The sequence below is a fragment of the Clostridium luticellarii genome (assembly GCF_002995845.1).
GTDB lineage: Bacteria > Bacillota > Clostridia > Clostridiales > Clostridiaceae > Clostridium_B > Clostridium_B luticellarii.
Genome location: NZ_PVXP01000011.1, coordinates 1 through 57,671 on the forward strand (window position 1 = coordinate 1; position 57,671 = coordinate 57,671).

A 57,671-nucleotide genomic window follows, 5' to 3' on the forward strand; every position below is an offset into this window, starting at 1 on the left:
ATGGTATAATATTTTATATTTCAAGATATTGTAGAGAGGTGAATATTTGTTTGAGATTTACTGCAGGCATAAAGGATGATCTATCTATACTGGTTCTAATGGCAGTTTCGCTGCCTATAATAAGTGAATTGAACTTTTATCCATTTCACAATACTTTCCGTGTGAGCTTCAGTTCAGCGGTATTTTTATTTTTTTTGCTGTGGGTAAAAAAAATACCACTGATTTTGTACGGAATTACAATTGGAACATCTACAGTTGCATTCAGAATTGGACTCGATTATATTTTTAAAGGTGGATTCCAATTTTACCATGAGTTTCTGCTGCATTTTCCAGCTTTTTTCTATTATCTGGTCTTTTCATATTTATTATGTATTACCAAAGTGAACAGCTTTCACAACAGGCCTCTTTTTATAGGCATAATATCCACTTTTATAGATATTATTTCTTCCAGTGTAGAATTATCATTAAGATTTTTATTGTTAAAAAACCCAATTTCAATTTACACTCTGGGATTGATATGTATTATCTCCATCACCCGAAGTTTCTTCGTACTCGGATTTTTCAACATAATAAAGTTGAATCAGGTGAGAGCTTCTGCCAGGGAAAAAGAAGAAAAGAACAGATACATGTTTTTACTCATATCAAATCTATATGCTGAATCTCTGCAATTGAAAAAATCACTGTCCTATGCTGAAAATGTAACGAGAAATTGCTATAAGCTATATGAAAATCTTCAATATGCTCACTCCAGTTTTGATCCTGAAAAATTATCTCAGAAATTACTGGAAATTGCAGGGCAGGTACATGAGATAAAAAAAGACAACCAACGAATATACGCAGGCCTCTCCAGAATGATTTCCTCTGAGAATTCCAAAGATTACATGGATGTAAGTGAAATTGCCAATATGATAGTGGAAACGAATAAAAAATATTCCGTATCTCTTGGAAAAGAAATTGAATTTTTTCAGGACATATCTAATGACATACCTGAACTTCACAGTTACACTGTAATGTCAATTATAAATAATCTGGTATCAAATTCTGTAGAATCCATAAAAAAAACTGGCATTATAAATATTCACATATATAGTGAATACAACTCAATTATATTTAAAGTAAAAGACAATGGTACTGGGATACCAAGAAAAAAGCAGGAACTTGTTTTCAAACCGGGATATACGACAAAATACAATGAATTTGGAGAACCTTCTACGGGAATAGGACTTTCTTATGTAAAAGAAACGGTTACAAATTTAAAGGGTACAATACTTTTAAACACTGAGAATAATTACAAGGAAACTATTTTCACTATCAAAATTCCCGTTGAAAGTTTAATAGAGAGAGGATTGATAAAATGAATTTTTTTATTGCAGATGATGATGATGCCATTCGTTCAATGCTGTTGGAAATCATTGAGGATAATAACTTGGGAAATGTAGTTGGTGAAGCGGTGGATGGTTCCTTAATATCCAGCAATTTTTTACGTTCTAAAAATGTAGATATATTATTGATAGATCTTCTAATGCCCATTAAGGATGGCCTTCAAATTATAAGTGAACTGGATTCATCTTTTAAAGGAAAATTTATAATGATCTCACAGGTGGAAAATAAGGAAATGATAGGTAAGGCCTATTTACTTGGAATTCAATATTATATCACCAAGCCGCTAAACAGAATTGAAGTTGTAGAAGTGATAAAACGGGTAATTTCCAATATGAAGCTTGAAAGATCCATAAGCCACATTCAAAATACTATAAATTTTTTAAAAACAGATATTCCAGAGCATAAAGCTCCAGCAAATATAACTATTCTGGAATGCAGTGAATCCATATTGAGTGAATTGGGTATAATAGGTGAAAGCGGCAGCAAAGATCTGATGCACATGGTAAAATATATACACATTCACAAAAACGATACCGGAAATGGAGAAATTTTTCCTTCTCTCAAGGAACTGTTTATCCATATTGCAGAAGAAAAACTGGGTAAAAAATCCAATTCCGTAAATATAGCAAAAGAAGTTAAAGCTTCCCAGCAGAGAATAAGAAGAACTGTTATGCAATCGCTAAACTACATAGCCTCTCTGGGACTAACTGATTATTCCAATCCAAAATTCGAGAAATATGCTGCTGAATTCTTTGATTTCACCGAAGTAAGGAAAAGAATGCTTCAGCTTAAAAAGGGTCTTCCTTCAAATACCACCATCCATATAAATGTTAAAAAGTTTATAAAGGTATTGTATTTGGAATCCCAGAAACATCTCAAATACAATTCACTATAAAAAGGCATCAGACTTAAGCTGATGCCTTCAAATCAATTATTTGTCTTCCCAACGGATTTACTGCAGCCAGAGCAGCCGCAGCTGCAGCCGCCGCCTCTTTTATGAGATTTGTAAGTCCTGTATGCAGAAAATCCGATGATACTAAACAGTACTACTGAAACTATAGCTGTTGCCATATTATACCACCTCTTTTTCTCTTATAGATCCTCCGACAACCTGATTATCATGTTTTTCACTGTAAGGTCTCTTAAACAACAAATAAATCAATCCGATGATCAGAATAACAGCTACCGCCGTACCAATTCCAAATCCCTTTCCCGTAACCAGTGAACCAATCTGAAATATAATCAATGATACAACATATGCAAATACGCATTGATATCCAATGGAAAACAACGTCCACTTTCTTGAATTCATTTCCGTACGAACTGCACCCATTGCGGCAAAGCAAGGAGCACAAAGCAAATTGAAAACCAAAAGTGAATACCCGCCAAGCAAAGAGAAGGATGACTGAAGGCTTCCCCACACCTGTGCACCATCTTCAGCAACTTCAGAAAAACCATAAAGTATTCCAAAGGTTCCAACTACATTTTCCTTGGCCATTAAACCGGTCAGAGAAGCTACTGCAGCCTTCCAATTACCCCAGCCCAGCGGAGCAAATATAGGTGCAATCACATTTCCTATGCTGGCAAGTATGGACTGTTCCATATCAACTGCCTGCATCCTCCAGTTAAAGGAGCTCAGGAACCAAACAAGCACAGTAGCAAGAAGTATTACTGTTCCTGCCTTTTTCATAAATGCCTTGGAACGCTCCCACATATGGATCAAAACACCTTTTGCCCCTGGTACATGATATGGCGGAAGTTCCATTATGAAAGGAGCCGGATCTCCTGAAAAGATCTTCGTTTTTTTAAGAATAATACCTGAAATGATAATTGCTGCAATTCCTATAAAATATGCAGATGTAGCAACCCATGCAGCTCCATGAAAAAGTGCACCTGCAATCAGTGCAATAATTGGAATCTTTGCACTGCAGGGAATAAAAGTAGTTACAATGACAGTCATTCTTCTGTCCTTTTCATTTTCAATGGTCCTGGTGGACATGATTCCAGGTACTCCGCAGCCTGTCCCAATGAGAATCGGAATAAAGGACTTGCCTGAAAGCCCAAATCTTCTAAACAGTCTGTCCATTATAAATGCAATACGTGCCATATAGCCGCAGTCTTCCAGTATGGCAAGACATAAAAACAGCATTGCCATCTGAGGTACAAATCCAAGCACCGCACCTACTCCTGCAATAATACCATCCAGAATAAATGAATTCAACCAGTCAGCTGTTCCAATGCTGTTTAAAATCCATTCCACATTATTAGGTACAAAATCTCCAAATAAATTGTCATTCACCCAATCGGTCATGGCGCCTCCCACCGTTGAAATGGAAAAATAATAAACTAAAAACATAATTGCCACAAAAATAGGTAAGGCTAAAATTCGATTGGTTACAATTTTGTCAATTCTATCAGACATATTCACTCTGGCTTTGTTTTTTCTATAAAGCACCTGTTTTATAAGTTTATTTATATATGCATAGCGTTCATTGGTAACAATGCTTTCGCTGTCATCGTCAAATTTCTTCTCACAACTTGAAATTATATTCTCAATCCGTTCTTTTAAATCATCTCTCAGCTCTATCTGCTCTAAAATTTTCTCATCCCGTTCGAATAACTTTATGGAAATCCAGCGGGAATTCACTTTATTTATATTTTCCCTCACAATATTTTCAATTTGGGCCAGAGCCTTTTCCAGAGATTCCGAAAAAATATGGGGTACAGAATAGGGCATCTTGGATCTGGCAAGTTCTATGGCCTTTTCAGCCACTTCTTTGGAACCAATGCCTTTTAGTGCGGATGTTTCTATAACTTCACAGCCCAGTGCATCTCCCAGCTTTTTTATATCTATGGTATCTCCATTTTTCCTGACTACATCGATCATATTCAGTGCCATTACAACAGGTACGCCAATTTCTACTAGCTGTGTAGCAAGATAAAGGTTTCTTTCAATATTGCTGCCATCTACAATGTCTATAATGGAATCCGGCTTCTCATTTATAAGATAATTTCTGGAAACCACTTCCTCCAGGGTATAAGGTGAAAGAGAATAGATACCCGGTAAATCTTGAATAATGACATCTTTATGACCTTTAAGTCTGCCTTCCTTTTTTTCTACGGTAACACCAGGCCAGTTACCAACATACTGAGAGCTGCCGGTTAAATCATTGAACATGGTGGTCTTGCCACTATTTGGATTACCAGCAAGAGCAATTTTAATTGACATTTACATCCCTCCTAATTGTCGTCAATTATTTAAGTCTTACAGCATTAATTGATTTCTACTATAGCTGCTTCTTCTTTTCGCAAACTGAGTTCATATCCTCTTACCTTAATCTCCACAGGATCTCCCAGCGGAGCTACCTTACGTATATAAATTTCCGTTCCCTTAGTAAGTCCCATGTCCATAAATCTACGTCTAATAGCGCCTTTTCCATGAACTTTGACTACAGTAACATTTTCTCCGCATTTTGTGTCTTTCAATGTTTTCATGCTTTTAACCTTCCTCTCTAATATAAATAATAAACAGCAAATCACCTATACAATGATCTTGTTTGCCATTGCTTTATTCAGTGCAATGCGTGCATCTTTGATATTGACTATCATATTCCCGGCAATTTCGGCTACTACAGTTACATTTTCACCCTGGACAAATCCCAGATTTTCCAAATGTCGACGGGTATTGTCATTGCCTGTGATATTCTTGATGCTTCCTGATTCTCCAACCCTTATCATGGTAATCGGCATTTTACATTTACCCCCTCATTGATAATTTTTTTATTATGTAATGGATTATTGATATGTACAAATAAATGAACACCATTAGCATTAATTATCGAATCTCATTACTATGAGATAATGAGATTCAATATCATTTATGAATTTATTATAATACACAAATTTTCTTTTGTAAATAGATATATCAAAGAAATGATCTGAATTTATGATTATAAAACAAACCCTTATTTTAATTTAAAAAGAAATAATAAAATCAGGGTCTGAAATTATCAAACCCTGATTACCGCTCTACTCTATTTAAAAAGCACTACTTTTTAGGAGCCAAAATCATAAACATATTGTTGCCCTCCAATTTAGGCGCTCTTTCTACTGATGCACTTTCCTCCAGTTTGCTCAAAAATACATTCATCACTTTTCTGCCTAAACTGGTGTAGTTGTTTTGTCTTCCCCTAAATCTTATAGAGACCTTTACCTTATTGCCTTTGTCCAAAAATTTTCTTGCATTATTGGCTTTAATCTCTATATCATTTAGTTCAATAGTAGCACTTAACCTAATCTCCTTCATTTCAACAATTTTTTGATTTTTTCTGGCCATCTTTACTTTTTTAGATTGTTCATAGAGAAATTTGCTGTAATTCATAATTTTACAAACCGGAGGTTTAGCCTGGGGTGAAACCATCACCAGATCCATTCCTCTCTCTCTAGCCATTTCCAGAGCTTCTCTGGTTTTTAAAATTGTACTTTCCTTTTCTCCAACCAACCTAATTTTGTCCACTCTAATCTGTTCATTTAAATTATTATTTTTATTAATAATATACACCTCCACAATTAAAATCATCTATATATTATTATATCCAAGGATTTCCCCTTCTGCAACTACAAAATACAGCTATTTCTCAAACCTTTCTAATATTTTTTATAAAATTTTAATAATGCAAAATATGCCAAGTCCTATTATAATAGTATTTAGCAAATCTTAAAATTCACCTTTAGCTTTGAGGAGGCATATTTATGAAAGAAAATAATAATTTAATTCAAATTCCAAAAGGAAAAAGCTTTTATAAAAAATTAATGGCCTTTATAGGACCTGCATACTTGGTAAGCGTCGGCTACATGGATCCTGGAAATTGGGCCACAGATATTGCAGGTGGAAGCAAATTCGGCTATGAACTCATATGGGTAATATTAATATCCAACATAATGGCAATTTTTTTTCAGACCCTGTGTGCAAGACTGGGTATTGTAACCGGCAATGATCTGGCTCAGGCGTGTAGAAGTCATTATAACAAAGCTGTCAATTATGTACTGTGGATCCTATGTGAAATTGCCATTGTTTCCACAGATATCGCAGAGGTTTTAGGCACAGCTATAGGCCTAAATCTCATATTCAATCTTCCTCTTATATACGGCGTAATAATAACTGGATTTGATACACTGCTTCTTCTTTTTCTGGACAGATTCGGAATTAGAAAAATGGAGGCTTTTATCATAGGTTTGATTGCCATAATAGGCATAAGCTTCTTTGTGGAAATTGTCATATCCAAACCGGATTACCATGGAATAGTCCTGGGCTTCATACCAAGTCTTCCAAATGAAGATGCACTTTTTATAGCTATAGGTATAATAGGAGCCACTATAATGCCCCACAATCTCTATCTCCATTCTTCTATTGTACAGACAAGAAATATAGAGAGAACAGAGGATGGTTTAAAGCAAGCTGTTAAATTCAACAATATAGATTCACTGGTGGCGTTAAATATAGCTTTCCTCGTAAATGCAGCAATACTTATACTAGCTGCCTCAGTATTTCACAGAAGCGGAAACTATGGAGTAGACGATATTTTAAAGGCTCACAAACTTCTTGAACCTGTTCTGGGAAGCACCTTAGCTCCTATTTTATTCGGTGTCGCCTTAATTGCCGCCGGTCAATCCTCAACTGTGACCGGTACTTATGCAGGTCAAATCGTAATGGAAGGTTTTATTCATCTCAGAGTCCAGCCCTGGGTGAGAAGGCTTATTACAAGAATACTGGCAATAATTCCTTCAATTTTGACTATAATGTATTTTGGTGATTCAGCTACAGGAGAACTTCTTATAATAAGTCAGGTAATATTAAGCCTCCAGCTGGCTTTTGCCCTAATTCCACTTATACATTTTGTCAGCAGTAAAAATTTAATGAAGGATTTTGTCATCTCTAAAAAGTCACAAATACTTGCATGGCTTTTGTCCACTTTAATAATATACTTAAATGTAAGACTGGTTATTGAAACTTTGACAGAATGGATGTCAAAAAGTTATTCAAAACCTGCTGAATACCTATCTGTAACAATCTGTATATTACTTGGTATTTTACTCATTTATATAATATTAGAACCTATAATTCACAAGACAGGAGACAGAGATGCATCGGATATCCACGGTGACATACTCTTCCCTGAAATAGATAAAATCGAACCCTACAATAATATTGCACTAGCTCTTGATTTCAGCAGAAATGACAGAGATATATTATCCCAGGCTGTAAATTTTTGCAGTAAAGACAGTAATTTAATCTTAATTCACATAGTAGAAAGTGTGAGCGCCAGCATCTACGGTAAAAAAGCAGATGACATTGAAAGTAAAAAGGACATTGAAAGAATTAACATGTATGTAAAAAAATTAAAATCACTGGGCTTTCAAAATGTCATCTCAGAAATAGGCTACGGCAAAGCAGAAAAGTCTCTTGTTCAAATTGTGGAAAAACACCGGGCTGATTTAATTATATTCGGTACTCACGGTCATCATGGAATACTCGATATATTATTCGGCACAATAACAGACAAGATAAAACATAAATTGTCCATTCCCATTTTAATTGCAAAGTAACAGAATCACTTGATATTATTTTTTCAGTTCCAGTTCCGGCAATTTTTTGTAGAACATACCCGAGATAAAAGTAGCAATAGGCAATATATAACATAAAAATGCATAAGGTGAATACCTGATGGAAGATATCCCTGTAAGAGCCAGTATAAACAGGGAATTTCCATTCCAGGGTATAAGCGGCGCTATAATAATTCCAGTGTCCGATATAGTCCTTGACAAGATATGACTGGGAATTTTTAATTCTTCATATTTATCTCTCAATAATTCTCCAGGCATTATCACACCTACACTTTGATCACACAATAGGGTTAACATTCCACTTATAATTCCCGTCTTTAAAATAAGTTCCCCTCTTCCCTTAACATTGTGAATTATTTTATCCACCACCGGATTTATAAAACCCGTACCTTTGAATATACTGCTGAGGGCAATAGCCATCATTATTATAAAAATTATACCGATTACAGATTTAATTCCACCTCCATCTAATATTTTATTCAGCTCTTGGGATCCTGTAACTTTACTATAGCCCCACAATATATACTCAAAAATTTTTACTATGGACACCTTTTGTATGAATATGCTTACAAGTGCTCCTGCAATTAATCCTAATGAAAGTGATTTAATTACCCCTATTCCCAAAAAACACATTGCAAATACAGCAGCCAGCACCAATAAAAGAAATGGAGATACAAAAAAATTTTCTTCGATAGAATTTTTAAAACCACTTAAATTTCCGTTGAATACAATACAATTTTTCCCAATATAAAAATATACAGCTGCTGCAGCTGCATAGGCGGGCAAAAGGGTCTTACACATGGAAAACAAAGCTTTTCTATATGAAACCTTTGTAATGGACAGCATAAGGTTTGCCAATCCTGAAATTGGAGAAAGCTTGTCCGCTAAAAATGCCCCTGAAACAACTGCTCCTAACAAGATATAATCCGGGCCGTGAAATACTTTTCCAAGCCCTATAAGTGCAATTCCTACAGTACTTATAGCAGCAATGGACGACCCTATAAAAATTGAAACCACAGATGTAAATATAAATGCTGCCAGTATTAAATTTTTTCCTATAAAATAATCAAATCCATAAAATATCATAGCAGGTATAGTTCCGGAAGAAAACCATATTGGAATAGTTATGCCCACTAAAAGTATTAAAATAAATAATTCCCTGCATTCCACAAGACTATTTTTTATCATTGTAATAAGTTCCTTGAAAGTAAATCCATCTTTTATAAACAGGCATGATGAGAAAATCACACTGATAAAAAGAGCATAGAACAGGTAGATTCCCGCTGCCACACAAATTATAATGGACATAAATGTAACCAGCAAAATTATTGTCCTGCTGCCTTTGTAAACCTTCTTCTCCATTTTTAATCCTCCCTTGAAAAGTATTGTAACATTGGCATATTCAAATCACAAGTATTAAGATAATGACGTCCTCCATATGCTTACAATACGAAAGAATGCACTATAAAAAACAGAGCTGCCCCAATCAATAAGGCCGTAACTGCACAGGCCCTTATATTCACAAACAAACTGTTTTTGTAGTTTCCCATTAGCTCTTTTTTATTTGTAAATACCACTAAAAAAATCAATATTGGAATTATCAAAAGACCACCTATAACCTGCGTCAAAAGAGCCATATAATTTAATGGAAGATTGGGTATTAGCAGAATAAAAGCCGCTATTACAGCACTTCCGGCATATACAGCATAAAACTTAGGTGCTTCGTTTATCTTATCGTTTAAACTGTGAGGCCATTTAAACGCTTCTGCAGCACACCAGGAGGAAGACAGATCTATTGTAATGGAAGTAAGAAGTCCTGCATTAAATATTCCCACTGCAAACAGTATACCTGCTATTTTCCCCATATTATCTTCAAAGGCTTTTATTATCATAGCTGGTCCAGCACTTTCTATATTGCCAATATGCCCAAATAATGCCGCACCGGAGATAATTATGCAAACAGCTACTATCACTTGAATTATACACCCTATTAGAGTGTCAATACGTCCAATGTGAATATGTTCTTCAACTGCCCCTCTATCTATACAGGCACTTCCCTGAAAAAATATCATCCAGGGAGCTACTGAGTTCCCTACAATCGCAGCAATATACCATGACATATCAGGACTGTATCCGGTATAATTCCAGCTTGCAAAAGTATTTAACATGGATTGTATATCAGGTTTAGACATGAAGGCAATTACAATAAACACTATATTGATAATTCCCATAAAAAGTGCTATTTTCTCTCTTTTCAAATAACCTTTAAAAGTCATAATTGACAGCATTAATCCTAAACTAATTACTGTTCCCAGCCAAAAAGGTACTCCAATCATGACAAGACCTGTTGTGGTTCCCATAAACTCAGTAACCAGCATTAAAATATTTTCAATAAGTAAAGTATATAGCTGATATTTCATCCAAAAATTTCCGTAATATTTTCCAATAAGGGCTACAAATCCTTTCCGACTTACATTCCCAAGCCGCATGGACATTTCCTGAACTGTGTAAGTGAGTATACTAAGGCAAATAGTAAGAGGTATAAAAAAACTTATGCCGAATTTGGCACCTGTTATGCAATATGAAATAATTCCTCCTGCATCATTGTCCCCCATTGCTGCCAGAACTCCAGGGCCTATAAGGGACAACATCAGTATATTCAGTTTCAACTTATTATTTTCCATCCTGCCTGTCATATTTTCAAACTTTGAATTGTTTATGTTAAGTTCATTTAAACTATTCTCATTTAGCTGATTCATTTACTCATACCCCCATATTACTACTCGAACAACTACGGATAATATATACTATACTTTTGTACATGAATTGTTACTTATAGCTCAAATTATCGTTGAAATAATTTCAACAGTTTTATATACTAATCAGCATTTTAGCGCATATAATTTACTATAGATAATATGATTGTCCAATAAATTAAGGAGTGAATAAAGCGTGTATGAGAAAAAATCTGAACTTGGAGCCCTTATCCGGGAGCTATTGAAAAAGAACTCGCTTTCTATGCGTAAACTCAGTGCTTTAAGCGGTATAGACACCGCAACTATTTCAAGAATTGTAAATGGAAAACAACGTGCAAATATGAAACATATCCAAAGCTTTGCCAAATATTTAAATGTACCTATGGAAAAATTGCTGATAGCGGATGGATATGACATAGACATTTTAAAACAAGAACTTTTAAAATTTTCAAACCTGCTGGATTACAACTATGATCTATGTAAAATAGAAGATGAACTGGAAAAATACAAAAAATATGCTGCTACAAAAGAGGGTAAAAATATTATATATAAGAATTTTAAAGAGAAGATAGATGCTGTAAATGGAAGCGGACTATTTGTGGATGAATTAAAACAGATGTATGAAAAATTTTGTAATGACACTTCTTCAGAAGAAATTCGTGTTTTACTTGGAAGCGGGCTTTTATATTTCATACTTTCAGTGGACATTATTCCCGACTATGTATTTCCCCTTGGATATCTAGATGATGTCATAGCTATAAAATTAGTACTTCATCATATTGCAGAAGTAAATGCCAGGAACGAAAAACTGCTTCAAAAATAATATTAACCCATTGTACAATCCAACCGAAATTGTATCATTAAAATAATCGGCACCAAATCCACATGATCTGGTGCCGGTAATTACAGGCGTTTAACTATTTCCTTAGTAAAATCTATGAATTTCTCACTGACTGCAGCAGAAGCTTTTATGACTTCCTCATGGCTCAGCCGGTGATCTAATATTCCAGCCGCCATATTGGTTATGCAGGATAATCCCAGGACTTTTATACCGCTGTAATTGGCCGCAATTACTTCAGGAACTGTGGACATTCCCACTGCATCCCCGCCCAGTATGCCCAGCATATTTATCTCAGCCGGTGTCTCATAACTGGGGCCGGTCATGTATGCATACACTCCCTCCTGAAGAAAAATTCCCAATTTAAGCGCTGTCTTTTTTGCAATCTCCCTGAGTTCTCTATCATAGGCCTCAGACATATCCGGGAATCTGGGGCCGAACTTATCTGAATTCTGTCCTATAAGTGGATTTTGTCCTGACAGATTTATATGGTCTTTTATAAGCATCAGATCTCCACTGCTGTATTTTTTATTTATTCCACCTGAAGCATTGGTAACTATGAGAATTTCAACGCCCATCATTTTCATAACCATAATGGGAAAAACCACTTCTTTCATCGAAAAACCCTCATAATAGTGAAACCTGCCCTGCATGGCAACTACAGTCTTACCCTGAAGTTTTCCTATAACAAGGCAGTTTTTGTGCCCTTGTACCGTAGAAACTGGAAAATAAGGAATTTCACTGTACTTATACACTTTGGCATCTTCAATTTCATCAGCTATTTTTCCCAGACCAGAACCCAGTATAATTCCTATTTTAGGCTTTAATTTCATGTCTGAATTTATATAGTCCACTGCTTCTCTAACATTCTGACTCAAATTCATAATATAGCGCTAAATTCAATAATGAATGTAACGTCTCTCACTCTCCCAACTTATTTTATTCTGTCCAATTTTTTCAACGGCTCCATGGCATTTAGATTATACGGTGTTTCCTGATAAACATAATAATTAAGCCAATTGGAAAACAATAAATTGGCATGTCCCCTCCATTTAACCACCGGATCCTTTGCAGGATCATCCTGCGGAAAATAATTTTTCGGTACTTTTATATTGATTCCCCTTGCTCTGTCTCTTAAATATTCTGATTTTAAGGTTAGAGGATCATATTCGGAATGTCCCGTAACAAAAATTTGTCTGCCATTTTTGGCTACAACCAGATATACTCCTGCCTCTTCTGATTCGGACAGTAACGTAAGCTCATCCACTTTTTCTATATCCTCTCTCCTCACTTCTGTATGTCTGGAATGTGGTGCAAAAAATTCATCATCAAACCCCCTAACTAATTTAATATCTCTTTGTAAAACTCTATGCTTAAATACTCCAAACATTTTTTCCTTTAAAGCATATTTCGGAATGTCATAATGATAGTATAATCCCGCCTGGGCACCCCAGCATATATGCAAAGTGGAGTATACATTGTGTATGCTCCATTCCATTATATCCTCAACTTCTTTCCAATAATTAACTTGTTCAAATTCCAGTTGCTCTACAGGAGCTCCTGTAATTATCAATCCGTCAAACTTTTCATCTCTTACATCGTCAAAAGTCTTATAGAAATTAGTCAAATATTCCTCGGAAGTATTTTTAGATATATGAGTTTTTGGATGGAGTAATTCAACTTCAATCTGCAGTGCAGTATTACCTATAAGCCTTAAAAGCTGAACTTCCGTGGTAATCTTAACTGGCATCAGATTTAAAATTGCAATTTTAAGAGGTCTTATATCCTGGTGAAATGCTTCATTTTCAGGCATGACAAATATATTTTCCCTGTTCAAAATTTCAGCAGCCGGTAAATTATCTCTTATCTTTATTGGCATGTTATCACCCCTTAATTATTAACTTTTATTAAGCCTTATTATAACATAGCAACTTATATAAATACAACAGTACCAGCTAATGTATACTTCTAAAAAATCCTCTGTGCACCTATCACTATTTACTAAAAAGTAGTATTATAATTATGAAAACTCCATTAAATCAAAGAGGTGATTTTATTGAGTATAGATGGTTTTTACTTGTCTCCACATCCCCCGATAATAATTCCTGAGGTGGGAAAAGGTGAAGAAAACAAAATAGCTGACACCATAAAAAGTTTAAATGAAATATCCAGGGACGTCGCAAAAAAGTCCCCTGATACTATAGTAGTAATCACTCCACACGGTACTATGTTCAGGGATGCCGTGGCAATTGCCTTTGGCAGCACCATAAGAGGAAGTTTTAAGGATTTTGGAGCTGGTTCCATTTCTATGAAGCTGCCTATAAACCAAAAGCTTACAAGTGAAATATATCAGATGTCACTGGAACAAAAAATCCCTGCTGTAATGGCAGACAATTCACTGCTGTTCAGGTATAAAAAATCCATCCGCCTGGATCACGGAGCCATGATTCCCCTTTATTTCATAAATAAGCAGTATGCAAATTATAAACTGGTTCATATCACTTATGCTCCAATAGATGATATAGAACTCTACAAATTTGGCATGGTGATAAATAGAGCTGTAGACAAGTTACATGAAAAAACCGTCATAATAGCAAGCGGTGATCTATCACACAAGCTTAAAGAAGAAGGGCCTTACGGTTATAATCCAAATGGTGAAAAATTTGATAAAGAATTTCTAAATGCCCTGAAAAGAGGCAGCGTTCCCGATATTTTCAATCTGGATAAAACCATGATATACAATGCCGGAGAATGTGGAAGGCGCTCCATACTCATCATGCTGGGGGCATTAGAAGGCAAAAAATTCAAAGGTGAACTTCTAAGCTATGAAGGTCCTTTTGGCGTGGGATACGGTGTTATGAAATTCAATATTGTCTCGCAGGATATTTCAATGCTTAAAATTCTAGAGGAAAATATAGAGCATGAATACGAGAAAAAATTAAATGGAGAAGACCCTTATGTTCGTCTGGCCAGAGAAAATTTAGCAAATTATTTAGTTGAAGGTAAACCATTGACTAAATTACCGGATTATGTAACATCAGAAATGAAAGAAAGCAGAAAGGCTGTTTTTGTATCATTGAAAAAGTACGACAGATTAAGAGGCTGCATAGGAACCCTGCTGCCAGCCACTGATTCCACAGCAGAGGAAATCATAAGAAATTCCATAGAAGCTGGAACCTCCGATCCGAGATTTATAGCTGTAGACAAATCAGAACTTATGGACATAAGTTTTTCTGTAGATGTACTCACCACCCCTGAAATCTGCAGTAAAAATGATTTAAACCCTAAAGAATACGGAGTTATTGTAAGAAAGGGCCCTAAGGTAGGAGTCCTGCTTCCAAATCTGGAGGGCATAGATACCGTAGATAAACAGCTGTCCATTGCTTTAGAGAAGGGAAATATAGATCCCGATGAAAAGTATACTGTGGAAAGATTCAAAGTAGTAAGACATACGGAATAATAAAAAATTGCGAGGCGGTACAGTATGAAAAAAGAAGCTGAATTTTACGAAAAATTGAACAGCAACAGAGTTCACTGCTGTCTATGTCCCCATAATTGTGCCATAGATGAAAATGATTTTGGGAAATGCAGAGTAAGATCTAATAAAGGCGGAAAACTGTTTACTGTGAATTATGGGGAAATAACTTCTCTTTCTCTGGACCCCATAGAAAAAAAACCTCTTTACTATTTTAGACCTTCCACTTATATATTATCCGCAGGAAGTTTTGGATGTAATTTCACCTGCAGCTTCTGCCAAAATTATATTATTTCCCAGTTCAGGGCAAAGAGCCGTTTTATTCCACCTGAACAGCTCATAAAGGCAGTATTGACCACTGAAGATAATATAGGTATTGCCTTTACCTACAACGAACCCACCATATGGTATGAATATGTATATGATTGTGCAAAGCTTTTAAAAGAAACAGATAAAAATTTCTCGGTGGTACTTGTAACCAATGGATACATCAACGAAAAACCTTTAAGAAAGCTTATCCCATATGTAGATGCCATGAACATAGATTTGAAAAGCTCCAGCAATAAATATTACAGGGACATCTGCGGCGGGGACTTGACTCCAGTGCTCAATACCATAAAAATTTCAGCTGAAAGCTGTCATGTTGAAATAACCAATTTACTGGTAACCTGTGAAAATGACAATCTGGATGAAGTAAAATTCATAGCACAGTTTTTAAATTCCATAGACAGGAACATCCCTCTTCATCTCACCAGATATTTTCCAAGATATAAATTTGATAATCCCCCTACAGATATGAAATTCATGCTAAAGGCAAAAGAAACTGCCAGCGCATATCTCAATAGGGTTTGCCTGGGAAATATATAAAAACAAGTTATATTATTCCAGTAACTTCTAACCTCTTGGATAATACATTATTACCAGAACCCCGACAAGTGCAATAGCTCCTCCAATTAGGTCGAACTTATCAGGTACCACATTATCTATTTTCCATCCCCATAAAATTGAAAGAAAAATAAATATTCCACCATAGGCTGCATATACCCTGCCAAAGGTGGCACCCGAGGGCTGAAAGGTTGGTACTATTCCATAAATAATTAAGCTTAAAGCTCCAAGTAAACCGTATAATGCACTTTTGCCATCTCTGATCCACAGCCACATAAAATATCCTCCGCCTATTTCAAACAATCCTGCCAGTATAAAATAAAATATTGATTTAAATATTTCCATCTTGGCAATATCTCCTTTCACTATGTTACTCCCTTTATACATATCACGTGTAAATATATTTTGCAATATTTCTCAAAATTTCCCTGGAAATATTTCATAAATTTTTCTTCTTTTTCTATTTTAATTATTTTTTATATTTCAATATAATATTGACTATTGAAGCAGCATATGGTAAATTGTTTTAATAGATGATAATGAATATCATTGTCATCTATTAGCAAGGCTGCAGTTTTTACTTGTAACCTTGCTATCCAATTAAATTTTTAGGGGGGATCTATTTGAAATTCAAAAAACTTATGGGACTAATATTATCAGCGGTAATGTTAGTCCCCTCTACTGTTTTCGCCAGCTCTACATACAGTCTTTCTCAAAAAAGAATTTTTGGGAAAGACAGATATGAAACCTCTGCTCTTATAAGCAAGAGCCAATGGCAGACTTCTTCAAATGTACTGATATGCAGCGGCGAAAATTTTCCAGATGCACTATGTGCTGCACCATTGGCCAGAAAATACGATGCACCTATTCTTCTCACAAGCAAAAATGGATTAAGCGAAAGCACAAAAGAGGAGCTGTTAAGGTTAAATTCAAATAATATAACCATCATAGGTGGAACTGGAGTAGTTCCGGATACAATTGTATCTCAAATAAGGACCATTCTTCCGCAAGTAAAAGATATAAGCAGATTAGGCGGTCTTACAAGATATGATACATCAAAATTAATTGCAGATAAAGTTGGAAAAAATTCTTCCATAGTACTCGTTTCTGGAAAAATTCCTGCTGATGCCCTTTCCATAAGCTCTATAGCTGCATACAAAAATATGCCTATTTTATTAGCAGATGAAAAAGACAAGCTTATTGAATATTCTAAAGACAATAATGTAGATAAAGCCTATATTATTGGTGGTGAAACTATTTTGCCAAAAGATATAGAAGATATTTTTTCAAGTACGGAGAGAATATATGGAAAGGATCGCTATGAAAGCAATCAAAAAATACTGGATAAATTCAAAGGTGATATGAACTTCAACAGTGTATATTTAACATGTGCCCAATATAACGGTGAAGATCAATTTGCGGATGCTCTTTCCATTTCTGCTCCGGCCTCCAGAAATTGTAATCCGATAGTTCTTGTAAACAGCAGTATAGATGATAAAACAAAAGCCATTATAAAATCAAATGTAAATAAAAACAGCAGTATAATTGCAATCGGTGGAACTCTACTGGTATCCGACCGTATAGTGAACAGCCTTGTTGATTTAAATTTAAAATCTTCTGATGAAAATCACAGTTCATACGGATCCGGTGATTCTGGAAATTCCTCTTCAAAATCACAGTACACTGTATACAAGGAGTTGTCTTTTCCCGGGGCATTTACCTACGATTTTAGGGTTAAATCCAGTGATGGCACAGAATTAAAAGGTTATGACCTTTTATATGATGGAACAGTTATCGCCTCCGACCAGGATGAAGACGGTCTTGTAAGGCCGCTTTCCATCTTCTTTGGAGACGACACCGATAAATCCAAATTCAAAATTCAAAAAAGCGGAAAATCAATTGAGTTTACAGGTTTAATTTAAAGGGAGGTCCAAAAAATGCTAAAAAACAAAACTATATTTTCAATTATACTTTCTTCTGCCGTGATTTTGGCAAGCGGAAATTATGCTCTGGCAGAAAGCATCGAAAATCTACCTAATATATCCGACAATACCCTGGCTATCGGCCGGAATCTATTTAAATTGGACAATGTGGATAACTCTGTTTACAACTTAAATACTTTTGTAGAAGCTTCAAAAACGGTGGATGAAAATAACGGAATCTATTATAAATACAATGGCAGGTGGTTTACGGGAAAAGACATTGAAAGCTTCAGCAATTTAAAAAAAGGTACTCCTTTAGATAGCATTCCCAATGATATACTGGAAATAAATGGTGAAGATTCGGACAAGTATAAACTTAATAATTTTTCCTTTGATTGGTATCAAGATGGTGACTATTCCCACGACAGTGATGGAGATAATGAATCCATAGAACAGTTTGCAGTAAATTTCAACCAGCAGATAAATGGAAGTAAAGGTACTTTGAAAATCATAGTTCCAGACAATACAAAAAAAGATCCTTATGGTGCTGACAAATTAGGTGAAATCACTGTTAACCTGGATGGCTCTTCAAAGCCAAAAGCTTTTTCAAATATAGAAGGAGGAGAACCTGTAACTTGCTTCATGGTAAAAAGCAACGGAAATATAGATAAGCTATACCTTGAACTGACAGAAGATTGGACAAGAATTCTCAACACAGAAAAAACAGGTATAAATTACTATGACAGCAGAGTAAAAGGATTAAAGTTAGCTGCTGAAAACCTTGAAGACCCTGATGGAAACAAAATAGTTAATTCAGATGGATCCACGGAAATATCTGCCAAGCATACCATCCAGCTTGCAAAAGATACTCAAAAGCCCCAAGTTGTACTTCAAAAACCCATATACACTTATATAGGCGAGAATGGTTTTCAACCAGCCGGAAACACAAGAGTTGTATTTAACGAACCCACCCAAATATTCACTCAGGATATGGCGGATTCACTGGATAAGAATTCTTCAAATTTGCCCGGAATTGTAAGCTATAATCCTTTGACACCCAGCCAGCAGCAGCTTAAAGAATATAAATATGGCCTTCCCCTATTCTCTGCAGAATATTACAAAATCGATAAAAACGGGAACAATATTATGGATGAAGAAGGCAATCCTATAATCATAAAGGGAGAATATGGTTTAATGGGAGATATATTGGGCAGTAACAACAGCAGTACCGACAACGGCGATAAAATTGCTTTTAGGATAAATGATATCCCTTTCAAATATGACTTTGATCCCCAAAATGACGGAATTACCAGGTTCAGGGATTTCGGTTCCTTTCTGGTGAAGCCTGAAAGCACTCTTACGGAGGGAACATGGAAGCTGGTAATAAAAAACATGACAGATGAATCCGGAAACATAATGGATGATTATGTATCAGATCCCATTGAAGTTAAACCATATTTCACTATAGAAGAACTCACAAAAGATCACATAAAAGTTCACTTTACAGATCCCTTTACAAAGAACACTGTTTTTGGTAACAGAGTTATCGTGCTTGTTTACAAAGATGACAAAATGCTCGGGTTTACCTATCTTGAAAATCTCCAGGAAGGTCAAACAGAAGCAGAGGCAGATTTTAAGACTCCATTGGAAGATACGAATTTAAAGGGAGCTTACAACATAAACAATTTAGAATATACTATACCAGAAACCCAATCCAGTGACAGTACGGACACAGAGCAATAAATTTCAACAACCCATCAGTTATGAAATTTTTCAGCGGTCATCAGAATAAGATGGCCGTTTCTCATTTGCTTATATAAGCTATTTTATAATGCATCTACTTGACAATGCATAGTAGCTGAAGTATATTATAATTACACTATTATATAATGCAAAGTAGGTGACTATATGTCCAATATTACTCAAATGCTCAAAGGGCTCCTGGAAGGATGTATTTTGAAAATAGTGAGCAGCAGTGAAACCTATGGATATGAAATATGCGAGAAGCTCCTAAATTACGGATTTCAAGGAATTTCAGAAGGAAGCGTATATCCCATATTAATAAGACTTGAAAAGAAAAAACTTCTTTACTCCACTATGAAAAAATCTCCGCTGGGACCTATGAGGAAGTATTATTATCTTACTGAAGAAGGTATTAAAGAATTAAAATGGTTTATACTGTCCTGGGAAAAAATCAAACAAAACATCGACAATGTATTGGAGGGATAATTATGTTTTTGGAATGGAAATTTAAACGAATAAGACTAAAGGAGCAAAAAAAATTAAACAGCAGCAATTTGTATCTGTACAAAAGTATGACTGTTTACATACAGAACAGTCATTTAAGTTTATTTGAAAAGGAGGATATCCTTCAGCAAATAATGGATATGATGCTTCAGGCACAACTTGAAGGCAGGACTGTAGATTTGATTGTAGGTGAGGACTACAAATCATTTTGTGAATCCATTATCAGAGAATACAGCAGCAGTAAAAACAGCATCTACAATTTACTAAACTACATCCAGAAAACTTTTTTATGGACCATACTTATTTCATTATCCATTATGCTTCTTGAAGGCATATTAAGCTACCCTTCTATCTTTGCAATCAACATAAACCAGCTTGTACTGGCAGGTGTCATCTCGCTTATCATCATACCTGCAGCAAAAAAAGAAAGGCAGAAAACTTCAGCCATATTCTATATTCCCCAAAGATTTTACAGTATAAACAAAGGATTAACCAAATCATCCTGGTATGCATTTTTTTCAGCATTATCTCTTTTGGTATTATTGAATCTTATATTTGAGAAAACAATGGGCAGTGAAATTCTGACTAATCCCATAGCTTTAAACAAAATAATTCCCTATACAGCAGTACTGTTTCTGATGATTATATCTATTGAAATCTACAAGAGAATTTACAACAGATTGTAAAAAGGAGAAATTGCCATGAGTATGATTTTCAATATACTGAATACTTTCCTCAACTACCTCTTCAACCTGACCGGAGATTGGGGAATTGCAATAATTATATTGACAATAGCAGTTAGACTTCTGCTGCTTCCCCTGTCTATAAAGCAGAGAATAAGCATGGGACAGCAGCAGGTATTATCTGAAAAAATAACTGCCCTAAAAAAGAAATACAAGAACAACAAGAAAAAGCTGAAAATAGAAATGCAAAAGTATTATAGACAAAGTACAAATGGCATGCTGGGATGCTTTGTAAGCCTTCTGCAGCTACCTGTAATATCATCACTGTATTTTGTCATTATAAACATGCCTGCAAATGTAGGCACAGTGATAATACCGTGGATATCCAGCCTCAAAGTACCAGATAAGTATTTCATAATTCCCGCAATATATATGCTTGTATCACTGAGTCCCAATTTACTGCCATATATAAAATACTTTAAAACAGTTGGACTGGCAAAAATGACTAAATCAAACTTTATATTCATAGGTATTTTCAGTATATTTATTACAATCAAAGCCCCTGTTGCCATAGGATTGTACTTCATAACCACCAGTTTATTTTCACTATTTGAAGAAATAGGCTATAGGTTGTACAGGAGGAATATTTCCCTCAATTAAAAGCTCAGAGTGCAGTACCAATTTGATATTTGCACTTTGAGCTTTATATTTGCACTTTGAGCTTTATAGCTGAATATAATTGAACTGTTTTCGAATACTATTTTAAGAACAGGAGTTCTTCACTTCTTGCTTCTAATCTATCAGCATTATTGGCTAAATTCAAAACAAAATTTACAATATTTCCTGCAGCATCTGGATTGGCATAAGTTCTCTGAAATCTTCTTATTTTATTAAGTTTTTGTAAATTATTCTCAGTCAATTCACTGATTACATCTTTTATTTTTCCTGTATCCCTGCATATTACCCCAAGATTATGTTTTTCAACAAAATTGGGATTTTCCTCTTCCTGTCCAGGTAAAGCACCCGTTATTACCAAAGGTACATTGCAGGCTATTGCTTCCATAATCACATTTGGACTTCCTCTTGTAAAAGCAATATCAGAACACTCCATCAAATCCTGTACATTCTTTGTAAAACCGTATATTTCAACCCGATTTCCGTATTTTGTACCCAATGACTTTTCCAGCTTATTTTTAAGCACTTTATTTCTTCCTGCCACAATCTTAACAGTACAATCGAAATTATTGAGCAGAATTTCGGCGATCTTTTTCATATTTCCCACGCCTTCCCCTCCGCTCATTATCATACACTTTAAAGTGCTATCACTACTCAATCTTTTATTATCACCAGCTTCATAGGTATGATCATAAAATCTGGAACGAACCGGGAAACCTAAAACCTTTATTTTTTCTTCAGGAACCCCAAATTCTATGCATTTATCCTTGGCCTCCGTAGTAGGGCTTATGATATAGTCAACCCTTGAATCCGCCCATAAAGGTGATATAGTTACCAAATCAGCTATTAATGTAACAAATGGTATTTTAATATGGTATTTTTTTAATATATTCACAATGGAACCATTGAAATTAGGATGTAATGATAAGATTACATCTGGTTTTGTATTCCTCAATAATTCCAAAAATCTATCTTTTATTTTCAATTCGATGATTTCATTGATGAGATATGGTTTAACAGATGATATATCCCATATAAGTTCCCATAGACTTTCTGACTTTCTAGTTATAGGACCATATGCCTTGGCTACATTCAGTAAAGTAGTTCCACCCAGAGAAAATCCATCTACAATATGAACTTCAACATTTGGGTTGTTTGAAAATTTTTCACATAGGGACTCAGCTATACTTTTATGGCCATGTCCAGTGAAATTAGATGAGATAACAAGTATACTATTAATCATAATCAATTCCTTTCTTAAAATAGATTATAACACCGACATCAAAATAATACCATAATAAAATTTATCAATACGCATCTATTTTATTTTACATAATTAGTTCTACATTAATGTTAAAACTTAATTAAATTTATATTAAATTTAAATATTAAATTTAAAAATAGATTACAATAAATAAGAATAAAATAAAGGAGTCTTGCATATTCATGAACACAAACAATATAAAAATGATCTACACAATTTTTATTTTCACAGCTTTAGCAGCTTTTGACAATATTATAATAGGACTGTTTCCCCCGCTTTTTTCTTCCATAGCCAAAGATATGAATGTACCTATATCTTCACTGGGAATCATTTCTGCAGTTAACATCCTGGTTACATCCTTTTCATCCATTTTATGGGGTTATCTGGCAGGTAAATTCAATAGAAAACTTCTTATTATCATAGGTACCATCATATGGTCATTATTCGTACTGCTCACATCACACTGCAGCAGTTATGCACAATTTTTCATTTTTCAAGTTTTTACAGGTATAGGCCTGGGCTGTATAGCATCAATTGGATTCAGTATCCTCACTGATTATATTCCAAATAAATACAGAGGTATGATGCTCAGCCTATGGGGAATGGCTCAGGGATTTGGAGGAATATCAGGCTCTTTGATGGCCTCACTTATGGCGTCTTTTACAAGCTGGAGAGAGCCTTTTGAAATTGTGGGCATTATAGGCTTTTTTCTAATTATATTGTATTTCTTTATAAAGGAACCTGTCATGGGAGAATCGGAACCTGAGGTACAGAAACTTATCAGCGAAGGGCATGAATACAATTACAATATTGAATTTAACCATCTCCCCAATATAATATTGAAGAAAAGTGACATGTTGTTGTTTTTACAGGCATTTTTTATGAACATAACAATTGGAACTCTCATATGGATGCCTACCTTGTATATCTCAAAAATTGAGCAGTATGGCTACAGCCCAAAGGTTTCAATTATTGCCGCTGGATATCTTTTTGCCCTATTTCAAATAGGTGGTCTAATATCCCCACTATTCGGCCATATAGGTGACATTCTCCAAAAAAAAACATACAAGGGAAGAGCTATCCTCACCTCATATATTATATTTGCCATGATACCTTTTTACATAGCAGTGTTTGTACTTCCTGTAAAAAGCCTCGTGCTTCCGCAAAATAATGATCCGCTGTTAATACTAATATATCTATTAAAAGAAGTAATAGTAAATCCCTGGATATTCATGCTGTTCATCTTCTCTTTCTTCGCAAGTGCACTGCAATCTGCCAATACACCAAACTGGCTTGCTTTGATAACAGATGTCAATCTTCCGGAACACAGAGGAACTGCTTTCAGCATAGCCAATCTGGCCAATGGACTTGGGAGAACTATAGGAAACGCAGGAGTTGGAATCCTAATTTCCACCATATTTGTACATATAAGAGAACCTAAAAATTACATAATCACTCTTTGTTTATTTCAGGTATCCTTAATCCCCTCAGCATTGATTTATATGAAGATGGCTAAGAACAATGTAAAAGATATAAAGGAAGTTAAAGAAACATTGTTCAAACGTGCCAAGGGTTCAGCTATGTGATTATATTTTAAACCGATCCACAATACCCATAAGTTTTTTTGCTTCTTTTGCATTTTTATCAGTATTTGAAGCTATATCTGCATTTTTTTCCTGTATTGAATTCATGCTGCCTGAAATATTGGACACTGCCTCCGTACACTTGTCTACAGATTTGCCTATGCCTTCTATTATATTTGAAAGATTATGCTGGGATACATTTATGTCCTCCATAAGGTCATAAAATTTTTTTATTACAGCAGTCATTTTGACGCCATCATTTTGATACTCCCTGCTCACATCAATTACTTTAACATAATCCGCCATTACTTTTTCATCTACAAACTCAAGCACATCCCTGGAAGAATCCACCAAAGTCCCCACGGCCATTATTATAGTTTTTATGTCTTGCTGCATACTATCTGACATATCAGCACACCTATCAGCAAGCTTTTTGACTTCTTTTGCCACCACCATAAATCCCTTTCCATATTCTCCTGCACGGGACGCTTCAATAAGTGCATTTAATGCCAGCATATTTGTTTTCTTGGAAATTCCCTTAATTTCATTTAACATCTTGGAAATATTTTTTACTACCTTTATGGTCTCAAAGGAATTCTTGAGCTTTTCACTGGAATCATTATAGTATTTCTTTATATTCTGGCCGGAATTTTCTATGTCATTTCTTATGTTTACAGCTTTTTTGTTTATATTATCCGCTAATTTCAATCCTGAATTTGCTTCATCTACGGTTTTCTCCACTTTATCCTTTATGGAGAATATACTGTTTTCCACTTCTTCTATGGAAGTCATAACTTCCTGCATGTTTGAAGTTATCTCTCTGGATTTATCAGATACAACTTTAACTTCACACTCTGATTCCTGGAACATATGATTTACGTGATTGCTGGAATTTAGCGCTGCCAGGCTCTCTTCTTTTGCATATTTTATCATATGCTTTATATTATCAAGAGCACAATTCAAGTCCGCCACAGTTTGTCCAAATTCATCTTTTCTTTTCGTATTTATTTTATATCTAAAATTGAAATTGGACATTTCCCCTGCATATTCCCTTATGTTTGAAAGAGGTTTTTTTATCTGTCTTGCTATTACAATCCCTACAAAAATTCCAGCCAATATGAATACGAAAGTAGCCGCCGTCATGTTGTATTTAAGGGCACTTACAGAACTAAGTATTTCTCCTTTATCAATTACAAGTCCAAGATACCAGTCCACACCGGATACAGGTGCATAGGCTAAAAGCATTTCTTTTCCATTCTGCTTATAATAACCTGCACCTTTTTTACCCTGTATCATATTTTTTTCAATATTTGCAAGCCCCACAAGTGAATTGTCCCTCTTCGAATTTTTTATAGTATTGTCCCTGTTTAAGACTAGAGTCAGATTTTTATGTGCAACTTTAGTACCTTCCTTGTTGATTATGAAGCAGTATCCACTCTCACCAACCTTCATACTCTGGACAAATTTATTCAATTCCGATGTACTTATATTTGAAAACAATACTCCCGTTATTTTGCCAGCAGTATCTTTTATTGGAACTGCCACGGATATTATCTCGTCTCCATTGACATTAAAATAAGGTCCATCAATGGTGATATTACCCTGGATGGCCTTTTTCAAATATGCCGAATCTGCATTTTCCAGATTCATTTTAGTCTTTCCTCCGGTCTGCATATAGGCCATACCGCTCAAATCCATGACATAGAGACTTGAATAATTCAATTCTTTTGTCCTTTCCGCCAAAACCGGAACCTGAACCTCAGGATTCATGGACTTTATTTCACTTCTGCTGGCTATTTCCTTCATGGAGCGAACCTGCTGCTGCAAAATGGAACTCAAAAGTTTAGAAGACTCCTGTGCTTTGTCCTGAAGTGAAGAATTTATGTTTTTTTCCATAGCCGTATAAAAAGTATAGTAAGACAATACTCCAAAAAAACCACATATGCATACTACTAATATTCCGATTTGAAGAATTATCTTCATAACAACGCTGTTTATTCTTATTTTTAAAACTGGTCCTATTTTTTTCTTTAAAGTAATAAATATCTTTGTTTTAAAAACAGGGCTTACCTTTTTCTTCAAAGTATCAAATGCTTTTGTTTTGAAAATAGGACTTATTTTCTCCTTCAAAACACCGAATGCCTTTGTCTTGAAAATAGAACCTATTTTCTCCTTCAAAATACTGAACGCTTTCATCTTAAAAACAGAACTTATCTTCTTCTTGATCACAATAAATATATGTAAATACTTTGAAACTGCTTTTCGCATGGTATTTCCTCCAACCTATTTATTTGAATTAATATTATAAATAACATAATTGCTTTTTCTGCTTTTCTTAGCTTTTTTCTTGATTTTACTCATGTATATTCCAATATCATCAAACTTTTTAAGCTTGCTAAAATTTCCATACATGCATCCAAGAGCTATAGACGTAAGAGGAAAAATATCCTTATTGCCTTTTCTGTCAAAAGATTCAATATATCCGTTTTTCTTGTCCTTTTCATTAAAAAAATCAAGTATTTTTTCATCAAACTTTGAAATTATTTTTTCACACAATTTATGTCCTTTTTCAATATCATTTTCAATCACACATACAAAATCATCTCCTCCTATATGGCCTACGAATCCAGTGCATGTGGCATATTTTTGTACCTGCTTTTCTATAATCTCCGCAGTGAGTTTCAAAACTTTATCCCCGTTTTCAAAGCCGTATGTATCATTGTATATTTTAAAATTATTCAAATCTGCATAAATAATAAAAAAGTCATTGTGGGAATGCATTACATTGTCAAGAACTTTATCTATTATTTCATTTCCAGGAAGGCCTGTTAAAGGATTGAGGTTTCTGGCATGTTTCTTTTCGAATTCCAAAGTATATTCAAGCAAATCTTTTATGGTAACAATTCCGTAATACTTCCCATCTTTTGTAACTATGACATAATCGTATATCCTTTTATAATCTTTTGCCATGGCAATTTTAGATACCTCACTTATGGACATATTATAATCCACTATGGTGGGATTGGAATCCATCACTAAAGATACAGGCCGTTTAAAAAATACTGAAATGCCGTATTGAGTGGCAAGTACATAGTCCAGGTTATGCTGCATGATAAGTCCCAGTGGATACCCATCATTTACAATACAAGCTCCTGCAACATTAAAATCATCAAAGAATTTTTTTATCTCCTTGCTGAGAGTCATAGAAGGGAAAGCAGGATTCTTTTTTGCAATATCCCCAACACAACTTTTTTCAAATTGAAATCTGTTGGTCTTCATCTTATTGTATTTTATTATAGTTGCCTTCACATCTTCAGAAATATCAAGGAAAGTTCCAGAAGGCCTCTGCAGAAAATATCCCTGCCCCGAGCTCACTCCCAGTTCTATCAGTTTCGAGAGCTCACTTTCTGTCTCGATTCCCTCAGCTATAATATTCATATCTGTAGACTTACCAAGTGTTACAAATGTTTTCACCAGTTCCTGCTTGAAAGAATCCTTATCGATATTTCTTATAAAAGAAATATCAATTTTAATGTAATGAGGCTTTGTTTCCATCAAAGTCCTCAAACCCGAGTAACCTGTACCCATATCATCAATTGCAATTTTATAACCTTGATCCACATAATTATCTAGAGCTACTCTAAAACTTTTATAATCTTCTATGGCTGTTTTCTCCGTAATTTCAAAAATAATCAGATCCGGTGACATATTGTATTTCTCCAAAAAATCCCTGGTAAATCCACTTTTAAATCTTTCATCTTTGAATATCATAGGATCCACATTTAAAAATAAAAGTTTGTTCTTATCTATTTTGTTTGCCCTTTCAATTGCTTTTTTCCTGCATAACAGTTCTAATTCCCATATTTTATCATAAACCTCTGCTGCATGAAAAAGCTTTGCAGGCAAATGCAGCTCTGAATTTTCAGGCCCTCTGCTGAGTGCTTCATAACCTACAATAGATGCATCTTTAAGTGATACAATAGGTTGAAATACTGTGGTAATATCTTTATCTGATAATATTTTTTCCAGTTCACTTTTATCTTTTGACTCCATGCGTTTCACCTCATGTACTTTATTTCTAAATAGAATTATACAATCCCCTTGTTAATTACATGATAAACTTCTGTTAAAAATATTTAATTTCTTTAAAAAGCAAAATGAAAAAATTACGGAGTCGGTACAATCTACTATTACAGCAAACCTGCCAGCTCCGCAATTTCAATAGCTTATTTCCTATTTATTATTGTAAAAGTTCATTTACAGTATCCTGCGAAACCGATGCTTCTCCTCCAAGAATGGTAATTTGACCTACATCGCTCAGCTCTTTCTGAATGTAATTTTTAGCATCACTTAAGCTGGATTTTCCAATCAACACCACTGGAGCATTCTTCTCACCTGCTGCTGCAGATCCGGAAAGTGCATCTGCAAAATCACTGCCTGATGCCAGATAGATATTTGATAGATTATATTCACCATTGAATTTATTAAGTACAGCAATATTTGTAGAATATCTATCTGAACCGGATATTCTCTCGGCTCCCAAACTGCTTACCACACTGTCGTCTACCACACCATTTCCACCGACTACATATGATGTGCTTTTATTGTCTTTTACATACTGAAGTATGTCACCGCTTAACTGTTTGCCGTCTGTGAGAAGTATTGGACTTCCTGATAAGGATGCATAAGAAGATACAGAAAGACCATCTGCAAATCCCTCTCCTGAAGCTACAAATACCTGCTTTGGACTTTTTATCTGTTTTGCAACTGCCAGTGAAGTTGCATACCTATCATTTCCACTTATCCTCTTAACCACAATCTTCATATTTCTCAGAGAATTTTCTACTGAATCGGAAACCACTCCAGTACCTCCAATTATATAAACCGTTCTTACTTTTAATCTTAAAAGCTCTGCTTTAGTATCTTCATCTAGAGCATTACTGGAGGTCAAAAGTATTGGTGCATTTTTTGACTTTGCAAAAGGAGCTGCACTCAGTGCATCTGCAAAAGACTGACCTGAAACCAATACTGCCGCATCCGACTCATCCCAATTACTCTGGGATATCTTAGCTGCCGTTTCATATCTGTTCTGCCCGGACAATCTAGACACATTCCTATGAGAGGTTGTTTTATTTATGGTATAACTATCTATAGGTTCCATACTATCAGTTCTATATGTGGTGATGGTAAAACTCTTATCCGTCATCTTCACATCTGAAAACGTAGGAACTTTATCTTGTTCCTTTTTGGCCTCATAGTAATTGTTGTAGTTTGGTTCCTGAATTTCATAATATTTACTTCCACTGGCTGAATTTAAAGTTACATAGAGCACGCCGTTCGGATCAGTAACCTCAGTGTCATTTTCACCGCTTGCTGCCTGTCCGTCTACCATCTGGTAGGATCTTGTATAACAGTGATCATGTCCATCCAAAACCACATCTATTCCAAGTTCCTGAAACACCTGGGGATGTGTTACTCTTCTGGCCGCTATATCTGCATCTGTCTCATGATTTGCAGAGCTGTATATGGAATGATGCATACTTGCTATTTTCCATTTCACACCAGGATTTGCAGCTATGGCCTCCTGCATGAATGCTTTATGATCCTCTGCATTCATATCATTGCTGTTAAGCATCATAAAAAGCGTATTCCCATACACAAAATAATAATCATTTCCAGTTGTTCCATTACTATTGTCTGATTCATAACCATTGTTTGTAAAAATACCATATTTATCAGACATATTTGGATAATTGAAATGTGTGCTGTGGCCCACTCCATATCCCTCATGATTTCCTGCAATTGCTGCAACAGGGATATTTTTCAGCTGCTCCGGCTTGAAGAATCCATCGTATTCCAGTTCGTTTGTCTGACCGTTAAGTTCTTGTCCATTATTGACCTGATCACCCACGGAAAGCAGGAAACTGCTGTTTGAAAATTTCTCCGTTGCTTTCTTCATTGTATCCACCCATCCGGTTGTATCACTAGCTATGTCACCGCTGGCACCTATCTGCGGATCTCCTGCCAACAGAAAATTAAATTCGCTGGATATATCCTGTGTGGTGTAATTATTGACAGAACTCCATGTGTTACCATCACCTACACGATATACATATTCTGTGGCCTGTTTTAATCCAGTTGCTGTAACTTTATTGGAAGAATATCCATCATTACCATTGGATTTCTGACCTTTGAATACCTGAGCTTTGTCTGCTGGAAAATCGCTGCCGGTCATATCGGATTTCAACGCAATCTGTACTTGAGGATCTGACGTATCTGCATTTGAATACCATGTAAAATTAACCTGGGATGCATCTTTTCCAGGTGCAAAAGTTATATCCTTGATACTTGCAGAGGTCTCTCCCTTTTCCGTAATTGATTGACTTGCTGCAACATCAGTACCTGAATCGGCATTGGCTGATATTGGTATCACAATGCCTGAAAGTATAAATGAAGAGCACAACATAAGCAATGCTGCTTTTTTAAAATACTGTTTCATGAAACTCCCCCTTTTAGATATGTTGTACTGGCAGGAACCAGTTTAGTCCATGCCATATATTTTTATACTAGCACCGACCATATACCTAATCTGTCACGTTTGTGTTAAGTTAATGTAAAATAATCATAACATTTATGCGCTTAACATAAACTTTACATAACCTTTATGAGAATATTTTATTAAAATAATATAATTAATAGATAACTAAAATACATGGAGGAAAATATTATGATGAAATCTTTTAAAATATCTAATATATTAGTTTTTATAGTATCTGCACTGCTATTTGGCGCCTTTCTATATAATTTCAATGTCAGCCATCCTGTGACCTACAACAAGCAAAATGGTAAGTCCTATGTAAAGTATGAAAAAGCTCAGGTTCTTGATGTAAAGAACAATTCTCTAAAACAATTCAACGAGTCCAAAAACATATACTTTGGAACACAGCAGGCAAAAATAAAAATTCTTTCTGGAGAACACAGCGGTGAAGTGAAAGATGTGACAAATTATCTAAGCGATACCCACAATGTATATTTGAAACCCAATATGAAAATAGTAGTGGATATAGCCACTGCCGGAAACGGTTCATATAGTGTGACAGTGTATAATTATTATAGGGCAACTGTACAATACATATTTATTTTTATATTTCTTGCCCTGCTCTGCATAATTGGCGGAAAGAAGGGATTTAAATCCGTACTGGGACTCATCTTTACATTGTGCTGCATTATATTTTTATTTGTTCCAATGCTCTACAGAGGATATTCTCCAGTCTTATCTGCAATCCTCATAGTAATCATAACTACCTGTATTTCACTGTTTTTATTAAATGGGAAAAGTTCCAAAACCTTGTCTGCCGTACTGGGAACCATATCAGGAGTTATAATTGCTGGAATAATTGAATTTATTTTCGGTCATTTTGCCCATTTGACAGGTCTCAATTTAACCCAGGTGGAAAGTCTCAATATGATATCCAATGTATCTGGAATGAAAGTATACGGACTGTTAACTGCGGCAATTCTAATAGCTTCCCTGGGAGCTGTGATGGATGTAAGCATATCCATAGCTTCTTCCATTCAGGAAATATACATGTCCAATCCACAAATCAGTAAAAAAGAGCTCTTTGAATCCGGCATGAACATAGGCAGGGATATGATGGGAACCATGGCAAATACTCTGATTTTAGCTTTTGCAGGAGCATCTTTAAGTATGATCATAATAATTTACTCCTACAATTTAAGTTATAATCAGCTCATCAACATGGATATGGTAAGTCTTGAAATAATCCAGGGGCTTACAGGAAGTATGGCAGTAATTTTTACAGTGCCCATAGTATCCTTTATCTCAGCAGAGATCACTACAAAGTTGCACAGCAAATAAAAAAGCATCTAGATGCTGGGACTTTTAGGTAGTCCGGATATATTTCTATATGGTATGAAGTTTGTATACTTATCTGCAGCCTTTATATGCATTGTGAGAATGTTGCTTACTTTATTAAGACCACTTAAAATTGACAACAATAAAGATAACATTTAAAAAATGTTATCTTTATTTGTTTTGATATTATGGATGAATTTAATCCTTTTTTAAAGAATTGTTTACAAGTTTCATAAATAAGAATGCCAGTAAGATAAAAACAATCATTATATAGAACACCAGAATATAAGATCCTTCCATATCATAGATCTTTCCTGAGCCAAAATTTCCAACAAACACTGCCAGTATGCCGTAACAGTTTATAATGGCAAAATTCATTGCCATATATTTTTGCCCATATATATGCTTGCAGAAATATGTCATTACCAGCAGAATACAGCCAAAAGACAATCCACATATCAAGTAACCTACACCCAATAAAAATATGCTGTTCATCAACTGGGATGAAATTAAAGCCGCTGCTCCAAGTACAAATGATGAATTTGCAATGATCATGGTCTTTGTTCTTCCTGCGTGATCACATAAGTAACCACCAATAAGTCTTCCGCTTCCATTGCCCACACTGGCAACCCCAGCCACAAAGGCAGCCAGCATGGCATTACCATTGCTCATCTCTGTAGGCAGTGCGGCTCCAATTCCCAGAACTGCCAGTCCCACACTTCCTAGAAGAAACATCCAGATAAAGAAGAAATAAAAGCTCCTGCTTTTAAGCATGTCTTTTGTAGTGACATCTTCAAGTGCTTCATGTTCCTCAGTGCTGGCTGCCTCAGGCAGGGAAGCAGTTTCCTCCGTATTGGGGAGCTTGATGATAAAAGAGCTCAGCAATACAAGAATAAAAAATACTATTCCAAGTGTGAGGAAAACATTTCTCCATCCAAAATCACTTGATAAAAATGAAGATATAATTGGTCCAAGAATAAACGCCCCAAGACCATACCCCATGAGCAATATTCCAGAAGCAATTCCACTGCGATCTGGAAACCAGGCAAGAATTGTAGGTAAAATTCCATTATAGATAAGACCTATTCCAGTACTGCAGATTACACCGTAGAAAATATAAAGGTTCATCAGCTGAGTGGCCTTTGACGCTCCTATAAATCCCACCAACAGCATCACTGCTCCAATTGAAAAAGGCACTCTGGTGCTGTATTTTTTTAACATCTGCCCACTCACCAAATTTCCAATGGTAAAACAGATAATAGAGATGACAAAGACCATGGAGGTCTCACTGCGCTTCCAGCCAAACTCAGCTTCCAGAGGCTTGATAAAAATTGACCAGGCATAGATCATACCTAAAAACAACAATAATACAGTTCCCACAAGTAAAACAATAACTCTTTTTTTCTTTCCCATTTTATTTTCTCCTATCTTAAATGATTTACAGGATAATGTATTTTCTCCCCTCTCACAAATTTCAAGGATTCTTCTGCTACCTTCCTCTTAAGTTCAAGAGCAGCCTCTTCCGAATACCATGCCATATGAGGAGTTACAATTATGTTTTCATATTGAAACAAATCCCCATTGGATTCTCTTCCTTCCTTTTCCAGACAATCCAGAGCAGCTCCTGCAATATCTTTGTTTTTAACAGCCTCTTTTAAATCGCTTTCATTGATAATTCCACCCCGGGCCACATTTATGATATATGCAGTATTCTTCATTTTTTTGAAGGCTTCCCTGTCGATTAGATTTTCATTGTTCTCCAGCGGGCAGTGAATGGAAATCACATCCGAATTTTTCAGGAGTTCATCCATTGTCACCGCAGTAACAAAACTATTTTGCTCCGTCTTTTTATAAAATGGATCATAGCCTATTATACTGCATCCCAGTGCCTTTGCCTTTTGGGCAAAATTCAGTCCTATTCTTCCAAGTCCTATTACTCCTACAGTCAAGGTAGACATCCTTCTTACAGGAATTGCTTTAATATAGTCCCACTTAACATTTTTGGTATAGCTGTTCATGAGTACAATTTTTCTTGTAAGCGCCATCATCAAAGCCAGTGCATGATCTGCCACTTCATTTGTCCCATAATCGGGAACATTACAAACCTGAATCCCAAAATCCGTGGCAGAATTCACATCCACATTGTTCACACCGACTCCATATCGAATTACCATCTTCAAATTTGGAAGATTTTCCATTACCTTTCTGGTAATGGGAGCATATTGATTGATAATAGCTTCTGCATCCCTGCACCTTTCAATTACATCTTCCTCGCTAACACATTGTTCCAACCTGAAATCAATATCTTCTTGATTGAGAATTCTCTTCTCGATATCAATATTGTCGTGGTCACAATCACTGATTACTATAGTTTTCATTTTTAAATACATCTCCTATTTAACTAAATATCCACCATCTACAGGAATTATTGCTCCATTTAAGTAGTCAGAAGCTTCAGAAGCCAGGAAAATAGCAGCTCCTTTCATATCATCTCCAGTTCCCCATCTCTTCGCAGGAATTCTGTTCGTAATTTCAAGGTATCTTGGATTATTTTTATCCAGAAGTGCAGTGTTCATTTCAGTAGCCATATATCCTGGTGCCAATGCATTTACATTGATATTATGCTCTGCCCATTCATTGGCAAAAGCTTTCGTTAGCTGGGCAACTCCACCTTTGCTTGCAGCATACGCAGGAACTGTATAACCTCCGAAGAAAGACAACATGGATGCAATATTTATAATTTTTCCTCCCCTGTTTTTCAAAAATTCTCTGGCTGCCAGCTGACATAATACAAAAGTAGTGGTTAGGTTTACATTGAGTACATATTGATAATCCTCAAGAGGAAATTCCTCGCTTTTATGTCTGGATTGTACACCAGCGGAATTTACCAGAATATCCAGCCCTGACATTAACTCCACAGCTTTTTTAAAAGCCTCTACACGTTCATCCTGCTTACTCAGGTTAACTTGAATACCATGACATTTGAATCCTCTGTCACAAAATCCTTTAGCCACATTGTGAACTTTTTCATTACTTCCAAATATGACAACTTCACAACCGTTTTCCATTAGACCCTCAGCCATTCCATAGCCTAAACCTCTTGTGCCTCCTGTAACAATGGCCTTTTTCCCATTTACATCAAATAAATTTTTCACATTTACATCCCCTTTAAAATCATAATCCTAATTTCCATTATTTCTTTTTTTCATAGTTCACTTTACACTAAAATCAAATAGTAATTTCTATTTTATCTTCCTCTTTATACTCAACTACATTAATGTCATTCATATAAGTTCTTTCAGGCAATACAATCAACATATGAACTCTATCGTTATGGACAGGCATTGGGGCTTTATGCCACACACCTGTATTGATCTTCACGGCTGTCCCTTTTGGAACAATAAATGCTTCTGTTTTCTCCGGAACAATATTTTTAGCACAAGGAGCCACATGGACAATAATATCGTCATCCAGCGGCAGAATAATCTCACAAGTATAATTGTGATATTCTACAGCACTTACAATATACTTTTCCGGTTTTTCATTTACCATGGCAGAAAATGCAACAGGTATATTTCCAGATACGGGATATTTGATTGTATCCGGATAAAAAATCCCAAAGTTATTACCTGTAGGTCTTAAATAGGAATAAAATTCGCCAAACTCCTTGAAACTTTCCAAGGTTATTTTTTTTGCTTTGATCTTTCTCATCTTTTATCTCACCACCCTTCTATTCATCATACAAATATCTATTTTATGGCTATATAATATCATATTAAACGTATAAAGTCAATAATTTGTATGACTAATTTCTTAAAAGATCTATTATATCAAATGATTTTTAGGCTCAGATGGAGTTTGCTAATGAAGTCGGAAGTATTAGAAATAGTATCGTTCAAATAAAAAAAGAACCCACCTATTTAATTGCTTAGGTAGTTTCTGATTATTTCACGCCATTATTTTTACAGCGAATTCTGTCAATAATATACTGGCGATTGGCACCTATATGACAAATCATAGCATACTTTGCTCCCAACGAATCCCTGTTTTGAATTGCTTCTGTAATCTTTCTATGATAATAAACAGTATTTTGGATTAAAGAATTGTTTGTATAATCTATGCTTTTTTGAATTGAATTATGGACAATTGGTATAATATGATTTATTATCGTATTACCACTGGTTTCACTTATAAGTTTATGAAACAAGGCATCTTTATCGGCATATGTAACATTTTCATTTATTGCTTTTTCAACCTCGTCACATTGCTTCTTTATCTTTTCAATATCTTCTTTACTGGCATTTATAGCTGCAATAGCTGCGATTTCCGGTTCCAGTATAAGACGGGTATCAAACATATCTAAAATTAATTTTTCACTGCCCAAAAATTCCAGACCAAAAGGATCATTTACTATACCAGTATTCTTGGATACGAAAATCCCCGATCCCTGTCTGGTAACCAATATATTACGGGAAGTCAATATTTTCAAAGCCTCCCTAAGAGTACTTCTGCTAACATTTAACAATTCGGTCAATTCACTTTCACTTGGTAATTTATCACCAGCTTTCATATTCTTTCGTTTTATTATATCTACAATATTTTCCGCAACTGACTGTGCTAAAGGTATTTTATTGTTCACTGAAAGCACTCCTTTTCATCCATTTAGTGTGAATTCTATCACAATTTTATATGCGTGTCAATTTTAAGTAAATTCAGCTAATCCGCTTAGTAACAGTAAGTGTTGCTTTATTAATATTTTTTTAATAGTCATATAATACAGCAGAAGAATGAAAAAAAACGTACCGGAATTCACACAAATCCGATACGTCTAACCTTTATTCTCTATGTAAATTATTGGTTAACTCTTTCAGTACATTGGAACTATGAGTTATTTCCTGAATAGAAGCAGAAATCTCTTCAAATGCTGCCGCCTGACTTTCAAAAGATTTATTGGACTCTTTTATTTTGCCGTCAATAAGTTGCACTGATTTGATTATGGTGTCTAATATTTCTGTTATACGCTTTGTGGATTGGGTACTTCTATTGGATAATTTTCTTATTTCCTGTGCAACCACACTAAACCCCTTGCCTTCTTCACCTGCTCTGGCAGCCTCTATAGCAGCATTTAATCCCAGGAGATTGGTTTGATTTGATACTTCATCTATAATTTTTATAATTTCATTGGTTCCCTTCATATTTTCACCTGTTTTAGCCAGTTCCGAAATCATATTATTGTTATTTTCAGTTGCTGATTGAATGTTGGCAGTACACTCTTGTATAGCTGCAGATATGCTTTCCAGTGATTCAGAAAGATTATTGGATAAATCTTCAATTTTTTTATTGCTTTCAAAACTCTTTGCTAATAGAAAAGTTCCAATGATCTCATTATTTTTGTCTTTTATTGGAGCTGAATAGCCTATAAATGGTACTTTGTAAGTTTCTTTATCTATATATTTTACTACAACTTTTTCCTCTTTAATTGCCTGAAGAGATTGTTCCGGAAGCGGATCATCCGTATGTATTTCGATTGGCACCTTATCATTACTATTAAACTTAATTACTCTTTCCATATCAGTAATACCAACAGATACCGATTCGTTAAAAAAATCCGGCAGCAAATCTAACATGATTTCAGCAAATTCCAAATATTTTTCATCCATATTAAACATCTCCTGTCCTAAAATAATCTTTATATAGTATATCGTAATATAATTAAATTCCATTAACTATATATTAAATCATGTATATTAAGACAATGTGAAATTTTGATAAATTGTTGTATTATCAGCAAATAAAGTAAATATTACAGTCAGACTTTTGCATTGTGTTGATAACTTTTGAATCTCTATAATGATTTTTTTGAAAATAATGAATTTTTTTATAATTATGTGTAATAAAGAATAAATATGGTATTATTAAAAATGGATAATTTTTTTATTTGTAAATAAAAAAATTTATGAAATTATTAATCTATAGTTGGGGGCTGATTTATTTGGATAAAAAATTATCTTTGTCATCATACATAGTAGTCGGATCTATGTTGTTCGGACTATTTTTCGGAGCAGGAAACTTAATATTTCCAGTACATATGGGACAGGAGGCCGGTGCTAACGTATCTACTGCAACAATGGGATTTCTTATAACAGCTATCGGACTTCCCTTTTTAGGCGTTGTTGCCATTGGTGTTTCTGAAAGTTCAGGTTTGTTCGATCTTGCAGGCAGAGTTCACCCACTTTATGGCTATGTAGTAACACTGCTTCTCTACTTGACAATCGGACCATTTTTTGCACTGCCCAGAACAGGAACAGTTTCTTACGAAATTGGACTCGCTCCTTTCATCCCAAGTCAATACGGTAGATTGGGACTTGCTTTATTTACTATTATCTTTTTTCTTGCGGCATTGTTTTTTTCTTTAAGACCAGCTGAAATTCTCACCTGGGTAGGTAAAGTTTTAAATCCAATTTTTTTAATATTTCTTGCTGTCTTAATAGTAACAAGTATTATACATCCCATGGGAATTGCAGCTAATGAAAAAATTGCCGATGCCTATGCCAGCGCTCCTTTTTTTAAAGGATTTTTAGAGGGTTACAATACTATGGATGCACTGGCTTCCCTGGCTTTTGGAATTATAGTTGTACGGACGTTAAAGGAACTTGGAGTTACAAGTGCCAGAGGAATTGCAGTTGGAACTGTTAAATCCGGAATAGTGACCCTTTTACTTATGGGACTGATTTATGGATGTCTGGCCTATGTTGGCGCCACAAGTGTTGGAAAATTTCCTGTATCCGAAAATGGAGGAATCGCATTAGCACAGATAACCAGCTATTATTTCAGTTCCTGGGGCAGTATTTTACTTGCAATAATAGTAACAGTAGCTTGTTTGAAAACTGCAATCGGACTTATAACTGCCTGTTCTGAAACATTTTATAAATTATTTCCGGAAAGTCTTAGCTATAAAAACTATGTAATCCTTTTTACAATTATAGCTTGTATTGTAGCTAATGTTGGATTGACTCAAATAATTTTACTTTCAATTCCTGTTTTAATGTTTTTGTATCCATTGGCCATTACATTAATTATACTTGGCTTATTATCTCGATTTTTCAAAAATCGCCAATGTGTATACGTGCTGACTACTTTATTCACCCTCTTTGTAAGTATAGCTGACTGTATAAATGCCCTGCCGTCTGCAGTTAAATCCATACCTGTCATACAACATATTTTGAAATTTTATGGAAATTATATTCCATTTTTCAATCTTGGAATGGGTTGGGTTGTACCTATGTTTACAGGTTTGATTCTTGGATTTATTATTTGTTTTTTCACTAATTCAAAGGCAGAAACCTCGGTTTAAATTTTTAACATTGCATAAAAAGCACAAGTTACTGCAGCAGCTTGTGCTTTTGTCGTTTAATCTTTTTCTCTGGAGGAAATGGACTGTTTTTACACATCGGGAAAAATTTTTTTTACTTAAATTAAGACAAAAAAGTATTGACAAAGATATATTCACGGTTTAGAATAAATTAAGCAAAGAAAAGCCATGATGGAGACAAGTAAAAAAATATTTCACCGACAGTGAGCTGGGGACAGTGTGAACTCAGTGGCAGAGCTTTTTTGAATAACACTCCGAAGTTGCAAACTGAAATATCTGTATGCTGTATTTTAGGTGAAAAACCTTCATATAGTTTCAGATAAAGTAGGGGCGTCGTATTCCATACGTTATTTGGATACCAGTAATAGCTGGAAAGAGACCAATATGATTATAATATGGTAAATTAGGTGGCACCACGGATAAGCGTCAATTCGTCCTATCATTAAGACGAATTGACGCCGTTTTTATATTTAAGACAAGTTATAAAATTGGAGAATTAAAATCTCGGTAATTATAACATATTTTGAAAGGGCTTTCTAACTGAAAAGAATCCCGGTTTCAGCTTTATAACTAAAAATCAAAAATGAAACATTTGTTAACTTTATCATACTAGGAGGAATATTAATATGTGTACAATTATGTGTTATACGGGAACAGATATGAAATATGAAAAATTTGCGGAGTCATTGCAGAGAACTGAGTCCAGAGGGCCGGATATGATGGAGATTCTCACTTTGCCTTCTGGCATTTTAGGCTTTCAAAGACTTTCCATTATGGATTTAAGTTTCAGTGGAATGCAGCCATTCACAAGAAAAATGGATGCGGTTATCTGCAACGGTGAAATTTACGGCTTTCGCAAAATCAAAAAAGAACTGATAAAAAAAGGATATAAATTTATTTCCGACAGTGATTGTGAAATATTACTTCCTATGTATTATGAATATGGGCTGGATATGTTTTCAAAATTAGATGCAGAATTTGCAACTGTCATATATGATGGAAAAAGAGACAGCTACATTGCAGCACGAGATCCAATTGGAATTCGTCCCCTATTCTATGGTTATTCTAAATCAGGTAAAATCATGTTTTCAAGTGAAGCAAAAAATTTAGTCGGCCTTACAGACAAGATTATGCCATTTCCACCAGGACATTATTATGCCGACGGTAAATTTACCTGCTATTGCGATATTGCAGCAACAGAGGGTAACTATTGTAAAGACGACCTGGAGGTTATCTGCAGCAACATTCATGACAAATTAGTAGCTGCTATAGAAAAGCGAATGGATGCTGATGCTCCTGTAGGTTTTTTATTAAGCGGAGGTTTGGATAGTTCATTGGTATGTGCCATTGCGCAAAAAATGAATCCTGAAAAACCGATTAAGACATTCGCCATAGGTATGACTGAAGATGCAATAGATCTAAAATACGCACAAGAAGTCGCAGATTACATTCACAGTGATCACACTGTTGTATACATGACAAAAGAAGAAGTTCTCGAATCACTTGATGAAGTTATCAAAATTCTTGGTACTTATGACATTACCACCATAAGAGCAAGTATGGGAATGTATTTGCTCTGCAAGAAAATACACCAGATTTCTAATGTAAGAGTACTTCTCACCGGCGAAATTTCTGATGAATTGTTTGGCTATAAATATACTGATTTTGCTCCAAATGCAGAAGAATTTCAAAAAGAATCACAGAAGAGAATTCGTGAACTCTATATGTATGATGTACTTCGTGCAGATCGTTGTATCAGTTCAAATTCTATGGAAGCAAGGGTACCATTTGGAGATCTGGATTTTGTAAAATATGTTATGGCCGTGGACCCTGAAAAGAAATTGAATAAATATAATAAAGGTAAATATCTTTTAAGACATGCATTTGAAGGTGATTACCTGCCGCATGATATTTTATATCGTGAAAAAGCTGCCTTTAGTGATGCCGTAGGACACTCCATGGTAGATTATCTAAAGGAATACGCAGATACCTGCTATTCTGATGAAGAATTTGAAAAGCTATGTAAAAAATACAGATATCATGTTGAGCCATTCACAAAAGAATCACTGCTGTACAGAGAAATTTTCGAAAAACATTATCCAGGACAAGCAGAAATGATAGTGGACTTCTGGATGCCGAACAAAGAGTGGGAAGGCTGTAATGTAAATGATCCTAGCGCCAGAGTATTGTCAAACTATGGTGCCAGCGGTAAATAATCAATCAGAATAAAATTATATTATATGATTTCAAAAATTCCTTAGATATATATCTTATCTAAGGAATAAAATATTTTATTTACCAATTCACCAATAGTATTATTTTAATTTCTATCTGAATAATCTACATACCAGGTTCCATTTAATATTTCATCAGAACTTATGGGATTATTTTTATCATCTATCAAATAATGCAGTTCATCAATATCATTAGGATGATAATGTGTTAATGAATCACCATATTTACAATATATATCTTTCTGGAAGTCATTAAATTCAGTGAGAGCATCATTAAAGTTACTTACTTTTTCAATAACTTTCCAGCTTTTGTCCTTAATATTAATTTTCTGGATATCTGATACTTCTAAGTATCCGTATTCCCATACACCAAAAGCATTTCCGTTCTTGTCTACAAATAGCAAATCAGTATCGCTCTCCAATTTTTGTATCATTTCAGATAAACTATATTTTGTTTCTTCATTTCTGCCCATTATTAATTCCCTTTCTTTTTATAATTCATAATGTATCTTCTTATGCTTATATACGATTTTCCCAAATATTTTGAAGGGCATTCAATATCTTTAAAAAATATTTTTGACTGATTTTTGACGTATACAGCAAATAATCAGCGTAATACCTGGAATTATTACCTGAATAGGTAAATGCACGTATTTCATTATATAATTATGCCCTATATTCTGCTGTTGTGGAAAATTTTTAGAGATCAGCAGTGAGACTATGAACATTAGAGTACCCAATATTACGGATATTAATTTTGTATCTTTAGCTTTAAGCAATTGAAATGTCCCAAATATTGCAACATACATAAAAGTAGATATTTTAAAAAATCCATCAACTATAAAGGAAAGCACAAATATTATATCCAGCCTTGTTAAAAAATTTTCCAAATTAATAATTCTATATGTCTCCAGCAGTGGGAAATTGCAATTAATTGCAAATTTTACTCCCAGTGTACATATAAATAAGATATTGTTAAGTGCTAAAATTACACCTTCCAAAATTATGCCCATTAAGGCAAATTTTTTTATTTTTTTGCTTTCAGAAATCAAGGGATATAGCATTGTAAAAACTACGGTTTCACCATATGGAGCCATAACAAGCATCCAGGAATTTTTAAGCAGATTTAATACTCCATCATTGAGCACAGGTTTTATATTTGACAGATCAAAAGCATTTGGTGTAAACAATATCATAAGGAAGCTCAGCACTTTTATTATAACCAACACTATAATATAAAGCTGAGCCATACTAACTAGAGTCTCTATACCACAATATGTAACATAAATTATCGTTGTCATAATCAATGTTCCAAAAATTACTTTCGATGTGTACTTAAGTGCTGTTGCAGATGTCAGCTCCATAAATTCTCTAAATATATTACTTGCTATATAGATAAAATACAATACATAGATAATTGCCAAAATATTTCCCACTAATCTGCCGTATATCTTGGGAAGATACGTTACAAGTGTATCATTCGGATATTTTTCATATAAAGTTATATATATGATCTGAAGCAGCATTCCTGCCAGTGAATAAATCAAATACCCTATCCATATATCCTGCTTTGCATTTGGAGACAAAAAATACAGTACAACACTTCCATATTGAAAAAGAATCATTAATATAAAAAATTGATATATGGATATTCTCTTTGCCATAAAAATTCTCTCCTAATAATCTATAGATTTTGATAATATGCCTGTTTGATTTATCTGTGATGATACATTTACATTTATATGTGCATCCTTAAAGTTTTCATTCCAATTTTCCTTTACTTTGTTCCATTCTTTAGGATGTTCTTTGTACAGTAAATCTCCAAATCCAAAAATATCTGCTGAAAATGTATTTTTCGACATATTTACAGCTGACATTATTTCATTATATATGAACTCATCCTGTTTTTTAGACAAATAATCAAGTATATGCGGATTTGAATTAAAATCTAAATTTCCCAAAATCTTTTCATCTATCTCATTAATATTGGATTTTTCTCTCACGTTCACATCAATATAGACTTCATTAGATACAATTGAGGCCTCTAAATTGCTTCTGTAGCTTAAAATACTTAAATTGACTTTATCTTCATCTTGAAATTGGATTGATATATTTCCATATTTGATTTTACCTTTAAGCCAATTCATACCTCTGGTTTCCTTCTCCTTCATATACCCAACAAGCTTATAATTTTTAAAAACTGCACTGCCGGAGATGACTAAATCATTCTCGGATTCATTGTTTGTCGTATCTTTTTTACTTATAACACTGCATGAATTTACAGATTCTTCAACATTTTTATTTTTTTCAAAATCAAGATTTGTAGCCACTGCTGCCAGACCCAGATCTCTCTGTATTTTAACCATGTCCCCGATTTCATATCCCGGAACTGAATTTTCTTTAGTGCGCACCTTTAATATATCCACAGCTTTACCTCTTGTCACAAGAATAGGGACTACAGGTCTAATATCATTTTCTCTTAAAGAAAAATCTATAACGGATTGTATACCGTATTCCGCAAGTTTTTCACCTATAATTATACATTTTTCATTGGAAAACTTAATTTCTTTGCTCAGTTGTTCTGAAATATTGTTTATGGCCTCATTAATTGTCTTACCATTAGATGCGTAGACCAATGTCTGTGGATTTTGATTTTTTTCCATAGTGGTGCCCCTCCTGATAATTTGCAGACTCACTGCAAAATTATCACTTTCATCCATATCCACTCCCAAAGCCACCACAAATGCAAGGGATTCGATCTCGTTTTTATCCTGGCATCCAGTAAGCATAAGAATGCAGCAAAATGATAACATAAAGGCAAGTAAATTTAATCCTTTGAATTTATTCATGGATCCTCCATAAATTATAAATAATGTTTTTTTACTTTCAAATCAAGCACCCTCTGAGTATTTTTCAATTCACTCATTGGGGCTCTGAGGGCAACGTCTTTCTCGGAGTTTATATTAAAGGGACATACCGGAAACATATATGGTACACCAAAAGATCGTATGGAAACAAGCCTGCTGCCAATTATCAGAATCCCGCAAGTCAATCCAACAAGCCCCAGACATCCGCTTAAAGCCAAAAGAAATAACCTCATATATATGATAGGGTGTTCCAATTCAAAGGCAGGTATTACAAATTTCGTCATGGCAGTCAGTGATACTATTACAACTGTAGGATTACCAACTATGCCGGATCTCACAGCTGCATCACCCAGTATCAATGCGCCAATAACACTTATGGTTGGACCTATAGTCTTTGATACTCTGGTTCCCGCCTCTCTCATTATCTCAAATGCAACCAGCATAAACAGCGTTTCAAAAAACTGGGGAAAAGGAACGTTTGTCCGCGCACCAATCAAGCTCAATAAAAGTCTGCTTGGTATAAGTTCCTGGTGAAAAGTAGTCAAAGCTACATAAAGTGCAGGAAATTCAACAGTTATAATTAAGGACAAATATCTCACATATCTATTTAATGTGGCCGAATAATATTTTATGTAATAATCTTCACTTGACTGCAAAAATTCTACAAATAGAGCTGGAACGGAAAGCACAACAGGTGAGCCATCTACGATAATTATAATTCTCCCCTCCAATATTTTTGCACAGGCTATATCCGGTTTTTCTGTTTTGAATACTATAGGATACATGGTCTTGGGCTGATTGGCTATACATTCACTTATATAATTGGAATCCAATGCCGACTCTATTTTTATATTTTCTAATTTCTCCTTTAATGTATACACTATTTTTTTATCTGCCTCACCTGAAAGATAAACCATTACTACTTCTGTGTTTGTCTTTTTTCCTATTTCAAATTTTTCAGCTTTCAAATTGCAATTTCTTATTCTCTTTCTTATTAAGCTTATATTTGTCATAATCGATTCGGTGAAACCTTCCCTGGGACCCCTACGCACCACTTCCATAGGAGGTTCACTTATACTTCTGCCTGATAGGGTATTTAAATTTATTTCAAAAGATATTTCAATACCCGATATGAAAATTACCGGATTTCCCGAGAGAATAGCACTTACAGTCTGTTTGAATTCTTTATGTATCTGACCATCATTTATTCCCAAATTGTATTTAACAAGTTCAACTTCGTCTTCATCAATTTGATGATTATAATTGATAGGTGCAGTTAATTTTGACACAAGATCATCCTCTACAATCTTTTTTTCAGACATCTCCTCCAGATAAACTATAAGAGCCCTTTTATCTTCAGATCCAAACAGGGAAACTTCCCTTATGACCAGATCAAAACAATTAAAAAAACGCTTCTGTATGTACTGTCTGTTCTTTTCAATATCTTTATATATTTTTATTGACTCTTCCTTTTCAACATGGTGATAACCATTATTATTTTTTTTATCTCTATTGTTATCCCCGCCCAATTTTTTTATAAACTTATACATAGAAATCCTCCTCATCATTTAGTATTTTGTTAAATTATCTTAAATTATTCATAACTTTATAATTGAACGAGAGCAGATACTATGAAAAATACCATACACCACGTATATATTAAAGTGGAAACTTGACGTGGTAAAAAAAATTTGTTAAACTTAGTCTTAAATAAAAAATTTAGGTAAAATAAAGGCATAAATTGAGGGTATATGTCAGTTTATTAAAACTCACTAAGAAAAGGAGAGTCCCATGTTAGAAAGCATACAGAATCATCGATACATCACTGGATTAGATGGACTTCGGGCTTTCGCAGTATTAGCTGTAATAGCTTACCATTTCAACTTCAGCTGGGCTGAAGGTGGATTTTTAGGAGTTGATATATTTTTTGTAATATCCGGTTATCTCATAACATCTAATATTTTAATACAGAAAAGTGAACTCAATTTTAGCTTGTGTAAGTTCTGGATCAGACGTATTAGAAGGTTGTTACCAGCTGTCTATATAATGATAACAACCGTTTTTATGTGGTCAGCCATTTTTAAATCTGAGATACTAAGCACACTTAAAGGTGATGCGGCAGCATCAATTGCTTACATAAGCAATTGGTGGTTTATCTTTCATAAAGTTTCTTATTTTGATAGCTTTGGATCGCCTTCACCTTTCAAGAATCTTTGGTCCTTATCAATCGAAGAACAATTTTATATTGTATGGCCTATTATATTGATAGCTGGAATAAAGCTTTTTAAAAATAGAGCAAAACTTTCAAACGCTGTATTTATAACAGTACTGTGTTCGGCAATATTAATGTCAGTACTATATAGACCAGGTGAAGATCCCAGTCGTGTGTATTATGGCACAGATACGCGTGCATTTGAACTTCTTATAGGGTCATGGCTGGCTGTTATCTATCCAATTAAGAAACTGTCTTCTAAAAAAATTTCTGCCAGACAAAGAAGTAAATTAAATATTACAAGTACAATCACTCTTATCATCTTTGTTGCTAGTATTATTTTCGTAAATGAATATAATATATTTCTATATAGAGGAGGCATGCTGCTTTTTAGCTTAAACGCAGCAGTGCTTGTGGCATGTGTTTGTCATCCTGATGGTTATTGGGGCCATTTTCTTTCGCTGAAACCATTAAGCTGGATTGGCAAAAGATCCTATGGAATTTATCTCTGGCATTATCCTGTTATTGTTTTAAGTACTCCAGTTTACCAAATTGGGAACCCAACATACTGGCGTACAGGCTTGCAGCTGGCTGTTACATTTATTATTGCTGAAATCTCATACCGCTTCATCGAAATGCCCATTCGTGAAGATGGCTTCCGAAAAATTTCATTGAAGTATTTGAGATATTTATTGAATAATATTGTGAACACAAGAAAGCCAGTTTTTGCCAGACTAATTTCAATTATTACAATAATAATTTTAGGATTTGGATTTTTGACCGCCTGCGTCAAAAGTATTCATGAAGACAAACAGCAGATAAGCAAAACTAGTGCAGCTGCAGCAAATAATTCACAAAAATTTTCCACAGCTAAAGATTCTGGGACAAGCTCTGATTCTTCCAATAAATCTTATAAAAAAGTACTGGCTATTGGAGATTCTATCATGCTGGACATTGGTTCCAGCCTAAATAAAAAACATACTAATTTTACCATTGATGCCAGGGTTGGAAGACAGCTTAACGAAGCAGTTAAACTGGCACCTACATATGCAGAATTTAATAATTCAAACAATGCAGTCATTCTTGAATTGGGGACAAATGGTTATTTTACAGACCGTCAGATTGATAGCTTGATTAAATCCTTTTCTAAGGCACATATTTATTTAATAAACACACGTGTACCAAGGCCATGGGAAAAAGAAGTGAATAAAACTTTAAACAAAAAAGCTGAAGAGAGCAGTAACATTACATTGATTGACTGGCATTCAAATGCACTCACCCACCCTGAATATTTTGAAGACGACGGTGTGCACTTGAAGCCAAAAGGAGTTGAAGCTTTAACATCGCTTATAGACAAAACATTAAAAAGTGAAAAATGAGCACTTTACAGCTCATTTTTTCTCTTTTACACTAATCATTTGATATGTTCTATTTAAAGGATTCCCCTACAATATCGTCCTTTAGATTTTTCACTGTTAAAACTTTACCCAAATTTGAACTGTAAAGAATAATGCTGTAATCACAGAAACCTTTTTTATGCTGGAAATAGGTGCGAGATAGAGTAAGTGACTGAACTGCTGACATTTTTAATATAGATTGGGTTTTATTGAAGCCCTTGCAGCACATATAGATCAAACTTCCATCAATTCCAAAGGCGGTATTTTTAAATTCAAGGTATCCCATAATCAACAAAAACAACAACAATATCAAAGTAAATATGACAAATTCAGGTTTTATGAAAAAACATACAAGAGCTGTAACTGCCCAAAAAATAACCTTCTTATAAAAAAATCTAAAACCTGCAGTTCTATTCGGTTTTGCTATATTCCCTCTGTATTCAAATTCCCCCAGCAGATTTTTAATAATCTCATCTTTCAGTAAACTACTGCACATTGGATACAATATGGCTTTTTCTCCCTCTTCATCACCATATCCAATGCTTTCAATTTCCATTGTAAAGAATCCGAGAAACTGCATGAGAACTGTCTGTTTTATATGAATTCCCTTTATCTTCTTTCTGTCAAAGCTGTAATTCTTTCTGCTTATGGCTCCATACTTGACATATATTTTATTTCTATCCGACCACATCTTAAAATCATAATATTTCAAAAAAACATATGCTATGGCCAGGAATATGCTGATGACTATCAGTCCTAGTACTATAAACGATACAGTATATATGGCATGGTAGATGTCTTCCTTCTGAAGCTTGTCTATATAAAAAGAAGTATCTATATGGATGAAATCTTTTAAATACTGATCAAAAAACTGCTGAACCACAAACAAAATTCCTATTCCCTTTAATACTGAATTTGATATGAGTGAGTATATGATAAGTTCTCTCGGTTTTATGGTATAAAACTTCTCATTTTCTTCTGCATCACCGCCAGTTTTTCTATTTAATAAAATATCCCTAAGTTCTTCAGCCCTGGTTTTTTTCAATGTAAATTTCAATTCGCTGCCTTTATTGGAGGTCTCTCCAGTATCAATTTTAATGGTGGATGCCTTGAAAATTCTCTCTGCAAGTCTCTGGGAAATATCTATGGTATTGATCCTCTCAAAGGGAATTTCCACCTTTTTTATATTGAAAACCCCCTCTTGATGATATATGGAATTTTCACCTACTATGAAAAAATTTTTTCTCCACAGCAGAAATTCATATAAAATAATCAGAATAAACAGGGCAATTCCTATAAGTATGGATCCTATAAGACCTATTTTATTTATCAGGAATCCCACAGCAACTATAATTCCTATAAATTCTTTAATCAATTTTGCCATATTATAAAATATCTTCAAAATATGATTTCTCTCTATTCTATCCATTTTTCTCTCCCATTTCTATAATTCTTTTAAGCCTTTCAGAAATCATTTCCGCTTCTTCAACCGGTATTGCAGGTATTACGTGACATCCGCCTGCAGTTATTATATTTATGGAAGATATTTTGTAAATTCTCTGAATGGGTCCCTGCTCTATCTTTAAATTCTGAATCCTTGAAATGGGAATGATTATCTTTTTTCTGACTATAATTCCCTTTATCAGTTCAATTTTATCTTTAAATATACCATATTTCCACTGCTGGTACTCCAAAAACGGCCATACAAAACTATCCAGGATGGCCGTTAGAATTATAATAAATCCCAGTATATTCATCAAATATCTAACCATGAATATATGATAAAATTTGGGGATAATGACAAAATGATTTATTAGAACATACACTGTAAAAATTATAATACTTGTTATAGTCCTCCCAATCATCCAGGTTTTTACGGCATTCATATCAATACTTCTATAGTCCATATCCAGCCCCCTATTCAAATCTACAGATTATTTTTGTCCGGCAAAATATGCCTTTCCTGCTTCTGTTAAATATATCCTGCTTTCATATAATTATTATATCAGATTTATGAACAAATGCCTATGTCCTTGAATATATATTGACTGTTACATTCAATACTGGTATGATAAATTTTAGGAAACTAATTAAACTTTTTAAGTTTCTTAAGTTTTATAAATTCGAGGTGAATGTGGTGGATGTTTTGAAAAACAATAAATTATTTGACAATACACGAATTGCTGTCGTTATGCTGTGTCTGGCACTTGCCCTAAGACAGATGTCAATGACCATCGTAATGCCGTTTATATCCACCTACTGTAAATCATTAGTTGGATATACTCCAGTACTGGCAGGGCTCGCCATAGGTGTATTTGGACTTACACAGGCTGTTTTCCAAATTCCCTTTGGTGTGCTAAGTGATGAATATGGAAATAAAAAAATGATGTTGATTGGACTGACCCAAGTGGCTGCCGGACTTTTTATAGCGTATATTTCCAAAAATATCGGTCTTTTAATTTTGGCGCGGGCACTGCAGGGAAGTGGTGCAGTAATTGGCGTGGGCTATTCATGGACTGCAAGTATGGTTGATGAAAAAGAGCGAATTAGTGCCATGAGTTTACTTGGTGCTTTTATTTCGGCAGCTGCAGCACTGGCTTTTGCCATTGGTCCACTGCTGCGTGAAATCATATCCGTTAATCTGATGTTCTTATTCTGTGCAATTTTGCTTTCTTTAAATGAATTATATATTTTATTTTTTCTAAAAGACAATAAAAGCAAAAACAAAAACAGATCCATTCAAAATAATCAAATTTATACTTTGCTTATAGATAAGAATTTTGTAATAATGAATATAGTTGCATTTTTAAATAATTTCATTATGATATCCGTTTTCTATGCTCTACCAATCTATCTCAACAAAGTAACAGGAGAAACTGGAATGTGGAAAGTATTTGTACCTGCAATTGTAATTGCCATTTTAGCTATGAAAAGTACTGTCAAGTACACCCGGAAGGGATTCAATAACCAAGTACTTATGTGTTCTTTTTTAATTTTGTCTCTCGGACTGATTTTCTATTTCAGAAAATCGTCATACATTTTTCTTCTAATAGGAACAACTATTTTCATGTGCGGCTATATTACCCTTGCCACCGTAGTAGCTGCAGATGTAAATGATCTAGTTGCAGATAAATACCGCGGCACGGCAAATGGTATCTTCAACTCATTTCAATATATAGGTAATTTTGTAGGAGCTATTGTAACAGGATGGCTTTGGGGAATATCAGAAACATTGACCTGGTTAATTTTAATGGCTGTTGGAATTATAGGATTTTTAATAATTTGCCTCGGCAAACCATTGGAGGAATCAATATGAAAGAAAAAATACTGGATGTTGCTGCTCAGCTTATTGCCAGATATGGTTTAAAAAAATTCACTTTAGATGAAGTTGCCGCTGAATTGAGAATCAGCAAAAAAACGATCTACAAAAATTTTAAAAGTAAAGATGAAATTATTCATGCTTACTTTACATCATATACTGAAAGCGATAAAGACAGCATAATAGAAGCACTTGAAGGGAATCAAACAATACCGGGAAAAATACATTCCATTGTCTATTCCAGTCATCGTTACAAATTACCAATTTCTTTGTTAAAAGAAACAAGACAATTCTATTCCTACGAGTGGGATAATATACAAGATCTTCGCAAGTTCAAGATGAAAGCCCTGCAAAAGCTGCTAAAAGATGGAGTGCAGGAGGGTATTTTCAAATCTGATATTCACTTCGGCGTGTTGTCAAAAATGCTTGAAAAAATCAGTGGCATGTTTACAGATTATGATTTTTTATTGGAAAACCGACTGAAATCCCGTGAGGCAATAGACGAAGCACTGAAAATTATTTTCAAAGGAATAGTGAAAGACAGCAGTTTTACCAAAAGGTAAAGATGTCATTTCCTATTTTCACTACAATATAAGCAAACTCCATCTGAACCTAAGAATCACTTAATCTCTGTAAACTATAAAATGGGCGATAACAGCTAGAGCTTGAAAAACAAGTCCAATTGTGCAGACACCCTGCCAGCCAAAATTCTGCCAGAAGAGAGTACCAAGGAAAGAGCCTGCTGCACCTCCCATAAAATAAGAAAACATAAATACAGTATTATTACGGCTGCGAACCTTGTCCCCCAGAAGTTGTACTCTTGCCTGATTTGATACCTGACCGCACTGATTTCCAAGATCAAGAATAACTGCACCTAATATAAGACCAATAATATGGTATCCAAAGAGGATAAAACATACATAAGCAGCAGTAGAAAATATTACTCCTATCCTTACAGTAAACCTGGGACTTTTCCTGTCAGCTGCCTTGCCAATAAGTGGTGCCGCCAATGCACCGGCAACTCCAAAAAGGCCAAATAGTCCGGCTTCTCTGGTACCCATATTATAAACCGGTGTCTCAAGCAAAAATATAAGTGAAGTCCAGAATATACTGAAGGAACCAAACATAAAAAAGCCATTCACTGCAGATTCCCTCAGTAAAACCTGATTTTTTATCAAATCCGGAATGGACCTTAAAAGCTCCTTGTAAGGAATTACATTTGCCGGCTTATCTTTAGGAAAAAGCCCTAAAATAAAAGCAAATAGCAGGACAATGAAAAACGCACCGAAAATATACACAACTCTCCAATTAAAAATTGAACCTATTACTCCACTAAAGGTACGTGAGAGCAAAATTCCAATAAGAAGACCACTCATAACATTTCCTATAATCTTGCCCTCCTGACCTTCCGGTGAAAGGTGAGCAGCATAGGGAACAATAATCTGCGGAACAATGGTGGTAAGACCTATTGCAAACATGGATAAAAGCATGACAAAATAATTTTGTGAAAATGCAGTTACAATCAGGGATAAAACTACCAAAACCAACATTCGCAGTATAAGTGAACGTCTTTCGCACATATCTCCCAGGGGCACTATAAATAAAAGTCCAAGGGCATATCCAATCTGAGTGACTGTAGCTGCTATTCCTGCCGAACTCTGTGATACGGAAAAGGCACCCGCAATCTGTGATTCAAGTGGTTGAATATAGTACAAATTTGCAACACAGACTCCGCAGGCAACTGCCATCAGCAAAACCAGTGATTTACTTAAAACAAACTTCTTTTTCTCTCCAAAATCTTTCAATTGTAAAACTCTCCTCAATCAGTATTTAATATCTGAACTTTGAACTTCATATAAAATATATCGGACTTTGGATAAAAAATTATTCTATAGCGTATATGTACTATACACTATGGGTATGGAGAACTTCCTTCAAAGAAGTTTCTCCAGCTGCTCTAAAAAACTATAGATAGCTTCCATGTCCTTCCCGGACTTATCCTGTACACAGGACAAAATAACTCTGTTGATGTTTTCATGATATTTTTTGTGTTCACAATAAGCTGTCCATCCCTTTTTAGTCAGTAAAACAACAGCCTGGGATTTATTTTCCGGATTCAGTGCCTTTACAATTAATTTTTTACCCTCCAATCTAATGAGCGTTTGTGAAACCGCACCTTTTGTAATATTGTTCCTCCTGGCTATTTCTGACACGGAAAGTTTTTCGTTGTCGCCTATGAACTCAACAAGATGAATTTCTGAAAGGTGAAGTACTGTATCCGTACCAAAATTTCTCGCCTTTTTATCAGTTTCATTAAAACGGTTTATGACATCCAATAACTTTCTAGGTAATTTATCTGCATAAAATTTTCTATCCATATTAACAATTGTATACATCATATACACCACTGTCAAGATCAAATGACTCTTAGTTTCGGATAAGCACTCAAACTATATATCCCTGCTTTTAAATTCATGTGCACCAATGAGCGTAAACATTATAAACAAAACAACAGATACCGCATACATATAAGGCGGAAAATTGAAACTTGCATTTGTTGCACCTACCAATACCCTGCCCGGATAATCCCAGGGAAAAAACATCCAGTACCTGGTATTGTCAATTAAAACTGCAGGCAGAGAAAATACCAGCCCAACGCCTAACGGCACAGCAATATTATTGCATTTCATACTCAGATAATATTGAACTGCTATAACAGGCAGTGAAGCTATAATGCAAAGTAACGGAGCATATATTAACTCTTGGGGCATACTCTGATTCTTCGGCGCTATAATCAGGCCGGCTAAAATTGTAAGGATCATAAACAGCACAAGATTTAAAAATACTATGCCGCAGGTAACAAGAAGTTTTGCCCTATAAAGCTGTTCTCTTTCTACGGGCAATGTCAGCATCCACTTAAAATTATCCCCGCTGTTTTCTATTCTCACTAGAACAGCCGTCACTATGGTAATAAAAAGCCCTATAATAAACAATCCATAGAAAAGTGAGCTCTGAGTATACACCTGATTCCATACATTTTGTCCTTTTGAGGTAAAAAGCTCTTTATATCTCAAAAAATTTGTAAAACCCAATATAACAAAAAACAAGGGAACAAACATAACTATATTCAATATTTTGGAGTGCTTCAATTTCAATAATTCCACTTTATATATACTTTTCATACTATTCACCACCTATTTTATATCCCTTTTATCAAATTCCAGAACCCCTATTACAAGCCATAGTATCCCTGAAGCTATCCCAAAAAAAGCTGCTCTCTGGGCGTCGCTTTTATCTCCCGTAGGCATCGCCAGCAATACATTGGCATAGGGAACCACATAGGAGAGAAATTTACTCTGCGCAAGCATATAGGCCCCTATGCTTCCCGCAAAACCCACGGCCGCAGCTGCCAGCGAGTTCTCCATGTAACAGCTTATAAACTGCTCAAAACCCACCACCCCTAAAACTGTACACAGCTCAAATCCTATATAATTGAAAATCAATCTGTAACTTCCGTCAATATGGAACAAGTTTTTTATAATTATCAGAAATATACCGTTTAAAATCACCAGGATAAATGCAGCTGCAAGCACTACAATCCACTTGGACAAATAAATCTTGCTTCTTTCAACGGGCCTTGATATTATCTGTTTCCAGGTTTTCTCACTGTATTCCATATAATTTACAATAACCGCCACTACAACAATGGATAAATTTAGTAGAATAAACCACAAGGTAGAGGCATGGCTCTCATAAATGAGTGCTCCTATCCTGTCGTAAATTCCAAGATCATACAGAGATTTTATATGCTCCTCTGCCATTAAAAAACTATATCTCACGTGCAAATCCGCGGTCAAAAGTAAAAAAGAGAGAACCGGAATGAAAAATACACCCTTCCAGAGTATCGACCTTTTGTATTTCATAAGCTCGGATTTTAAAATTGAAGTAGATGTCATAGTTTTTCTCCCCCTTCAGTAAGATCAAGAAATATTTCTTCAAGGGATTTTTGCACTTCCACAAATTTAAATACCCTATTGTTCTTCAATACCAGCTGTCTTAAAATCTCCTCCGGATCCTCTCCCCTTGGCTTTAATAAAACATCCTTGCCCTCTGTCCTATACTCATATCCACAGCTGTCCAGTGTATCCTGAAGCCTTCTGGAATCCCTGGCTCCTATACAGATCTGACTCTTACTTTTTGAATGAAGTTCTTCAAGAGTTCCTTGAAACAGCATATTTCCCCTGTTTATAATTCCAATATCATCTGCTACAAGTTCAATTTCACTCAGGTTATGACTGGATATGATGACTGTCATATTGTAGAGCTTGGGAAGTCTTTTAATAAGGCCCCTTATCTCATGGATTCCAGAGGGATCAAGTCCGTTGGTGGGTTCATCCAATATAAGAAGTTCCGGTTTTGATATGAGTGCCTGGGCAATTCCAAGTCTCTGCTTCATGCCGAGTGAAAATTTACTAGCTTGTCTATTTTTCCACTCCGTTAGTTTAACAACCTCCAGAACTTCATCAATATATTTATAGTCAAGTTCCAGAAGTTCCGCCGATACCTGCAGATTTTCATAGGCTGTCAAATTTCCATAATAAGATGGCGCTTCCACCATGGACCCAACTCTCTTCAGAATATCCATTCTGTTTTTCTGAAGATCTTTGCCAAACATACGGACTTGTCCACCTGTAGGCTTTATAAGCCCCAAAAGCATCCTTATAGTTGTGGATTTTCCAGCCCCGTTGGGACCCAGAAATCCGTATACCCTTCCTTTCTTTACAGATAAATTTATTCCCTTTACTGCCTTAAAGTTTTTAAAACTTTTCGTCAAATCTATGGTTTTTACAATATTTTCCTCCATACAATTTCCTCCTTGAACTAGCATATGAACATATAATAGATCCTGCAGCTTAAATCCCATTTATCAAAACCTTAAGGGAACCTTAAATTCCATTTGATAAATAAAAAAGCCTTCTATGAAATAGGCTCTATCATAAAAGGTTTGAATTTTACCAAATTTTTTATATCTTTGAAATGTATCTTTCTCTTTTCCTCTAATGATGAAACAGCCTTAAATCTGAAAAGGCCATTACCATATTATAATCATTGCAGGCTTCTATCACAGCATCATCTCTTATGGAACCGCCTGACTCAACAATGTACTCAACCCCGCTTTTAGATGCCCTGTCTATGTTATCCCTAAATGGGAAAAATGCATCAGAGCCTAGAGAAACTCCTTTAAGTTTTGAAATCCAATTTTTCTTCTCCTCTTCCGTAAGCTTTCTTGGAACTTCAGTAAATACATCTTTCCAGTGTCGTGTCTCCTCTTCTGTTACATCATTACGAAGATACTGATCTATTGCATTATCTTTCTCAGCTTTTTTAAGTCCGTCTCTAAATGGAAGTGATAAGACTGAAGGATGCTGTCTTAAAAACCATATGTCTGCTTTTGATCCGGCAAGTCTTGTGCAGTGAATTCTCGACTGCTGTCCTGCACCAACTCCAATCACCTGTCCATCAAGCACAAAACATACAGAATTGGATTGAGTATACTTAAGTGTAATCATTGATATTAAGAGATCTCTCTTTGCATTTTGAGTGAGATCTTTTCTTTTTGTTACTATATTTTTCAAAAGTTCATCTGTTATAATTGCGTTATTCCTTTTCTGCTCAAAGGTTACTCCAAATATTTCTCTTTTCTCCATTTCACAGGGTTCATAATCTCTGTCAATTTGAATTATGCAGTAATTTCCTCTCTTTTTCTTCTTTAAAACTTCAAGAGCCTCCTTACTATAGGACGGCGCAATTATTCCATCAGAAACAGCACTTTTTAATACTTTAGCCGTAGATAAATCAACTTCATCACTTAAAGCCGCAAAATCTCCATAAGAAGACATTCTATCGGTACCTCTCGCCCTGCAATATGCAGTAGCTGCAGGCGAAAGCTCCACATGTTCAACTGCATATACCTTCTTCAGTATGTCATCAAGCTGCACTGCAACCGCAGCACCGGCAGGACTTACATGTTTAAAAGAGGCCGCACTTGCAAGACCTGT

General features: G+C 34.9%; 50 protein-coding genes and 1 other annotated feature (1 of these 51 running past the window's edge). Of the genes, 18 read left to right on the forward strand and 32 right to left on the reverse strand.

The window, feature by feature from the left end:
* Both CLLU_RS05710 and CLLU_RS05715 read left to right on the forward strand, forming a co-directional pair.
* Positions 1–1,358, forward strand: a 1,358-nt coding sequence (locus CLLU_RS05710) for a sensor histidine kinase (protein ID WP_242977497.1), incomplete at its 5' end; no start/stop codon positions are given.
* Positions 1,355–2,278 carry a response regulator gene (locus tag CLLU_RS05715; protein ID WP_106008610.1) on the forward strand — a complete coding sequence of 308 codons (924 nt, stop codon included), beginning with the start codon at positions 1,355–1,357 and terminating at the stop codon, positions 2,276–2,278. The genes CLLU_RS05710 and CLLU_RS05715, both read left to right, overlap by 4 nt.
* Before the next feature lie 32 nt (positions 2,279–2,310).
* Here CLLU_RS05715 and CLLU_RS05720 read toward each other — a convergent pair whose 3' ends face one another.
* The 5 genes from CLLU_RS05720 to infC all read right to left on the reverse strand — a co-directional run bounded on the left by CLLU_RS05720 (position 2,311) and on the right by infC (position 5,962).
* Positions 2,311–2,454 (reverse strand): FeoB-associated Cys-rich membrane protein, encoded by a 144-nt coding sequence (locus tag CLLU_RS05720; protein WP_106008611.1) that lies wholly within the window; start codon positions 2,452–2,454, stop codon positions 2,311–2,313.
* A 1-nt stretch (position 2,455) separates the two neighbouring features.
* Positions 2,456–4,612 (reverse strand): ferrous iron transport protein B, encoded by a 2,157-nt coding sequence (feoB, locus tag CLLU_RS05725; protein ID WP_106008612.1) that lies wholly within the window; start codon positions 4,610–4,612, stop codon positions 2,456–2,458.
* Positions 4,613–4,656: 44 nt separating this feature from the next.
* Positions 4,657–4,878 (reverse strand): FeoA family protein, encoded by a 222-nt coding sequence (locus tag CLLU_RS05730; protein WP_106008613.1) that lies wholly within the window; start codon positions 4,876–4,878, stop codon positions 4,657–4,659.
* 45 nt (positions 4,879–4,923) lie between these two features.
* Positions 4,924–5,133 (reverse strand): FeoA family protein, encoded by a 210-nt coding sequence (locus CLLU_RS05735; protein ID WP_106008614.1) that lies wholly within the window; start codon positions 5,131–5,133, stop codon positions 4,924–4,926.
* Between the two features lie 298 nt (positions 5,134–5,431).
* Positions 5,432–5,962, reverse strand: coding sequence for a translation initiation factor IF-3 (gene infC, locus CLLU_RS05740; RefSeq protein WP_170065738.1), 531 nt, complete (start codon positions 5,960–5,962; stop codon positions 5,432–5,434).
* Positions 5,963–6,135: 173 nt separating this feature from the next.
* Between infC and CLLU_RS05745 the strand changes: the two genes are divergently transcribed.
* Complete coding sequence (locus tag CLLU_RS05745; protein ID WP_106008615.1) at positions 6,136–7,989, forward strand: Nramp family divalent metal transporter; 1,854 nt, start codon at positions 6,136–6,138, stop codon at positions 7,987–7,989.
* Positions 7,990–8,004: 15 nt separating this feature from the next.
* On the opposite strand, the gene CLLU_RS05750 is transcribed toward CLLU_RS05745, so the two are convergent.
* Entirely contained in the window at positions 8,005–9,369 is a 1,365-nt protein-coding gene (locus tag CLLU_RS05750) for a Na+/H+ antiporter NhaC family protein (protein WP_106008616.1), read from the reverse strand.
* 80 nt (positions 9,370–9,449) lie between these two features.
* Positions 9,450–10,766: an NRAMP family divalent metal transporter gene (locus CLLU_RS05755; RefSeq protein WP_106008617.1), complete on the reverse strand. Its 1,317-nt coding sequence runs from the start codon at positions 10,764–10,766 to the stop codon at positions 9,450–9,452.
* A 193-nt stretch (positions 10,767–10,959) separates the two neighbouring features.
* On the opposite strand from CLLU_RS05755, the gene CLLU_RS05760 reads away from it, so the two are divergent.
* A complete protein-coding gene (locus CLLU_RS05760; protein ID WP_106008618.1) occupies positions 10,960–11,586 on the forward strand; it encodes a helix-turn-helix domain-containing protein in 627 nt (208 codons plus the stop codon).
* Positions 11,587–11,666: 80 nt separating this feature from the next.
* Here CLLU_RS05760 and CLLU_RS05765 read toward each other — a convergent pair whose 3' ends face one another.
* Complete coding sequence (locus CLLU_RS05765; protein WP_106008619.1) at positions 11,667–12,485, reverse strand: purine-nucleoside phosphorylase; 819 nt, start codon at positions 12,483–12,485, stop codon at positions 11,667–11,669.
* Between the two features lie 50 nt (positions 12,486–12,535).
* Entirely contained in the window at positions 12,536–13,480 is a 945-nt protein-coding gene (gene metA, locus CLLU_RS05770; RefSeq protein ID WP_106008620.1) for a homoserine O-acetyltransferase MetA, read from the reverse strand.
* 177 nt (positions 13,481–13,657) lie between these two features.
* On the opposite strand from metA, the gene amrA reads away from it, so the two are divergent.
* Entirely contained in the window at positions 13,658–15,061 is a 1,404-nt protein-coding gene (amrA, locus tag CLLU_RS05775; protein WP_106008621.1) for an AmmeMemoRadiSam system protein A, read from the forward strand.
* Positions 15,062–15,085: 24 nt separating this feature from the next.
* A complete protein-coding gene (gene amrS, locus CLLU_RS05780; protein WP_106008622.1) occupies positions 15,086–15,943 on the forward strand; it encodes an AmmeMemoRadiSam system radical SAM enzyme in 858 nt (285 codons plus the stop codon).
* Between the two features lie 27 nt (positions 15,944–15,970).
* Here the strand turns inward: amrS and CLLU_RS05785 are convergent, their stop codons facing one another.
* A complete protein-coding gene (locus CLLU_RS05785) occupies positions 15,971–16,306 on the reverse strand; it encodes a YnfA family protein (protein WP_106008671.1) in 336 nt (111 codons plus the stop codon).
* A gap of 278 nt (positions 16,307–16,584) precedes the next feature.
* On the opposite strand from CLLU_RS05785, the gene CLLU_RS05790 reads away from it, so the two are divergent.
* From CLLU_RS05790 to yidC, 5 genes are all read left to right on the forward strand, one after another.
* A complete protein-coding gene (locus tag CLLU_RS05790) occupies positions 16,585–17,883 on the forward strand; it encodes a cell wall-binding repeat-containing protein (RefSeq protein ID WP_106008623.1) in 1,299 nt (432 codons plus the stop codon).
* 15 nt (positions 17,884–17,898) lie between these two features.
* A complete protein-coding gene (locus tag CLLU_RS05795) occupies positions 17,899–19,626 on the forward strand; it encodes a hypothetical protein (RefSeq protein ID WP_106008624.1) in 1,728 nt (575 codons plus the stop codon).
* 165 nt (positions 19,627–19,791) lie between these two features.
* On the forward strand, positions 19,792–20,112 hold the full coding sequence (locus CLLU_RS05800) for a PadR family transcriptional regulator (RefSeq protein ID WP_106008625.1): 321 nt from the start codon (positions 19,792–19,794) through the stop codon (positions 20,110–20,112).
* A 2-nt stretch (positions 20,113–20,114) separates the two neighbouring features.
* Positions 20,115–20,816, forward strand: coding sequence for a DUF1048 domain-containing protein (locus CLLU_RS05805; protein ID WP_158255886.1), 702 nt, complete (start codon positions 20,115–20,117; stop codon positions 20,814–20,816).
* 15 nt (positions 20,817–20,831) lie between these two features.
* On the forward strand, positions 20,832–21,473 hold the full coding sequence (gene yidC / locus CLLU_RS05810; protein WP_106008627.1) for a membrane protein insertase YidC: 642 nt from the start codon (positions 20,832–20,834) through the stop codon (positions 21,471–21,473).
* Between the two features lie 97 nt (positions 21,474–21,570).
* On the opposite strand, the gene CLLU_RS05815 is transcribed toward yidC, so the two are convergent.
* Positions 21,571–22,731 (reverse strand): MGDG synthase family glycosyltransferase, encoded by a 1,161-nt coding sequence (locus tag CLLU_RS05815; protein ID WP_106008628.1) that lies wholly within the window; start codon positions 22,729–22,731, stop codon positions 21,571–21,573.
* Between the two features lie 203 nt (positions 22,732–22,934).
* Between CLLU_RS05815 and CLLU_RS05820 the strand changes: the two genes are divergently transcribed.
* Positions 22,935–24,338, forward strand: coding sequence for an MFS transporter (locus tag CLLU_RS05820; protein ID WP_106008629.1), 1,404 nt, complete (start codon positions 22,935–22,937; stop codon positions 24,336–24,338).
* Here CLLU_RS05820 and CLLU_RS05825 read toward each other — a convergent pair whose 3' ends face one another.
* The 3 genes from CLLU_RS05825 to CLLU_RS05835 all read right to left on the reverse strand — a co-directional run bounded on the left by CLLU_RS05825 (position 24,339) and on the right by CLLU_RS05835 (position 30,834).
* Positions 24,339–26,603, reverse strand: coding sequence for a methyl-accepting chemotaxis protein (locus CLLU_RS05825; RefSeq protein WP_242977498.1), 2,265 nt, complete (start codon positions 26,601–26,603; stop codon positions 24,339–24,341).
* 15 nt (positions 26,604–26,618) lie between these two features.
* Entirely contained in the window at positions 26,619–28,388 is a 1,770-nt protein-coding gene (locus CLLU_RS05830; RefSeq protein ID WP_106008630.1) for a GGDEF domain-containing protein, read from the reverse strand.
* 187 nt (positions 28,389–28,575) lie between these two features.
* Positions 28,576–30,834, reverse strand: coding sequence for a cell wall-binding repeat-containing protein (locus tag CLLU_RS05835; RefSeq protein WP_242977499.1), 2,259 nt, complete (start codon positions 30,832–30,834; stop codon positions 28,576–28,578).
* A gap of 228 nt (positions 30,835–31,062) precedes the next feature.
* On the opposite strand from CLLU_RS05835, the gene CLLU_RS05840 reads away from it, so the two are divergent.
* Positions 31,063–32,214, forward strand: a complete 1,152-nt coding sequence (locus CLLU_RS05840) for a YibE/F family protein (RefSeq protein WP_106008631.1) — start codon at positions 31,063–31,065, stop codon at positions 32,212–32,214.
* 195 nt (positions 32,215–32,409) lie between these two features.
* Here CLLU_RS05840 and CLLU_RS05845 read toward each other — a convergent pair whose 3' ends face one another.
* From CLLU_RS05845 to CLLU_RS05870, 6 genes are all read right to left on the reverse strand, one after another.
* Positions 32,410–33,624, reverse strand: a complete 1,215-nt coding sequence (locus CLLU_RS05845) for an MFS transporter (protein ID WP_106008632.1) — start codon at positions 33,622–33,624, stop codon at positions 32,410–32,412.
* Positions 33,625–33,635: 11 nt separating this feature from the next.
* Positions 33,636–34,589, reverse strand: a complete 954-nt coding sequence (locus CLLU_RS05850) for a C-terminal binding protein (RefSeq protein WP_106008633.1) — start codon at positions 34,587–34,589, stop codon at positions 33,636–33,638.
* Between the two features lie 15 nt (positions 34,590–34,604).
* Positions 34,605–35,366 (reverse strand): SDR family NAD(P)-dependent oxidoreductase, encoded by a 762-nt coding sequence (locus tag CLLU_RS05855; RefSeq protein WP_106008634.1) that lies wholly within the window; start codon positions 35,364–35,366, stop codon positions 34,605–34,607.
* 73 nt (positions 35,367–35,439) lie between these two features.
* Complete coding sequence (locus CLLU_RS05860; protein ID WP_106008635.1) at positions 35,440–35,922, reverse strand: ureidoglycolate lyase; 483 nt, start codon at positions 35,920–35,922, stop codon at positions 35,440–35,442.
* Between the two features lie 232 nt (positions 35,923–36,154).
* On the reverse strand, positions 36,155–36,850 hold the full coding sequence (locus CLLU_RS05865; RefSeq protein WP_242977500.1) for a FadR/GntR family transcriptional regulator: 696 nt from the start codon (positions 36,848–36,850) through the stop codon (positions 36,155–36,157).
* Between the two features lie 196 nt (positions 36,851–37,046).
* Complete coding sequence (locus CLLU_RS05870) at positions 37,047–37,871, reverse strand: methyl-accepting chemotaxis protein (RefSeq protein WP_158255887.1); 825 nt, start codon at positions 37,869–37,871, stop codon at positions 37,047–37,049.
* A gap of 332 nt (positions 37,872–38,203) precedes the next feature.
* On the opposite strand from CLLU_RS05870, the gene brnQ reads away from it, so the two are divergent.
* Together brnQ and asnB are read left to right on the forward strand one after the other, a co-directional pair.
* A complete protein-coding gene (brnQ, locus tag CLLU_RS05875) occupies positions 38,204–39,565 on the forward strand; it encodes a branched-chain amino acid transport system II carrier protein (protein WP_106008637.1) in 1,362 nt (453 codons plus the stop codon).
* Positions 39,566–39,742: 177 nt separating this feature from the next.
* Positions 39,743–40,025: a binding site (T-box leader), on the forward strand.
* Positions 40,026–40,209: 184 nt separating this feature from the next.
* Positions 40,210–41,799 carry an asparagine synthase B gene (gene asnB, locus CLLU_RS05880; RefSeq protein ID WP_106008638.1) on the forward strand — a complete coding sequence of 530 codons (1,590 nt, stop codon included), beginning with the start codon at positions 40,210–40,212 and terminating at the stop codon, positions 41,797–41,799.
* A gap of 104 nt (positions 41,800–41,903) precedes the next feature.
* On the opposite strand, the gene CLLU_RS05885 is transcribed toward asnB, so the two are convergent.
* From CLLU_RS05885 to CLLU_RS05900, 4 genes are all read right to left on the reverse strand, one after another.
* Positions 41,904–42,290, reverse strand: a complete 387-nt coding sequence (locus CLLU_RS05885; protein ID WP_106008639.1) for a hypothetical protein — start codon at positions 42,288–42,290, stop codon at positions 41,904–41,906.
* A gap of 90 nt (positions 42,291–42,380) precedes the next feature.
* Positions 42,381–43,481, reverse strand: coding sequence for a GerAB/ArcD/ProY family transporter (locus CLLU_RS05890; RefSeq protein ID WP_106008640.1), 1,101 nt, complete (start codon positions 43,479–43,481; stop codon positions 42,381–42,383).
* 12 nt (positions 43,482–43,493) lie between these two features.
* On the reverse strand, positions 43,494–44,666 hold the full coding sequence (locus CLLU_RS05895; RefSeq protein ID WP_106008641.1) for a Ger(x)C family spore germination protein: 1,173 nt from the start codon (positions 44,664–44,666) through the stop codon (positions 43,494–43,496).
* A 14-nt stretch (positions 44,667–44,680) separates the two neighbouring features.
* Positions 44,681–46,234: a spore germination protein gene (locus CLLU_RS05900; RefSeq protein ID WP_106008642.1), complete on the reverse strand. Its 1,554-nt coding sequence runs from the start codon at positions 46,232–46,234 to the stop codon at positions 44,681–44,683.
* 241 nt (positions 46,235–46,475) lie between these two features.
* On the opposite strand from CLLU_RS05900, the gene CLLU_RS05905 reads away from it, so the two are divergent.
* A complete protein-coding gene (locus CLLU_RS05905) occupies positions 46,476–48,275 on the forward strand; it encodes an acyltransferase family protein (protein ID WP_106008643.1) in 1,800 nt (599 codons plus the stop codon).
* Between the two features lie 49 nt (positions 48,276–48,324).
* Here CLLU_RS05905 and CLLU_RS05910 read toward each other — a convergent pair whose 3' ends face one another.
* Positions 48,325–49,722 (reverse strand): PH domain-containing protein, encoded by a 1,398-nt coding sequence (locus CLLU_RS05910; RefSeq protein WP_106008644.1) that lies wholly within the window; start codon positions 49,720–49,722, stop codon positions 48,325–48,327.
* The gene (locus CLLU_RS05915) at positions 49,715–50,200 is read right to left on the reverse strand and encodes a PH domain-containing protein (RefSeq protein ID WP_106008645.1); all 486 of its coding nucleotides are present in this window, start codon (positions 50,198–50,200) and stop codon (positions 49,715–49,717) included. Before CLLU_RS05915 ends, CLLU_RS05910 begins: the two co-directional genes overlap by 8 nt.
* A gap of 230 nt (positions 50,201–50,430) precedes the next feature.
* On the opposite strand from CLLU_RS05915, the gene CLLU_RS05920 reads away from it, so the two are divergent.
* Together CLLU_RS05920 and CLLU_RS05925 are read left to right on the forward strand one after the other, a co-directional pair.
* Positions 50,431–51,609: an MFS transporter gene (locus CLLU_RS05920; RefSeq protein ID WP_338078769.1), complete on the forward strand. Its 1,179-nt coding sequence runs from the start codon at positions 50,431–50,433 to the stop codon at positions 51,607–51,609.
* The gene (locus tag CLLU_RS05925; RefSeq protein WP_158255888.1) at positions 51,606–52,175 is read left to right on the forward strand and encodes a TetR/AcrR family transcriptional regulator; all 570 of its coding nucleotides are present in this window, start codon (positions 51,606–51,608) and stop codon (positions 52,173–52,175) included. The genes CLLU_RS05920 and CLLU_RS05925 overlap by 4 nt, the downstream gene beginning before the upstream one ends.
* 60 nt (positions 52,176–52,235) lie before the next feature.
* On the opposite strand, the gene CLLU_RS05930 is transcribed toward CLLU_RS05925, so the two are convergent.
* From CLLU_RS05930 to CLLU_RS05955, 6 genes are all read right to left on the reverse strand, one after another.
* Positions 52,236–53,360: an MFS transporter gene (locus tag CLLU_RS05930; RefSeq protein WP_106008675.1), complete on the reverse strand. Its 1,125-nt coding sequence runs from the start codon at positions 53,358–53,360 to the stop codon at positions 52,236–52,238.
* 186 nt (positions 53,361–53,546) lie between these two features.
* Positions 53,547–54,008 (reverse strand): MarR family winged helix-turn-helix transcriptional regulator, encoded by a 462-nt coding sequence (locus CLLU_RS05935; RefSeq protein ID WP_106008676.1) that lies wholly within the window; start codon positions 54,006–54,008, stop codon positions 53,547–53,549.
* Between the two features lie 54 nt (positions 54,009–54,062).
* A complete protein-coding gene (locus tag CLLU_RS05940) occupies positions 54,063–54,794 on the reverse strand; it encodes an ABC transporter permease (RefSeq protein WP_179977324.1) in 732 nt (243 codons plus the stop codon).
* Positions 54,795–54,806: 12 nt separating this feature from the next.
* Entirely contained in the window at positions 54,807–55,568 is a 762-nt protein-coding gene (locus CLLU_RS05945) for an ABC transporter permease (RefSeq protein WP_106008648.1), read from the reverse strand.
* Complete coding sequence (locus CLLU_RS05950; RefSeq protein ID WP_106008649.1) at positions 55,565–56,476, reverse strand: ABC transporter ATP-binding protein; 912 nt, start codon at positions 56,474–56,476, stop codon at positions 55,565–55,567. The genes CLLU_RS05945 and CLLU_RS05950 overlap by 4 nt, the downstream gene beginning before the upstream one ends.
* A gap of 193 nt (positions 56,477–56,669) precedes the next feature.
* A protein-coding gene (locus CLLU_RS05955; protein ID WP_106008650.1) for a phosphoribosylaminoimidazolecarboxamide formyltransferase crosses the window boundary here: on the reverse strand, positions 56,670–57,671 show its 3' portion. 174 nt of this gene lie beyond the right edge of the window; 1,002 of the gene's 1,176 nt are visible here — the last part of the coding sequence; its start codon lies beyond the right edge, outside the window; it ends in the stop codon at positions 56,670–56,672.

Excerpts from the sequence above, each read along its gene's own strand:
- CLLU_RS05820 (WP_106008629.1), top strand. The coding sequence starts at position 22,935 with ATGAACACAAACAATATAAAAATGATCTACACAATTTTTATTTTCACA.
- CLLU_RS05935 (WP_106008676.1), bottom strand. The coding sequence starts at position 54,008 with ATGTATACAATTGTTAATATGGATAGAAAATTTTATGCAGATAAATTA.
- CLLU_RS05825 (WP_242977498.1), bottom strand. The coding sequence starts at position 26,603 with ATGCGAAAAGCAGTTTCAAAGTATTTACATATATTTATTGTGATCAAG.
- CLLU_RS05860 (WP_106008635.1), bottom strand. The coding sequence starts at position 35,922 with ATGAGAAAGATCAAAGCAAAAAAAATAACCTTGGAAAGTTTCAAGGAG.
- CLLU_RS05915 (WP_106008645.1), bottom strand. The coding sequence starts at position 50,200 with ATGGACTATAGAAGTATTGATATGAATGCCGTAAAAACCTGGATGATT.
- CLLU_RS05795 (WP_106008624.1), top strand. The coding sequence starts at position 17,899 with ATGCTAAAAAACAAAACTATATTTTCAATTATACTTTCTTCTGCCGTG.
- CLLU_RS05895 (WP_106008641.1), bottom strand. The coding sequence starts at position 44,666 with ATGAATAAATTCAAAGGATTAAATTTACTTGCCTTTATGTTATCATTT.
- CLLU_RS05730 (WP_106008613.1), bottom strand. The coding sequence starts at position 4,878 with ATGAAAACATTGAAAGACACAAAATGCGGAGAAAATGTTACTGTAGTC.
- CLLU_RS05945 (WP_106008648.1), bottom strand. The coding sequence starts at position 55,568 with ATGACATCTACTTCAATTTTAAAATCCGAGCTTATGAAATACAAAAGG.
- CLLU_RS05755 (WP_106008617.1), bottom strand. The coding sequence starts at position 10,766 with ATGAATCAGCTAAATGAGAATAGTTTAAATGAACTTAACATAAACAAT.
- CLLU_RS05830 (WP_106008630.1), bottom strand. The coding sequence starts at position 28,388 with ATGGAGTCAAAAGATAAAAGTGAACTGGAAAAAATATTATCAGATAAA.
- CLLU_RS05900 (WP_106008642.1), bottom strand. The coding sequence starts at position 46,234 with ATGTATAAGTTTATAAAAAAATTGGGCGGGGATAACAATAGAGATAAA.
- CLLU_RS05890 (WP_106008640.1), bottom strand. The coding sequence starts at position 43,481 with ATGGCAAAGAGAATATCCATATATCAATTTTTTATATTAATGATTCTT.
- CLLU_RS05870 (WP_158255887.1), bottom strand. The coding sequence starts at position 37,871 with ATGGATGAAAAATATTTGGAATTTGCTGAAATCATGTTAGATTTGCTG.
- CLLU_RS05785 (WP_106008671.1), bottom strand. The coding sequence starts at position 16,306 with ATGGAAATATTTAAATCAATATTTTATTTTATACTGGCAGGATTGTTT.
- amrS (WP_106008622.1), top strand. The coding sequence starts at position 15,086 with ATGAAAAAAGAAGCTGAATTTTACGAAAAATTGAACAGCAACAGAGTT.
- asnB (WP_106008638.1), top strand. The coding sequence starts at position 40,210 with ATGTGTACAATTATGTGTTATACGGGAACAGATATGAAATATGAAAAA.
- CLLU_RS05750 (WP_106008616.1), bottom strand. The coding sequence starts at position 9,369 with ATGGAGAAGAAGGTTTACAAAGGCAGCAGGACAATAATTTTGCTGGTT.
- CLLU_RS05925 (WP_158255888.1), top strand. The coding sequence starts at position 51,606 with ATGAAAGAAAAAATACTGGATGTTGCTGCTCAGCTTATTGCCAGATAT.
- CLLU_RS05905 (WP_106008643.1), top strand. The coding sequence starts at position 46,476 with ATGTTAGAAAGCATACAGAATCATCGATACATCACTGGATTAGATGGA.
- CLLU_RS05735 (WP_106008614.1), bottom strand. The coding sequence starts at position 5,133 with ATGCCGATTACCATGATAAGGGTTGGAGAATCAGGAAGCATCAAGAAT.
- CLLU_RS05815 (WP_106008628.1), bottom strand. The coding sequence starts at position 22,731 with ATGATTAATAGTATACTTGTTATCTCATCTAATTTCACTGGACATGGC.
- CLLU_RS05800 (WP_106008625.1), top strand. The coding sequence starts at position 19,792 with ATGTCCAATATTACTCAAATGCTCAAAGGGCTCCTGGAAGGATGTATT.
- CLLU_RS05950 (WP_106008649.1), bottom strand. The coding sequence starts at position 56,476 with ATGGAGGAAAATATTGTAAAAACCATAGATTTGACGAAAAGTTTTAAA.
- feoB (WP_106008612.1), bottom strand. The coding sequence starts at position 4,612 with ATGTCAATTAAAATTGCTCTTGCTGGTAATCCAAATAGTGGCAAGACC.
- CLLU_RS05765 (WP_106008619.1), bottom strand. The coding sequence starts at position 12,485 with ATGAATTTGAGTCAGAATGTTAGAGAAGCAGTGGACTATATAAATTCA.
- CLLU_RS05745 (WP_106008615.1), top strand. The coding sequence starts at position 6,136 with ATGAAAGAAAATAATAATTTAATTCAAATTCCAAAAGGAAAAAGCTTT.
- CLLU_RS05720 (WP_106008611.1), bottom strand. The coding sequence starts at position 2,454 with ATGGCAACAGCTATAGTTTCAGTAGTACTGTTTAGTATCATCGGATTT.
- CLLU_RS05835 (WP_242977499.1), bottom strand. The coding sequence starts at position 30,834 with ATGAAACAGTATTTTAAAAAAGCAGCATTGCTTATGTTGTGCTCTTCA.
- CLLU_RS05910 (WP_106008644.1), bottom strand. The coding sequence starts at position 49,722 with ATGGATAGAATAGAGAGAAATCATATTTTGAAGATATTTTATAATATG.
- CLLU_RS05940 (WP_179977324.1), bottom strand. The coding sequence starts at position 54,794 with ATGAAAAGTATATATAAAGTGGAATTATTGAAATTGAAGCACTCCAAA.
- CLLU_RS05805 (WP_158255886.1), top strand. The coding sequence starts at position 20,115 with ATGTTTTTGGAATGGAAATTTAAACGAATAAGACTAAAGGAGCAAAAA.
- CLLU_RS05850 (WP_106008633.1), bottom strand. The coding sequence starts at position 34,589 with ATGAAAACTATAGTAATCAGTGATTGTGACCACGACAATATTGATATC.
- CLLU_RS05885 (WP_106008639.1), bottom strand. The coding sequence starts at position 42,290 with ATGGGCAGAAATGAAGAAACAAAATATAGTTTATCTGAAATGATACAA.
- CLLU_RS05715 (WP_106008610.1), top strand. The coding sequence starts at position 1,355 with ATGAATTTTTTTATTGCAGATGATGATGATGCCATTCGTTCAATGCTG.
- CLLU_RS05840 (WP_106008631.1), top strand. The coding sequence starts at position 31,063 with ATGATGAAATCTTTTAAAATATCTAATATATTAGTTTTTATAGTATCT.
- metA (WP_106008620.1), bottom strand. The coding sequence starts at position 13,480 with ATGCCAATAAAGATAAGAGATAATTTACCGGCTGCTGAAATTTTGAAC.
- CLLU_RS05845 (WP_106008632.1), bottom strand. The coding sequence starts at position 33,624 with ATGGGAAAGAAAAAAAGAGTTATTGTTTTACTTGTGGGAACTGTATTA.
- infC (WP_170065738.1), bottom strand. The coding sequence starts at position 5,962 with ATGATTTTAATTGTGGAGGTGTATATTATTAATAAAAATAATAATTTA.
- yidC (WP_106008627.1), top strand. The coding sequence starts at position 20,832 with ATGAGTATGATTTTCAATATACTGAATACTTTCCTCAACTACCTCTTC.
- CLLU_RS05930 (WP_106008675.1), bottom strand. The coding sequence starts at position 53,360 with ATGGCAGTTGCCTGCGGAGTCTGTGTTGCAAATTTGTACTATATTCAA.